The sequence below is a fragment of the Bacillota bacterium genome (genome assembly GCA_009711825.1).
Lineage (GTDB): Bacteria > Bacillota > Proteinivoracia > UBA4975 > VEMY01 > VEMY01.
In genome coordinates this window covers 1-40,557 of sequence record VEMY01000048.1, presented here as the reverse complement: position 1 = coordinate 40,557, position 40,557 = coordinate 1, and the positions used below count along the sequence as shown (strand labels likewise).

Annotated in this window: 35 protein-coding genes and 3 pseudogenes; 16 read left to right on the top strand and 22 right to left on the bottom strand. The window is 49.3% G+C overall.

What is annotated here, in order from left to right; all coding sequences use genetic code 11:
* Positions 1-163 precede the first annotated feature (163 nt).
* From FH749_13305 to FH749_13265, 9 genes and pseudogenes are all read right to left on the bottom strand, one after another.
* On the bottom strand, positions 164-1,171 hold the full coding sequence (locus tag FH749_13305; protein ID MTI96429.1) for a hypothetical protein: 1,008 nt from the start codon (positions 1,169-1,171) through the stop codon (positions 164-166).
* A 142-nt stretch (positions 1,172-1,313) separates the two neighbouring features.
* The gene (locus tag FH749_13300; protein ID MTI96428.1) at positions 1,314-1,961 is read right to left on the bottom strand and encodes a hypothetical protein; all 648 of its coding nucleotides are present in this window, start codon (positions 1,959-1,961) and stop codon (positions 1,314-1,316) included.
* Between the two features lie 239 nt (positions 1,962-2,200).
* Positions 2,201-2,656 carry a DUF188 domain-containing protein gene (locus FH749_13295; protein MTI96427.1) on the bottom strand — a complete coding sequence of 152 codons (456 nt, stop codon included), beginning with the start codon at positions 2,654-2,656 and terminating at the stop codon, positions 2,201-2,203.
* Positions 2,657-3,145: 489 nt separating this feature from the next.
* Positions 3,146-3,451: pseudogene (locus FH749_13290) on the bottom strand (hypothetical protein).
* A gap of 58 nt (positions 3,452-3,509) precedes the next feature.
* Entirely contained in the window at positions 3,510-4,664 is a 1,155-nt protein-coding gene (locus FH749_13285) for a YheC/YheD family protein (GenBank protein MTI96426.1), read from the bottom strand.
* On the bottom strand, positions 4,618-5,727 hold the full coding sequence (locus FH749_13280; GenBank protein MTI96425.1) for a YheC/YheD family protein: 1,110 nt from the start codon (positions 5,725-5,727) through the stop codon (positions 4,618-4,620). Before FH749_13280 ends, FH749_13285 begins: the two co-directional genes overlap by 47 nt.
* A 69-nt stretch (positions 5,728-5,796) precedes the next feature.
* On the bottom strand, positions 5,797-6,456 hold the full coding sequence (locus FH749_13275; protein MTI96424.1) for a hypothetical protein: 660 nt from the start codon (positions 6,454-6,456) through the stop codon (positions 5,797-5,799).
* A gap of 92 nt (positions 6,457-6,548) precedes the next feature.
* Positions 6,549-6,947 carry a hypothetical protein gene (locus tag FH749_13270; protein MTI96423.1) on the bottom strand — a complete coding sequence of 133 codons (399 nt, stop codon included), beginning with the start codon at positions 6,945-6,947 and terminating at the stop codon, positions 6,549-6,551.
* Positions 6,948-7,069: 122 nt separating this feature from the next.
* Positions 7,070-8,224 (bottom strand): hypothetical protein, encoded by a 1,155-nt coding sequence (locus tag FH749_13265; protein ID MTI96422.1) that lies wholly within the window; start codon positions 8,222-8,224, stop codon positions 7,070-7,072.
* A 209-nt stretch (positions 8,225-8,433) separates the two neighbouring features.
* On the opposite strand from FH749_13265, the gene FH749_13260 reads away from it, so the two are divergent.
* From FH749_13260 to FH749_13245, 4 genes are all read left to right on the top strand, one after another.
* Complete coding sequence (locus FH749_13260) at positions 8,434-10,101, top strand: arginine--tRNA ligase (protein MTI96421.1); 1,668 nt, start codon at positions 8,434-8,436, stop codon at positions 10,099-10,101.
* Between the two features lie 165 nt (positions 10,102-10,266).
* Positions 10,267-10,677, top strand: coding sequence for a hypothetical protein (locus FH749_13255; GenBank protein ID MTI96420.1), 411 nt, complete (start codon positions 10,267-10,269; stop codon positions 10,675-10,677).
* Between the two features lie 106 nt (positions 10,678-10,783).
* The gene (locus FH749_13250) at positions 10,784-11,074 is read left to right on the top strand and encodes a hypothetical protein (GenBank protein ID MTI96419.1); all 291 of its coding nucleotides are present in this window, start codon (positions 10,784-10,786) and stop codon (positions 11,072-11,074) included.
* A gap of 218 nt (positions 11,075-11,292) precedes the next feature.
* Positions 11,293-11,475, top strand: coding sequence for a hypothetical protein (locus tag FH749_13245; protein MTI96418.1), 183 nt, complete (start codon positions 11,293-11,295; stop codon positions 11,473-11,475).
* Positions 11,476-11,516: 41 nt separating this feature from the next.
* Here the strand turns inward: FH749_13245 and FH749_13240 are convergent, their stop codons facing one another.
* On the bottom strand, positions 11,517-12,680 hold the full coding sequence (locus FH749_13240; GenBank protein ID MTI96417.1) for a CBS domain-containing protein: 1,164 nt from the start codon (positions 12,678-12,680) through the stop codon (positions 11,517-11,519).
* A gap of 346 nt (positions 12,681-13,026) precedes the next feature.
* On the opposite strand from FH749_13240, the gene FH749_13235 reads away from it, so the two are divergent.
* From FH749_13235 to hcp, 4 genes are all read left to right on the top strand, one after another.
* On the top strand, positions 13,027-13,296 hold the full coding sequence (locus FH749_13235) for a hypothetical protein (protein ID MTI96416.1): 270 nt from the start codon (positions 13,027-13,029) through the stop codon (positions 13,294-13,296).
* Positions 13,289-13,570: a hypothetical protein gene (locus FH749_13230; protein ID MTI96415.1), complete on the top strand. Its 282-nt coding sequence runs from the start codon at positions 13,289-13,291 to the stop codon at positions 13,568-13,570. The genes FH749_13235 and FH749_13230 overlap by 8 nt, the downstream gene beginning before the upstream one ends.
* Before the next feature lie 196 nt (positions 13,571-13,766).
* Positions 13,767-14,231: a hypothetical protein gene (locus tag FH749_13225; GenBank protein ID MTI96414.1), complete on the top strand. Its 465-nt coding sequence runs from the start codon at positions 13,767-13,769 to the stop codon at positions 14,229-14,231.
* A 356-nt stretch (positions 14,232-14,587) separates the two neighbouring features.
* The gene (gene hcp / locus FH749_13220) at positions 14,588-15,877 is read left to right on the top strand and encodes a hydroxylamine reductase (GenBank protein MTI96413.1); all 1,290 of its coding nucleotides are present in this window, start codon (positions 14,588-14,590) and stop codon (positions 15,875-15,877) included.
* 26 nt (positions 15,878-15,903) lie between these two features.
* Here hcp and FH749_13215 read toward each other — a convergent pair whose 3' ends face one another.
* Complete coding sequence (locus tag FH749_13215) at positions 15,904-18,303, bottom strand: hypothetical protein (GenBank protein MTI96412.1); 2,400 nt, start codon at positions 18,301-18,303, stop codon at positions 15,904-15,906.
* Positions 18,300-19,400, bottom strand: coding sequence for a DNA repair exonuclease (locus tag FH749_13210; protein MTI96411.1), 1,101 nt, complete (start codon positions 19,398-19,400; stop codon positions 18,300-18,302). The genes FH749_13215 and FH749_13210 overlap by 4 nt, the downstream gene beginning before the upstream one ends.
* A 181-nt stretch (positions 19,401-19,581) precedes the next feature.
* Here FH749_13210 and FH749_13205 point away from each other — a divergent pair, with 181 nt between their 5' ends.
* A complete protein-coding gene (locus tag FH749_13205; protein MTI96410.1) occupies positions 19,582-20,628 on the top strand; it encodes a hypothetical protein in 1,047 nt (348 codons plus the stop codon).
* Positions 20,629-20,655: 27 nt separating this feature from the next.
* Here the strand turns inward: FH749_13205 and FH749_13200 are convergent, their stop codons facing one another.
* The gene (locus tag FH749_13200) at positions 20,656-22,323 is read right to left on the bottom strand and encodes a glutamine--tRNA ligase/YqeY domain fusion protein (GenBank protein ID MTI96409.1); all 1,668 of its coding nucleotides are present in this window, start codon (positions 22,321-22,323) and stop codon (positions 20,656-20,658) included.
* Between the two features lie 185 nt (positions 22,324-22,508).
* Between FH749_13200 and FH749_13195 the strand changes: the two genes are divergently transcribed.
* Entirely contained in the window at positions 22,509-23,021 is a 513-nt protein-coding gene (locus FH749_13195) for a hypothetical protein (GenBank protein MTI96408.1), read from the top strand.
* Positions 23,022-23,126: 105 nt separating this feature from the next.
* Here FH749_13195 and FH749_13190 read toward each other — a convergent pair whose 3' ends face one another.
* The gene (locus FH749_13190) at positions 23,127-24,443 is read right to left on the bottom strand and encodes a CapA family protein (GenBank protein ID MTI96407.1); all 1,317 of its coding nucleotides are present in this window, start codon (positions 24,441-24,443) and stop codon (positions 23,127-23,129) included.
* Between the two features lie 175 nt (positions 24,444-24,618).
* Between FH749_13190 and FH749_13185 the strand changes: the two genes are divergently transcribed.
* A complete protein-coding gene (locus FH749_13185; protein MTI96406.1) occupies positions 24,619-25,980 on the top strand; it encodes a helix-turn-helix transcriptional regulator in 1,362 nt (453 codons plus the stop codon).
* Between the two features lie 41 nt (positions 25,981-26,021).
* Here the strand turns inward: FH749_13185 and FH749_13180 are convergent, their stop codons facing one another.
* Positions 26,022-26,648: a DUF421 domain-containing protein gene (locus FH749_13180; protein ID MTI96405.1), complete on the bottom strand. Its 627-nt coding sequence runs from the start codon at positions 26,646-26,648 to the stop codon at positions 26,022-26,024.
* 120 nt (positions 26,649-26,768) lie between these two features.
* Positions 26,769-27,887, bottom strand: a complete 1,119-nt coding sequence (locus FH749_13175) for an AbrB family transcriptional regulator (GenBank protein ID MTI96404.1) — start codon at positions 27,885-27,887, stop codon at positions 26,769-26,771.
* A gap of 116 nt (positions 27,888-28,003) precedes the next feature.
* Between FH749_13175 and FH749_13170 the strand changes: the two genes are divergently transcribed.
* A complete protein-coding gene (locus FH749_13170; GenBank protein MTI96403.1) occupies positions 28,004-29,455 on the top strand; it encodes a leucyl aminopeptidase in 1,452 nt (483 codons plus the stop codon).
* Between the two features lie 38 nt (positions 29,456-29,493).
* Here FH749_13170 and FH749_13165 read toward each other — a convergent pair whose 3' ends face one another.
* Together FH749_13165 and FH749_13160 are read right to left on the bottom strand one after the other, a co-directional pair.
* Positions 29,494-31,854 carry a glycyl radical protein gene (locus FH749_13165; GenBank protein MTI96402.1) on the bottom strand — a complete coding sequence of 787 codons (2,361 nt, stop codon included), beginning with the start codon at positions 31,852-31,854 and terminating at the stop codon, positions 29,494-29,496.
* Positions 31,847-32,710 (bottom strand): glycyl-radical enzyme activating protein, encoded by an 864-nt coding sequence (locus FH749_13160; protein ID MTI96401.1) that lies wholly within the window; start codon positions 32,708-32,710, stop codon positions 31,847-31,849. The genes FH749_13165 and FH749_13160 overlap by 8 nt, the downstream gene beginning before the upstream one ends.
* 142 nt (positions 32,711-32,852) lie before the next feature.
* On the opposite strand from FH749_13160, the pseudogene FH749_13155 reads away from it, so the two are divergent.
* Positions 32,853-33,554, top strand: a pseudogene (locus tag FH749_13155) (polysaccharide deacetylase).
* A gap of 58 nt (positions 33,555-33,612) precedes the next feature.
* On the opposite strand, the gene FH749_13150 reads toward FH749_13155, so the two are convergent.
* The 3 genes from FH749_13150 to FH749_13140 all read right to left on the bottom strand — a co-directional run bounded on the left by FH749_13150 (position 33,613) and on the right by FH749_13140 (position 36,377).
* Entirely contained in the window at positions 33,613-34,914 is a 1,302-nt protein-coding gene (locus tag FH749_13150) for an MFS transporter (protein MTI96400.1), read from the bottom strand.
* Positions 34,915-34,984: 70 nt separating this feature from the next.
* Positions 34,985-35,278, bottom strand: coding sequence for a hypothetical protein (locus tag FH749_13145; protein ID MTI96399.1), 294 nt, complete (start codon positions 35,276-35,278; stop codon positions 34,985-34,987).
* 157 nt (positions 35,279-35,435) lie between these two features.
* The gene (locus tag FH749_13140) at positions 35,436-36,377 is read right to left on the bottom strand and encodes a hypothetical protein (GenBank protein ID MTI96398.1); all 942 of its coding nucleotides are present in this window, start codon (positions 36,375-36,377) and stop codon (positions 35,436-35,438) included.
* Between the two features lie 177 nt (positions 36,378-36,554).
* Here FH749_13140 and FH749_13135 point away from each other — a divergent pair.
* From FH749_13135 to cls, 3 genes and pseudogenes are all read left to right on the top strand, one after another.
* Positions 36,555-37,284, top strand: a pseudogene (locus tag FH749_13135) (DUF2087 domain-containing protein).
* 1 nt (position 37,285) lies between these two features.
* Complete coding sequence (locus FH749_13130; protein MTI96397.1) at positions 37,286-37,738, top strand: GNAT family N-acetyltransferase; 453 nt, start codon at positions 37,286-37,288, stop codon at positions 37,736-37,738.
* 161 nt (positions 37,739-37,899) lie between these two features.
* Entirely contained in the window at positions 37,900-39,324 is a 1,425-nt protein-coding gene (gene cls / locus FH749_13125; protein MTI96396.1) for a cardiolipin synthase, read from the top strand.
* Positions 39,325-39,368: 44 nt separating this feature from the next.
* On the opposite strand, the gene FH749_13120 is transcribed toward cls, so the two are convergent.
* Positions 39,369-40,370, bottom strand: a complete 1,002-nt coding sequence (locus FH749_13120) for a lipoate--protein ligase (GenBank protein ID MTI96395.1) — start codon at positions 40,368-40,370, stop codon at positions 39,369-39,371.
* Positions 40,371-40,557: the final 187 nt, after the last annotated feature.

Below are 40,557 nucleotides of genomic sequence, written 5' to 3'. Positions count from 1 at the left end.
CGCCCTGAGCTACATAGCTTAATGGACAAATTGAAGGTAAATACCCCACCCAGATTTGTCGAGTTTCCTAGTCCAAAACAGTACATATTGTAGTCACAACACGTTTTTAGGCTCATGACGGGTTAGCCCCTGTGTCATGGGCTTTTTTAGGCCTTTGCTGTGTCTACCACTGTACAATGCCAGACCGGGGGCGAGAGGCAATCCTAAAAAAATATGTGGCCCGGCCGCTGTCGGGGCCGGAAGAAGCTTCCATTGCCAATGCATTGCTGTCAACCAACGGCAGCAAAAACCAAACATATTCCCCTTCCGCCTGGAGCTGACGTTTGAAACCAATACCGACCTGCTGCCGATTGGCATACTGGAGCAGAAAACTGTATTCATCCCGGATGCCGACTAAATCCAAACGCCGCTCAAGGTTGCCCCAGAGGTCGGGCGAAACTTCATCCAAATCGCAACGCCGGGCAACCCGTCCCTCCCGCATTAGCCGGGCCGCACCGCGGATTACCGCCGGTGAGGCATTTGGCGCAAGCTCCCGCAACAACTCCTGGGCCTTTAACGACAACTCATTGAGCAACTGAGACAGAAGTTGAATAAATGAATCATAATCACGGCCCAGACGTGAAAGCTTCAGAACCTCACCTGTTTCAATAAAAAGGGAAACCTTATAGTCATGCTCCTCAACGCGCTCAATAAAGCTATAAGGGAACCGGCGTGGTTCACCCGAGTCCGGCAAAACCAACAATGCGGTATCACAGAGGCGCAACTCGCAATTCCCAAGCTCGGATTTTCCGGCGGAAGTTATGTACGTACAATCGGCGCCAATCCCAGCCCGGCGGACAGATTCATACATCAATAAATCGGCAAGCATTAGCTCATTTCGCTGCCTGTTGAGAATGCGGTGAAAATCTGAGTATTTGTAACCCAGGTGATATAACTCCACACTTTCTCCACCTTCGATAGACAAAACCACCCGGTGCTCTCCCTCAGAAACGTCAGATATTTGCCGAAGCGGAAAGGATAGAGCATCGCCAAACCGCGGCATCAACTCAAGCTTCTCATCGCTAAGGCGGGCTGCTGCTTCTACAGCGGTTAACTCCTCGCCACAAGTTCCCCGCCAGTTAAATTCTAGCGAACAGTCTAACAGGGTCTGATGCTGGCTGCCCTTAACCACGCCAAATCCCCCTTGTGCTTGTTTTTACAACTATATTCGTCCAAATAGTAGCTATTTCCCTTAGAAAAATCTAAAAAATAAATATTTATTTACGAATACACAAAAAAGGCCGTCGGTTTTCTGACGGCTTTTTACGGACACTTTAGTCCAGGTATTCAATTTCGCTTTCTGCCCGCAGCTCCTCGATATATTCCCAAACTATCATGTCGGCCTTTTCTTCAATCCACAGGGACGAATAATATTCTAATACTTCTTCCCTCTCCGGCGCATCTTCAAGGTCAGCAAATTCATCATCGTAAAATTCCTCTAACTCCTGCAATTCCTCTGGGGTAAGTTCTATATTACCGAAATCAAGTTCTTTATCAAGGAGCGCTTGCACCATTAAATGCTCCTGCATTATCTGCTTGTAAGTATCAAGGGTGTATCCTTCGGATTCCAATGCCCCAAGGAACTCGTCTTCAGTGTCGAACATATCGCGAATTAAATCCAGCTCTGCGTCTACGTCCACGCTTTCCGTAGTTATACCCGCAGCCGCCGCTGCTCCAAGGAGCAGCTCAATGTTAATCAAGCGCTCCAGCACGCCCTCACGAATTTCGGCAATATCCTCATCATTCAATTCAATTCCCAGCATTTCATAAAACTCCAACTCATATTCCAGCTCTGTCTCAAAAGCGGACCTAGAGATTTCTGAACCGTTGACTATGGCCACCGGCCCGGCAGGCTCTGAAGAGCTGCATGCGACGGCAAAGATCAATATCGCTAAACCGATCAGGCCAAGCTTTCTATACATAGCGGCTTCACCTCCATACCAATATCTTAATATAATAATCTTATACTACGCCACTCTTTCTAACAAGGGATTTCGCTATTAGTTTCACCCAATCTCGACATGTTAATGAACTTAAATCTATTTTAGCAAAAAAATATGAAATATTTATTAACACAAGCCCGGTGTAGCCGGGCTTGTGAGTTTATCGGCGCTAACCGACAGCCTTATCAACATAGTTGGGTTTTCTGCAACACCTTGATTCAACTGTCAATATCAATGGCAAGCTGCTCCTGAATCGCTCGTTCTAAGATGGCAGCAAATTTATGATCTTGCTCGCGGCTACGTTTTCTGGGCCCCCGGGTCCGTCCACCACCTCGGCGATGACGAAACTTCAAGTTCCGTTCCTCCAACATAAAATCAATCTTCCCCTTGTCATACAAGCGGCCGGCGGGATTGAGGCAACGCACCCTTTTTCCCAGCAGCATGGCAGCCAAACCCCAGTCCTGTGTAACAGCTATATCCCCGGCCTCGGTAATATTCATCAGCTTGATGTCAGAAGCCTGGGGGTCGTTGCCAACAATCAAATGGTTCTCGCTGTCGATGCAATGCTCAAAGCTGGCTACAGTCCATACCGGCAGCGCGTACTTTTTCCCCAACGAAAAACAAGTCTGCAGCACTGCCCGGGGACAAGCATCGGCATCAATGACAATTTTCATTACAACCGCCTCCAACCGGTACATTTTACCATTATCGATGCCGATAATACAGTGATTGGGTAACCTGCCTTCATTAAATACGCATAACTGCCATCGCTGTAATTACGGTAAAATTGTATCGGCAAATATCGTGGATTGCAACAAAGTACGCAGGTGATATTTCTCTGCCATGTGAAAACAACTCCGCCACAATTCACCCCTACTTTTTTTCCGTAATTGTTCAGCCCTATCTACGCGGTCCTCAATCAGATGCAAAATGCGTTCGGCAACTTCATTGAGAGCATCGGACTCGACTGGTTGGCGCAGGATTTCGGTAATGTAAGTAACAAACGAATCACTCAGCTCCCTGGCGGGTAAGCTCCGCAACTTGGATGCCGCAAGTTTGTAACCCTCTACTCCCCGCGCCAGCACCGAGTAATGATGATGCGCCCAAAACTCTGAGTTTATTCTCGGCAGAGGTATCCTACCCTGTTGGTTTTTTTGGGTGTATTTTTCCACCAGTAGCTCAAACTGGCGCCGAGGTGAATCCACATAGGTCAAGCTAACTGAGTCGGTCGCCGGTTCAAAGTGCAGTGGACTGTTATGCTCAAATCCCCGCAGCAGCATCTCGCCAACAGTGAGGTCATGAATCCGCACCAATTCAGCCAGATGATTGCGCCAACGCATCGTTTCTGGATGCCTGGCGTAACCTTGCTTCTTACCAGTAATAACACTGTACACTGCATGGATTTCAACATGTTGCCCCAAGAGACTGGACCGGGAAAGGTAGCCCGGATGCACATCCCACACACGCATCTCAATCACCTCAAAGCTAGTTTGCTGCTCATAGCGATTAATTATTGCAGCCAGCCGTTTAAGGCTGGCTGTTGCTTTCGAAGAGATACCGGGCATATTCCAACGGCCGCCTGTAGAGCAAGGCGATTGTCTCTGCATCCCATGCCTGACCGGCCGCTCCCATGGCGGACTTGGCATTTACCTCCAATAACCAGAACTTATCATCGGTGTCAATAATAAAATCAATGCCCAATTCACCAAATGAACCATATTCCTGCTCCACACACTGAAAGATATTACACAAAAAGGTTTCGGCCGCTTGCTCTAAGGAACGAATCTGGGTATCTGAATAGCTGCAGCGTCGCAATGTGTCAGCAAAAGTAAAAACCGTTGAACCGGTGCGAGAACTGCTGACCGGCGCTCCCGGTGTGGCCACCCTGCCGGCAATACAGGTTACGCCCAGTTCCCCGTTCCCGTCTCTTTGGACTTCCGCGCGAAAGTCCACATTACCTCCCGCCAGCTGGATACAGCCCACGGCTTGCTGCGCCAGAAGCCTTTTGCTATTCAACACAGCCCGCACTTTGTGTAACAATCCCCGGATGCTGGAGAACCGCCAGACCCGCAGACGCTTACCCAGGTGACTAGCTATATATTGGCGGTGTCGCCGGTCAACCCGAATCACTTTCCGTCCATGGCGACCAATTGTTCCTTTGATATACAAGCTTTGATACCTGGCGAACATATCTTTCAGTTGGTCAACAGTAGTCAGTAAACAGGTTTCAGGAAGGTGGGAAACTAACTCGGGATAGCGTCTAAATCGGCTGTAGGTATCCCATTTGTCAAAATCAGAACAGGAATTTATCTGCGGAATCCCTATCTGGGCGATTGCTTGCACAAACTTATCAGCCTTGCTGCCCTTTTTGCCGGGGCCACGACGGGTGTAAAGAATGTCAGGAAACAGGAATACCCGCTGAACCCACTTTTTCACATCAGGATTATACACTAAACCCGCGATCTTCCTCTTTTGCAAGTCGATATTTCTTTCTGCAAACACAAACAAACTTACCCCAAGCAGCTGACTTTGCTCATTTAGAGTTACCAACCTAGGACGGGCATTACCGGCCAGCAAGCTGTTGACGGTGCTATTAGTCACAAACACTCCCACTAATGGACGGGGATCGTTGCCGCTACTCTTCGCTGGGCTCATTGACATCACCTGCAATCGAGACGGCATACTGGACAAGTGTCTGGAAATGACGGTTTATGGTTGCTTCATCATAGCTGTGAAAAAGAGACACTTTCGCAGATCTTGAATTGGTCTCGATAAACCACAATTTGCCGGTAGTGTCCAAGCCAAAGTCGATACCCATCTCACCACATTGTCCATAGCTTTGTTCAATAGCCCTATAGATTTTTACCAGGAACTCTTCCACACGATTGCGCAGGGCAGAAACATCAGACGTTTCGTAGTTGAGAAACTTAGTTAGGAATTCCTCCATTTGATAACTAGAAGCATGGGTAGTTATCGGGGAAGCGGAACTACCGACCCGGACCGGGATAGCATACGCTACTATTTGACCGTCACCGGTGCGCTGGACTTCAGCCCGAAAATCCACCAGACGCCCATTAACTTTTATCAAATCGATAGCGGGCTGAACAAGCACATCTCGATATAAAGCCATCCGCTCCAAATCCTGTATCATTTTGGAAAGATTCCTGTAGACCACAGTCTCCGGCTGATCGTCGAAGTACGTCAACCTGTAACAACGGGGCGCAATTGCCTTTATCCGTACAACACGCTTACCGCGGCTACCGAGGCTAGCCTTAACATAGACGTCGCCGTAGCGATTGAGCATCATTTCCAGTATCCGAGGCCCGGACAGCTGAACAGTCTCAGGCAGATATGGCCGGACAGATTTATTCTTGTAGAGCTTATTGTAGACCTCCATTTTTGGGTAGGGAAATGGATAGTTTAAAAACCGTGCGCCGGAAGCTTTGAGCTGTCGTATAAATTTGTCGAATTTACGGTTTGAAGGACCGTTGCCAGAGCGTTTATAAAACACCCTCGGGTAAACCGCAACCCCTTGACACCAGCGCTCTGCCTGTTGGTTATACCGGATACAGTTAATCTGTCGGTTTTCGAGGTCTACACCCTCCATGCTGAAGAACACCACCGACACTCCGGCCTCCACTGCGGCTGCGTTCAACATGCCCATCCGTGGTCGAATCGAACCCTGCTCCATTTCTTTTAGCACATCGGGGGGTAACATCACCCCTAAGAGCGGTTGCTCATGCATCGCTAAAACCACCTTGTACAGAAAGTGAAAACCTGCGGGATGTGCCGCAGGTCACAGACAATGTTGTCATCAGGTATTTAGATCATTCAACTGGGGCGGGAAAAACGGCGGGAACGGCCGCTGCAAGAACTGTTCGCAAAGGTCTCCCAGCTCCTCACACTCAGGCGGCACCGGGCAAAAACCGAAGGCGGGAACTAAGAGCTGGACATGCAGGGCAGTCTTGACAATGATAAATGCGCCGATGGTGGCAATAACCAACAGGAAATCCTCTTCCTCTTCATCGCCAGTCTCGATAAATGCTTCGCAGGCCAATGCCTCGAAAATAGATTCCACAAGTACCTGCATCTGTATCGGGTCGGGAGCGTAGAGAATTACCTCTTTGAAGAAGCAAACGGTCTCCTCATTGATGGTGTAATTGCCGGGATCATTGGTGTCAAATATCCGGATTTCCAGGATAGCGCAAACATTGACCCGTACCAAGCCCAGTGGTCCGCCATCAATTGGCTCAATTGACCAGTCCTCAAAAAATTCACTGCCGGGAACGATTGAACATTCAACTTCCAAGTCTGCTACCGGCACACCTTCGGGGAGCTCCAGGTCGGTAAAGAAGAACTCGTCACACTCGCGTTGGGAGCAGGCATCATAGATTTTCTTTACATAAACGCATGCCACCTCAGTGGGCGGGGGTATGGGCCCTTTTCCAACCGGGAAACTTTTTTCTATTGTCATGCTATAAACCTCCTTCCGCTATATTGATATGTTGATTCCTGGCAACTGGTTCTGGACATATGTATATAGAAAAGTCAGACGAAACGTCTGACTTAAGTGATATTTTCTTCTAGTTCTTGAACTACTGAAGTTATATTCCCCACATAATGCCAATCTTGCTTATCCAAGCTATCCCGATAGGCCCTGCCCACTCCCATCTTTTCTGCTCCCTTTGGACTCAATTCACCCTTTGCCCGGAGTTTGTCAAACAGACTTAAGGTCCGGTACAGAGCCGACGAGTCATGGAAAAACCAATGCTCATCGCCATACTCCAAATGCAAGATATTAACTTTTACTTCCCGTTCGCTGAGGCCGGTCTTGTATTGCAGTCCCCAAAACATATCGACCACATCTTCTTTGACAACATACACAGATTGCTGAGAAAAACTATAGTTGGTTATCTTCGAGTACATAAACCGATGGGTATCGATGATCAATAACTTCCCTGGCATCAAACTCCCCCTCCCAATACTACATATCTGTTGTTAAACAATATGTCAGCTGGTTCAGTTCAATACCCGGAAAAGCAAAAACCTCGCACCTTCAAGGACAGTTGTTCAGCATGGATTAGATACTACGTGAACAGACTCCATAGGGAGGCCGTTATTTGCTGCCATTCGACACTACGCTCAACCCAGAAGATTATCAAACCAAGGGCAAGAGCCGGCAATTTATTAATCGCAGTTGCCCAAAAAGCACTGCGTCGATCCATGGCCAGGACTGGGAAGAGAGCGTCCCCATCCTGGGAGACTGCATTGGCAGCCAGAGCGGCAAAAGGAATTAATCCTTGAGCAAACAAAGAGACAAAAATTATCTGTGGCCCACAGCCCGGAATTATCCCCACAGCTACGGCAATAAACACTGAGGCCGCGCCGGCAGCCAGCAATACTGCCTCAACAACCTGTTCACCGACCAAATAATCGCCACTGCCTGCAGTCAGCACTAAAAATTCAAAGAGCAAATAGCCGATAAATACCCATGTGGTCACAAAGGCAGTCTCTCTAAAATTACGCAATAATGTTCTAGACCAAGAATTTTCTCCGTGCCCACTGAATTTCAAATGTTTTCCCCACAATGTAACCAACACTGAGATTACTGTACCGGTTACGCCCACAATTAGTCCGGCGCCGGGAATAGCCAAAGCATTAATATCCACCTGCATAAGCTGCAGGATACCCAGGATAAGCCCGATTGAGACAAGAATCCAAAAACCAATAGAAAACACGTTTACTAATTTCAAGCTTGACCGGTCAGCTACCACCGACGCATCACCAGACGCAGAGTCAGGATTTTCGCCAACCTGTCGACGATATTTTGCAAGAATTACCCGGCCCAACCCTGCCTGATCTACGGCGTACCCAGTTAATACACCGGTGAACAAAGTTAACCCGCTGACCAGCAACCAATGCACAGGACTGCTCACAATCAGCACGAAAGCTGAATCACCCATTGTAGCCATGAGCGTTGCAACTACCGTCCCAAAAGTAACGCTGCCTTTGAAAAACAAAGGCATTACAAAAATGGCGCCGCCACACCCTGGCGTCAGTCCTAATAATCCCCCCAGCAAAGGCTGCCAACGTTTTGAATTGGCAATGAACCCAACTAAACGCCCTTTATAACGACAATCCACCCAACCGAACAGCAATAAAACTGCTCCAACAAATACACCAACTTCAATGAATGCTCCCTCGGCGCTGTCAATAACAAGGTCTAGAATTTCACCGAACATGAAAATCCTCCTATATAAATTGCTCTCAAGAAACTTATTTTCCCGCAAGCAACTATTTCTGCTGCACTTTATGTTCAGCGTACTAAGACCTATGTCATTTGAACAAGCTGTTTGGGCAAGAGCCCAGGCAAAGTACTGCCGTCAATTACTTGCATCAATCCTGTGAACGAGGCATAATAAGTTAAGGTTTGCTCAAGGAGGTTTTACAATTGAACATACTGTTTCAAGTCAGAGAAATCCTTAAAGCGGAAATAGCAGCGGCCACCCTCAGGACCGGCATGGTAACTGAGCAAGAACTGCCGGAAGTAATTTTGGAAACACCTAAACATAAAAGCCATGGCGACTTCGCATCCAATATTGCCATGCAGCTTACCCGGGCAGCAAAAAAGCCCCCCCGCCAAATTGCTGAAGAAATTGTGGCGAATTTTGATAAAGAAAAGGCATCAATTGAAAAAATTGAAATTGCCGGCCCCGGATTTATCAATTTCTTTATGGATAACACTTACCTGCAGGCAATTGTTCCGGCTGTTCTTGACGCCGGAGACAAGTGGGGCGCAAACAATGTCGGAAACGGACAAAAGATTCTGGTGGAGTATGTCTCAGCCAACCCCACTGGGGACCTGCATGTGGGCCACGCCCGGGGCGCAGCGGTCGGCGACTCATTATGCAACATCCTTGAACTTTCAGGATACCAGGTTGGAAGAGAGTATTATATCAATGATGCCGGCAATCAGATAAACAACCTGGCCTTGTCCGTTGAGGCCCGTTACCGTCAAGCCCTGGGACAGCAAGCGGAACTGCCGGCGGAAGGTTATCATGGCCAGGACATCCAGGGCTTTGGCCAGGAACTGGCCCAAGAACATGGGGAAGCGCTGTTGGCGATGTCGGAGCAGGAACGGCTAGCTTTCTGTCGCAAATATGGCCTGGAGCGCGAGCTGGATAAACTGCGGACAGACCTTAAAGATTTCCGGGTGGAGTTTGACAAATGGTTTTCCGAGACCAGCCTCTACGAAGATAAAATCCCTGCTGCGCTGGCAACTTTGCAGGCCGCCAACCTCACTTATGAGCAAGACGGCGCAACCTGGTTCAAAACGACCGAGTTTGGCGACAGCAAGGATAGGGTGTTGATAAAAAATGATGGCAGTTACACGTATATGGTGCCAGACATCGCTTACCACCGTGACAAGATGCAGCGGGGCTATGATAAGTTAATTAACATTTGGGGCGCTGACCATCACGGTTACATTGCCCGGATGCAGGCGGCAATGCAGGCCCTGGGTTACGAAGCCGAGCAGCTGGAAATTCTTATCTTGCAAATGGTCAACCTCTTCCAAGACGGGGAAAAAGTAAAAATGAGCAAACGCACAGGTAAGTCTGTCACCCTGCGGGATTTGATGGACGATGTGGGTGTTGACCCCACCCGCTACTTCCTGACAATACTCAGCTCTGATTCCACCCTGGATTTTGACATGGATCTGGCGGTATCTCGTTCCAACGACAACCCCGTATATTATGTCAAGTATGCTCATGCCCGGATTTGTAGCATGTTACGCAATGCCACGGACCAGGGCATTGAGGACAACGACAAGCAGGATCTGACGACCCTTAATTCAGAACGGGAATTTGACCTCTTGAAGAAGGTGGGTGAATTTCCTGACATCGTTGCCGAAGCGGCTGAAAGGCGTACCCCCCATACCGTCACCCATTACGGATTTGAGTTGGCATCTCAGCTGCACAGCTATTACAATGCAGAACGAGTGATTGACCCCGATAATCCCAGCATCACCCGTGCACGGCTCACCCTGATGAAGGCAATTAAAATTACTATAAAGAATGTCCTGAATCTCATCGGCGTGGAAGCCCCTGAACAAATGTAAAAAAAATGGCCCGATGGTGCGAACTTTTGTAAGCAACCTTCGGGCCTTTATTTATATACGTAACCCATTGTAGGGAACAACTTACAAAAATATATTTTAATTTTGCAGGAAACCTGGTCAACGTAAATATAATTATTAATAGGACTAAATTGAGGAGGTGAGAAAATGAGCGTCAAATCTTCTACCGGGTTAGAAGAAAACGTTGCCAGTGCCCTTTGTTATGCTCTTGGCTGGCTGAGCGGGCTGGTTTTCTTCTTCATCGAAAAAGACAACAAAACTGTACGCTTTCACGCACTACAATCGATTATTACCTTCGGCACCCTACATTTAATTTTCTGGGTTATTGGTCTTCTTAGCGGGATAATTCTTCGTGCAGTTATTCGTTCTGCTGGCTACTATGCCTTCGGTTATGTCGTTTTTAGCGGACTTTTTACCTTGTTGTCGATTGTAATTGGCCTAGCCATCTTTATCTGTTGGGCAATCCTTATCTACAAAACCTATAACGGGCAAAAAATTAAGCTTCCGATTGCAGGCAAAATCGCAGCAAAACATACAGGTGAAGAAATCAGTATGTAGTCTATAAGGCAGAGCCCTAGGCTCTGCCTTAAAAAATCCTGAAGGTGAAAAAGTGTTACGGCGTACATGTAAGTACTCGAGGATACTGCTAATATGCTGCCTTGGAATGCTAATCCTGGCAACAGGTTGCAGTAGCAAAGGTAATCAAGACGATAACAATACAGAACCACCGCCAAATCAGGAGGAGCCGGTAGAACCGCCCCCTGATGATAATGGAACTATTGAACGGGAGGAACGTAATCTTTATGCAGTAGAAGACCTAGAGGGTATTTATACCACCTTTGCGATCTTTGGCCTCAGATGGGATGATGATGGCAGGGATTCATCCTTCACGTTAAGCACAGAGGGCAGTGATACCTACGGCGAGAAGCTCTCCTTGTTGATTGAGGAGCAATAGGAACAGTCAATCGATATTTGGCTTGATGATGGAATAATTGTCAAGGTTGAGCCTGAGGATATGGAGTATGGATTAATCGATACGAACGGTGATTATATTTTTGGCTCTCTGTTTGCCCCCATGTTTATGTTCAATGCCTTTCATGAGCAGTATTACAACGCCCCGACGAGTTCATTCAAATTGAGAACAGGGGAAGCGAAACTCGGAACTTAGTGCACATGTCAGTTCCCGTCACCAACCACTTTGTTCGCATGGACAATCCCTTAAGCGGTGAATTAGAATGGACCCTGACTTATTGGATGGGCAGTGTTGGCGGTTTCGACATGGCGGTGGAATGGGCTGTAGAGACAGCTGACGAGAGTGTCCTCAGATACGAAATAACCGAACTTAAACTGAGATGACAACCGCAGGGCGGGGCGCAGTTACATTGCACCCCGCCCTGTCAGCGTTCAGATTCCAGCAAACGCAAGCGAAACCCCTTCATGATGTCAGTACGGGTGATGATCCCCACCAATTGCTCGTCTTTCAGCACAAACAAACGACCAATTTCCAGTTCAGAAAGCCTGCGCAAGGCCAGGTAGATATCATCTTCCGGAGCAACCGCTTTTATCTCGGTGCTCATGATATCCTCAACGGTTTTAAACTCCCGCAGTCGCGGTTCAACCTTTTGAATATCTTCCATGGTCACACAGCCTACCAGACGCCCCTCCTTCATAACCGGGTAACCGCTGTGGCGTTCCCGATACATTTGCTCCACCAACTGCTGCACGCTGTAATTGGCCGGAACACTGGATATTTTGGCGGTCATCAAATCTGCGACCGTAAAACCGGAAAGAGTCTGGCGCAAAAGACTGGCCTGGTATTCCTGACTGGCGCCCATATAGACAAAGACTGCGATAAAGATTAGAAAAAAGTTTCCGCTCAAAAAACCAAAGACACCAAACAGGACGGCAAACAACTGTCCCAGACTGACGGCAAACCGGGTGGCGGCCAGATAACTCATTTTCCGTGCCAGAAGTGAACGCAAGATCCGTCCACCGTCGGTGGGGAACGCGGGCAAAAGGTTGAATACAGCTAATACGATGTTTAACCAGGCCAAATAAAAGATTACCACGTATAAATCCGGCACCGGCATTAGCTGGGCAAACACAAGTGCACCCAGCCCCAAACCAAGGCTGACAGCAGGACCGGCCAGGGCAATCGCAAATTCATTTGCCGGATTGTGGCTAAACTCCTCATCCAGTTGAGCGACACCGCCAAACAACATCAAGGTAATGTCTTTGATGTGAATCCCCCGCCCACGGGCAACCAACGCATGCCCCAACTCATGCAATCCGACACTTACAAACAGAGCCAATGTCAGAATCAGCCCCAACACGAAGACATTTTGAGACAGCTCCAGACCAGCTTCCTGGGCCATGGTTGCAATTTGTGTGCCAAATAACCAGGTCAGCAGTGGAAAAGCCAGCAGCAAGGTCAGATGCAGGCGAATGGGGATCCTGGCAATTGTCCCAATAGTGATTGCATTATTAAACATATTGTCCTCCTTTCCAGAGAAAATAGGATTTGTAATAATGATTCTTGTTATCACAGCAAAATCCTGCATAATATCTATAATTACTATATTAATTCTGTATTACTGCGTCAAATGCCACGTTGAAGTGTAGGGTTTGACGCATAACTTATTTTATCTTCTCTTTTTTGCCTTGGGAAGACTGTGGCACGGGACTTGCGATTACAGACAGGTGAGTGAACATCACTCAGAACAGAAGCCGCTTCTGTATGTATGGGGAGGCAACTGGAACAACAGACGCGGCTTCGATCTAACTCAAACTCCTTAGCTATGCCTGCCTAATTCCAACGCCATCTCTCCCCTACCAGGAAGTATATATAGTTCTAGGTGTCCGGGGCATAGCTCCCGGACACCCCACCAAAAACAGGAGGTAAATAGAATGAAGTGTTGTGGAGGCAACGACAACCAAACAGTTGATGAACACCACCTTGAAGATGATCCAAACTATGCTGAACAAGTAAAGCACAAAAGACAACACTCCCCATTGTTGATGGTCCTATGTTGTCTAATCCCTCTGGGCTTAGCCTTTTTCTTCATTCAACGGGGCTACAGCATGGGCACGTTATTTGTCTTACTCTGCCCTTTACTACATGTAGGCATGATGTGGTTTATGTTTAGAAAAGGCAAGGAGGAGGCACAACATGGCTAACAAACTTGGGCTCATTGCAGGTGTCGGTTTAATTCTTAGCTTGGCAACAGGCGCCTCTTTTGCTATGCAGCATCCCGGAGACCACAACCCCCAAGCGAACATGTCTGGGCATCACAACTCCATGCATGATGATATGATTACAGACGGCATGCATCAGCACCATATGGGGCATATGACAGGTGACGAGTGCTATGAACCCGATCATCACCTTGGCCAAGAACACAATGAGTTTATGGATGAGTGTGCGGCAGGGCTTCACGCCGACCGCCACTAGTTCTTCCCTAATCTAATCTTTAAAATCTAAAACAACCCTCCTTAAATAGACAACAGCACTGCAGGTACCACCACTACCTGAATTGCTGTTGTTTTGTTTCACCCCCCGGGATACGTGCCCGGCGGTGCAAACGTATAGAGCCAGGACGTCCCTTTCCAGAGATAAGTTTCATAGGCTGGCAGCAGGAGGTGATAATTTGGCATTTAATTTTCTTACAACCAGTGCTGACAGCTCAGTCAGCTCCGGGACTATAGCGATAACAGTATCACCGGAAACCGGTTTGTTCGATGTGGAGGACATGGTGCCCGGCGACTCTGATGCAGCAGATGTTACAGTTACCAATATTGGCGATGTCGACTGCCTCTATTATATATCCGCTGACTGGCATGCAGGTGATGAAACCAGCGCCCGTATGGCCGCTTTATTGGCTAACAAGCTGGAAGTTAGTGTTGAGGTAGACACCGAATCCCTGTACACCGGCACTCTGGCCGGTCTAATCGATCAACCCGAGGCCGGCAGAGAACTGTCCCTGGCCACAGAGAGCGAAGATGTGACATTTACCATCACGCTACCTGCCGACACCGGCAGTTTGTATCAGGATATCAATGTAGATTTCGATATTATCTTCGTAGCTACTGAAGCAGAAGAGCAAGAAGATTAAAATTACGGCCCTGTCACGGGGCCGTAATTACTTTTGCTTTTTCCCAGGCTTTGTTGTATGCGCTTCAGATGACAATCTGCGCAGAAACTCTGACCGATTGCAACCAGAATGGATGTTGCCAGCGGTGTTAATTTTGTTGCCAATAGTTTTAACAATGCAATTCATGTTAACCTCTCCAGTTCAATATATGCGCAGTTTGCAAGCCGGGGTGCTTGTTGTTAGCCAATCGCCAGCAAAAGAGCACCTGACAGCTTATTTTGTGACGAGTGTCACGGAAAGACTGGCAGCCGGCAGTTAAGATAGCAAACGGTTGCTTAATTATATTAAGCTCAGATACTGCACAAGGAGGAATTTTGATGTTTTGCAATCAATGTGAACAAACACCCACTGGCGGCTGCACGGGGGCAATTGGTGTGTGCGGAAAAAACGAGGAAATTGCCAGTCTCCAGGATACAATTGTCCTGGCCCTTAAAGGGATTGCTGCCTATTCAACCCACGCGGCCCAGCTTGGACACCGGGACCCGGAAGTAGACCAAATTGTTAATGAAGCATTGTACATGACCCTGACCAACGTCAACTTCAATCTGGAAGAACATATTGCCATGGCTTTGAAAGTTGGCACAGGCACGGTTCGAATTATGGAATTACTGGACAAAGCGCATACTCAGCGCTTGGGCGTTCCGAAGCCGGTAACGGTTAGTTCCGACAAAGTCGAGGGTCATTGTGTTCTCGTCACCGGCCACAACCTATTTGCCCTGGAGGAATTGCTTAAACAAACTGCGGGCAAAGGGATCAATATCTACACCCATTCGGAAATGCTCCCTGCCCACAGTTATCCACATCTAAAAAAGTATCCCCACCTAAAAGGAAACGTAGGTAAAGCATGGTATGACCAGCGACAGCTGTTCCAAAAGTTCCCCGGCTGTATTCTGGGCACCACCAACTGTCTGATGCCCATCATCGGCGACTATGCTGACCGCTTTTGGTCTTATGATGTGGCTGGCCTTGAAAACGTGCAAAAGATTGAGAATGATGACTTTGGCCCGCTGATTGAAAAAACGCTTTCCCTGGAACCGGCAAATATAGACTCTGATAAAACAATGGTCACCGGCTACCATCATGAATCAGTGCTGGCTATTGCCCCGGAAATAGTGACGGCCGTTAAAGAAGGGAAAATTCGTTGTTTTTTTGTGATTGCCGGATGTGACGCCCCGGGCCCCGGTGGCAACTACTACCGTGAGCTGGCCACATCCCTGCCCGAGGACTGTGTAATTCTTACCACCTCCTGCGGCAAATTCCGCTTCAACGATGTCGATTTTGGCACAGTTCCAGACACCAATCTTCCCCGCTATATTGACCTTGGACAATGTAACAACTCGGGATCCGCCGCCAAGATTGCCATCGCCCTGGCAGAAGCCTTCAATTGTGATATCAACGAGCTGCCATTGAGCATCGTGCTCTCCTGGTTTGAGCAGAAAGCAGTGGCAATCTTGCTCGGTCTGTTCAGTCTTGGAGTCAAGGATATCTATATCGGACCGAAGGCGCCGGAATTTGTGTCCGCCGGCGTATTGAAAGTACTCCAGGACAATTTCAGGCTCAAGCTGATTGGCAATGCTCAAGAGGACCTGGCAAACATGCTTGTATAATAAAAAGCCCTGATCAGGGCTTTTTATTATACCTCCAGCAAGCGTGCAGTCTCAGGGCTACAGGTTGTAAACACCACTTGATTGGAATTGGCATAGTCCCGGATAATGTCCACAGCCGCCTGCTTGCGACCTGGGTCGAGGTCTACCAGACAATCATCCAGAACAACCAATCCGCCGGCACGTCCAAAAATGTTCTCCAAAAGCGCAAAACGCAACGCCAGGGCGGTACTGTCATAGGTTCCGGAGGACAGGAGGTTCACCGGCATCGATTTATCAGTATTGGTGACCAAATCAAGATTAAACTTGTCGTCTACGTGGCCAAGTTTGTACTGACCCCGGGTAATGGCAGCGAGATAGCGGCTGAAAGAACTGGCCAATGGGGCAAATGTGGTTGAATCCATCTCCGCTACAGTCTCCTGAAATGCTTGATGAACCTGGAGAATTTTTTCTGCCCGCAGTTTCAGTTCGCTAAATCTACGCTCAGCGTCCTGATGTTGATTCTCCAAGTCTGTCAGGGATTCCACGGGCAGCTCCCTCTGCAATTCGTACACTGCCTTTTGGGATGCCGCGATTTCACTATTTACATTCTCCAACCGGGCACGCAGAGCGGCCAGGTGTTGATTAAAAGCTTGTGGAGACTGGAATTCCTCGGGAACCGGCTTTAACCCGGACAGTTCCCGTTCCAATGCCCGAAGATCTCCCATGACATCGCCCAACTTCTCAATCAGCTGCGGATAACTGCCGTACTCTTGGGTCCATGCAGCCAAATCTCGCTCCAGATTTCGGTGAACAGCGGTCTTATCAATCAGCTCATTCTCCAGAGCCTGCCGGTCCGCGACAATATCTTCCTTGGTCCTCATAGCGTCACGGGTCTCAAATGCTGCCAACTCGGCCTTTATTTGGTCGAGCTCCTTGCCTCCCAGCAAAGACTGAATAGTCTGTTCAGTCACCGCAATCGCGTCCTCCACTTGTTTGCGTTCACGTTCGGTATCCCTGGCTTCCTGCACCGATTCTAATTTTAGTGCGGCCAACAACTCTCTGATTTCTTCCGTTGCCTGCCGATAACTTTCCTTGATTTCAGCGAAATCCTGCTCACCGGCGCGGACTTCAATCTCTGCCAGTTTGCCGATTCGGAACCTTACCCAGCCCTGGGCCCGCACCTCTGGATCGACAAGTTTTTGCTCCGCATCCAAATCCCTGGTCACATACACCTCTACGTCGGGATCCACAGAGATCCTGGTCAACAGAGTGCCGGCCTGCATTGATGCTTCTGCCTGGAGCACCTTTTGCTGCAGGGCATCCAATTTTTTGATCAGCGTCGGTGAAGTAGCAGGCAGTTGGGCGATACGTTCTTGCTGCCGCCTAATTTCTTGCTGCTGCTCGGAAACCTGCTTGTAGAGCTGCTCAAGCTCTGCATGTCGCTGCCAGGCCTGCAGACTATCTAGTTCAGCTTCCAGCGCCTGTTTGCGGGCTTCCAACTCGGCAATTTCTTGCGCCAATCGGATGTGCTCCTGCTGTATCTCCGGCCACTTTGCGACCACAGTTTTGAAAGCAGCGGCCTCATCCTGCAGCTCCTTCAGCTTAGGTTCCAGTGAGGTCCGCTTGAACACATCCGCTTCCAGGTCGGCAAGAGTTTTTATTTCCGCCGTCAGCTCTTGTTTTTCTTTGTCCAGCACTGCAAGCTCTTGTCGCAGACGGGTCAACTCCGCTTCACCGGCGGCCACAGCTTCCAGTTTGGCTTTCAACTCTTCTTTGGTGTAATACGCCTGCAGAACGCTGCCCACCCCTGCCTTCCAGGGATTGTGGTAACCTCGATTCCCCTCCGGGCCATCTCTCTCAATATCCCAGCGGCCAAGCAACTCCTGAATTCGCTCAGTCAGCGCATTCCCCAAGCGGTCAACCGATACCCCGTCCAGCTGCATAACCGCTTTCCGCAACATTGAGCCGATAGAATCCACTGTTTCATCCGAGCGAATAAGATCTAAGACATCCTTTAACTGCTCTTGACGGGCAAACACGATTGTCTGATAAGTCCGTCGTCCCAGAGGGAAAAGAGTGTCGAGAAAGGCTTCCACTTCGCTTTCGCTAGTGAGCAATGTTCCGTCGGGCTTAGTTAATCTAACCTGAGGAGATGTCCCCCATTGCCGATACAAAGTATACTCTGCATCATCGACAGCAAAAGTGAGCTCGCCATCGATCGTGTCCCCATCTGGAAAGGGCAAAAAACGGGCGAAAAACTCTCTGCCTTCCCTGGTGTTTTTGCCCACCCGGACTTCCCGGAACAAGGTCGCCTGAATACCGTTGACCAGCGTGCTCTTACCCGATTCATTTGGTCCTTCAATGACATTTATCCCACTGCAAAATGTCCTTTCCACATCCTGCAGGCCGCCAAAGCGGCTGGTTTGGAATCTAAGCAGTCGCATCATTTCACCTCTTTGATGAGCTGATAGGCGATTTGCATCGCTTCCCCGTCAGCAGTTAACTTCTTCAATAAACGGTGGGGAAAAGAACCGGCGGTAAACTCCTTATCCAACATCGTTGGCGTCAAGCGCAGTCCCAGTCGAGAGTCGCGGATATCCACATGCAGGAGTGTTTCGGCAAGTTTACGGTAGATGTTCTGACGCTCCGCCAGAACCTCAGCCGGCAGATTACCTGTCAAAGTCAGACGGGCGATGGACTTATCGGCGTCAGCGGTCAGCAACTCCTGTTCCAACACACTGAAATCTTTAGTCAATTGGTAGCTGAGATCCATGAACCGGTACTGACCACAAGTGGTACTTTCGGCGCTCACCTTTCCCGCGGCATCCACCGTAATAATCCAGGCATGGCCCCGGTGACGACAATCGAGACCGTCGGGCTCCGGTGTGCCGGCGTTGAAAATTTGCTCGCCGGTCACTTGATTTTGGTCCGGGTAGCGAACGTGGCTGTGCCCCAAAAGCCAGAGATCAGGCGGCAAAGCCCTGAGCTCTGCAACTTCCATGGGAAAATAAGAGTTGTCCAAATCCGGAGATAGGCCGCGCACACTGCCGTGGGCAATACCGATATTGAAGCGCTCAGAGTCAGCTTGTTGCCCGTGCATCCAACCTAGGTTGTTGGTCTCCGAATGTAGTGAAGTGCAGGGTGCGGGCCAGATTTCGACAGAGAGGCCGAAGGCATCCAAGCTGAAACGGGCCGCATCCTCCAGCAGGATAGTGTTTTCTCCTTTGTGGGTGACAAAAGTCTGCCAGAGTTCAGACAATGCATCGGTATAGTCGTGGTTTCCCGGCAAGATCAGTGTGCAAGCGCCGGCAAATTGCTTGATAATCTCTGTAACTTCGACAATCAGACTATTTTTGGGCTTATGGGTTGTGAACAAATCACCGGCAATTACAAACAAGTCGCATTGACGGTTGTTGGCTTCTGCAACCAACCGACGAAGCACATCCACCCGCGCCTCGGCTAAATGGGTGCGCACATGCTCAGGATAGCCGCCATAGCGCATTCCGATATGTAAGTCACCTGTATGCAGGATTTTTAGCGTCACAGCAATCTCCCCTCATGGATTGATTTAATACAGTATTATTTCCACTCGCATGCTTTAAACACCTTCAACGCCCCCAAAACTTGCACTACATATGACCGGAAGGAAATGTTGAGCTACTAAATGAGCTGTCATTAATAAACTGTACTAGCCGGATTTGACCGCTAGTGGCACCGAACAGGAGATGAGGGCAATGAAACCAATATTAATCGGTCTCCTGGTCCCAAATTGGGCTGACAAAAAAAAACACCTGGAACTCCATCAGCCGTACAATAAATCTAATCTGGAGCTCTTCGCATTCTCCCGCAAAGATATCAGCTGGAAAAATAGGCGAATCCACGGACTGCATCAACAAGATGGGGAGTTCAGGGATAAATCATTTCCGTTTCCTGATGCGGTCTACAATCGCTGCTATAATCGAAAGAAGAACCGGTTCTTTATTCGCCTGGAAAAGGCAATTGGCAAAAATAAGTGCTTCAATGCGGTTAATCGCTTTGAAAAATGGGCTGTGTATAATTCTCTGAGCACGGCCGGTCTCGTCGATTATCTGCCAGAGACCCAAATTTACACAGAAAAAGAACTGATGGCAATGTTGGAAGCCTACAGACAAGTATTTGTCAAGGCTAGTTTGGGTTATAAAGGTACAGAGGTATACCGTTTGGAGCTAGAGCCCAATGGGAATGTCTATATCTCCTTTCATACCATGGTCCGCAGACTGCTCTGCAAGCAAGGCGATAGCTTAGATGCGAAGCTGGCTGATTATCTTAGTCCTGATAAACAGTATCTGGTTCAGCAGGGAATTGAGTCGGCGAATATCGACCGTCATCTTTTTGATATTCGGGTGCTGGTGCAAAAGGATGGCCGCGGACAATGGGCAGTTTCCAGCAGTGTTTGCCGTTTGGCGCTCAAGTACTTCTATAACACTAGCCAAATCCGTGCTATTTATGAAATCGAAACCCTGGCCTCCAAACATTTCTCCCCGGCATTTCTCAACACCCTAAATACAACCAGCCTGGCTGTGGCGCGGGTGTTGGAACTAAACTATGGTTTGCTGGGCGAGTTATCCGTAGACTTCATTCTCGACCGGGCAGATAAACTGTGGCTCATCGAGGTCAACGGATTTCCGCAAAAGAGACTCTACAAAGGAATAAAAGATTTCAGGCATGCAGAAGCAGTCTTCGGCAGGCCGCTGGAATATGCCAGCTATCTGGCGCGAAATTTTACAGATTAAAAAAGCCGCGATTCCGCGGCTTTTCCGTTATTTCTTTTTCTTTGCCCAGGTATCCCGCAAACCAACGGTGCGGTTAAACACTGGTCCATCTGCTTGGGGATCGCGGTAGAAATACCCCTTGCGCATGAACTGGAAGCGACTGCCCGGCTCAGCTTCCGCCACTGTCGGCTCGACTATGGCTGTCACTGTCTGCAAAGAATCGGGGTTGATATTTGTCGTAAAATCTTCGCCTTCCTCGGGGTTTTCAGTGATGAATAGGTTTTCATAATGGTGAACCGTTGCCGGTATGCCATGGGCTGCGGATACCCAGTGAATTACACCCTTGACCTTTTTGCCGCTGGTATCCTGTCCGCTCTTAGTTTGCGGATCGTAAGTGCAACGAAGTTCGGTGATATTGCCCGCACCGTCTTTGATAACTTCCTGGCACTCAATCACATAGGCCCCCTTGAGCCGCACCTCTTTGCCCGGCGCCAGCCGGTGGAACTTTTTCACCGGTTCCTCCATAAAGTCATCCTGCTCGATATAGATCTCCCGGCCAAAGGGCAGTTTGCGAGTGCCGGCGCTTTCGTCGCCTGGCAGGTTCTCCAGCTCCAACCATTCAACCTCGTCCTCGGGCCAGTTTGTGATAACCACCTTCAACGGAGCCAGCACTGCCATCACCCGGTGACTGTCGCTGAGGTCCTCCCGAATGCAGTGTTCCAGCAGCGCTAGGTCTACAGTGCTGTCTGACCGAGCAACGCCGATACGGTCACAGAAGTCCCGGATGGCGCGGGAAGTGACACCACGACGACGGAGACCGGCAACGGTAGGCATCCGCGGGTCGTCCCAACCTTCCACAAAACCCTCTTCCACCAGGCGGCGCAGCTTGCGCTTGCTGAGCACAGTGTAGGAGATGTTCAGGCGGGCAAATTCGTATTGGTTGGAGCGACTGGCCACATGTTCGGGAATCAGCTCCAAGGCATTATCCACCACCCAGTCATATAATGGCCTATGGTCCGAGTACTCTATCGAACACAGCGAATGGGTAATCCCCTCGACAGCGTCGGAGAAGGGGTGGTCATAATCATACATCGGGTAAATGCACCATTTGTCGCCGGTGCGATGATGGTGGGCATGGAGAATCCGGTAGAGAACCGGGTCACGCATGTTCAAATTGCCGGAACTCATATCAATTTTAGCCCGAAGCACCCGGGAGCCGTCGGGGAACTCGCCATTCTTCATACGTTCGAACAAATCTAAGTTCTCCTCCACTGAACGACTGCGGTAGGGACTTTCCCTACCGGGCTCGGTGAGGGTCCCCCGGTATTCTCTGATTTGCTCAGGATTTAGGTCGCAAACATAAGCCCGACCCGCTTTTATCAGGCGTCGGGCGAACTCATATTTAATATCGAAATAGTCGGAGGCAAAGAATAACCGGTCCTCCCAGTCGGCGCCCAACCAGTGGATATCGTTGAGAATTGAATCCACAAATTCCTGGTCTTCCTTGATTGGGTTGGTATCATCAAAACGGAGGTTGAACTTACCCCCATACATTTCCGCAATGCTGTAGTTTAAAAGAATGGCCTTGGCATGGCCGATGTGCAGCCAACCATTGGGCTCAGGCGGAAACCGTGTATGGACGACACCGTCGTGCTTCCCTTCCTCCCGGTCTTTATTAATGATGGCCAATATAAAATTACTCTTTTCTTCGCTCATGTCTATCTCCCCTTTATTTACCGTCTCCTTATTTATCATATTATAATGGACAGGGATGGGAATTGTAAAATAATCCTTTTACTCTGGACAAACGCTTGTATATAGAATACAGTTAAAATACGAAAAAGGGGTGGGTTTTTGAAAGGGCCGTCATTATTTTCTTCCTGATTATCAGTGTTGTATTCATGGCCGGTTGTTTTGGCAAAGAGGAGCTGACACCGGGCGTATTGGAAGGGAACCTCTACCGCAATGATTTTTTTAATCTTAGTTTTGAACTGCCTGAGGGGTGGACAATTTTAACTGAAGCCGAGGTTACAGAAGTAGGCAATTTATCTGTAGAGTTCATTTCAGAACTCAATGAAGAGCTTGCGAAGCAGATTGAGGAGGACGAAGACGTCGTAGACCTTGTCCATGCCCTCAAGCATCCACTGAATTACCGGGTTTCGTTTAATCCCAATTTCGTCTGTAACGCCGAAAATGTCAAAGACGCAGGCACCACGTTTCACAACGGCAAAGACTATCTAGAATATAGCAAAGATTTGTTCCAGAAAGCCGGGCTGCCCTGGCAGTTTGAGCATATCCATCTTGAGGTATTGGACGACGTAAATTTTTATACTATGAACGCCCGCATCGATATTGGCAATGGCTTTATCAGAAACTTTACGCCACTATCCAAAACGGTTATGCAATCAACATGATTATTAGCTATACTACAGAAAATCAACTCACAGAGTTGGAAAAGATTATCGATTCGGTAAAATTTAACTAAATCAAAAAGCATGGGACATCCCATGCTTTTTGATTTAGTTATCCAGAGAAATTACAACCCGTTCACCGTCAATTGCCCACGGCGTGTCGTAGCGACCCAACAGACCGGTTAAGAGCTCGTGCATACGCTCCAGTTCCTCACCTTCGGGAACAAAAGGCTGACTATCTCCCAGCAGTACCGGCACAAGACTCATGGCCTGCACCCCATCCTTATTAATTTCTGCTTCCAGAATATAAGTCTCGTTGCAAAGTTTCTGGGTGGCAAAGGGATAGAACAAAAAATTCCCCAGACTGTAGACTATCGGTTTACCTCCGTAGAACTCAATGCCCTGGGGCGTATGACTGTGATGCCCCAGGACCAGGTCAGCGCCGCTGTCGACAACCAGTTTACCCAATCGATGCTGCTCGGCGTTGGTAGCATAGGTGTATTCATAGCCCCAGTGCATAGAAACAATAACCACATCGGCAAGCTCGCGAGCGCTTTTGACAGCCTCCACCAGCCTATCCTCGTCATAATAAAATGCCGTTCCGGGTGTATCTGGCCCTGCCTGCCAGGCGGGATATAGCCTGGCGGGAAAAGCGCCTGTGTAAGCCAGCATGGCAACTTTTACCCCGTTTACCTCCCGCAATACCGGCGCTCCGGCAGCAGCTTGATCTTTGCCGGCCCCCGCATGGGCAATACCATGCTGGTCCAGAAGATCAATCGTGTCCAACATTGCCTCCGCTCCATAATCCAGGATATGGTTGTTTGCCAGCGAAACAAGATTAAACCCACCATCAAGAAGCACTTCAATGGTGAATGGCTTGGCCCGGAAAACATAGGCCTTGTCCATAGGGTTACCGACATCAGAAATTGGCGCTTCCAAATTGCCGAACACCAGGTCGCCGGATTTGATGCGTTCACGAATCTTTGCCAACGGGTACCCGGGGTCATATTCGTTAACGCGCTTTTCAGTGAGAATTGCTGGCATCACATCACCGACGGCAACAAGCTTAAAAACCGACGGGACGGTTTCAAACTTGTACACATATTCAGTGGGCAATGCTTGCTTTTTACTGGCAAAGGGCGCAACTGTCAAAGTATATTCGGTTTCATAGTCCCAGTCATGCAATACAATTGAGATTTGAGCTTGCTCATTCTCTACAGAATATTCCACCTTGGGCGTTATCGTCAGATTCCGGACAATTTCATTAGCTGACTCCGGTTCGCTCAGCGTCAGGTATACGTGCGGATGCCGGTAATCTGTTTCGAATGTAATCGTTACCGGCTCCACAGGCGGCGGTTCCGGTTCATCTTCAACAACACAAGCGCTAAGCAAGAAAATTAAGATCAGTACAAGCCAACGCCTCAAATAATCACCTCCACAATCCTATCCTAAATATACCAGATAAGATGCCGGACAGAAAGCTGTGGCTTTTTTACTACTTTTTTAAATAATTTTGCCCTAAGTCTGGCACTTTGTTATATACTTTTAGAGAGATGTATTATAAAAAGTAAGCAAATTAATTAAAGGGGGCGACAATCGTATGAAGAACCATCATTTAAATGTTCAATTGTCACTGGCCTGCTTTTTCGGCTGGCTTTTGGCTGTCCCCTTCAGCGGTCCCATTCTGGAAAACCTACTCCAAACGACTGGAACTGATGGCGCAGCGATAACCTTGACGTTTATCGGGGCCCATGGCCTGGCTTATGTTTTCGCCGGCTTCGGGCTATGGAATCTGGCGCCATGGAAGAATATCATGCGTGCCGCGGGAACTGCTTGTCTGCTGATTCATCTTCTAATTCTGACAGCTGGTCCCGTTGTGCCTTGGCTGAGCTTTAGTTTGCTGGGAATTGCCTCGGCCGTATTTATCCTGGCATGGAGCGTTCCCTATACAAACTTGATTACCGACACTCAGCGCATAAAATATATGGCCACGATTATTATCGGCGCCAATCTGATTCTGTTCTTTCTCAGTATATTGTCTAGACATTTACATCCAAATGTCATGATGGTTGTCGCTGCGCTGCCTCTCGCGCTGGCTCTGTATCTTGCTGGTATAATTACCCCTGTTACCAACCCCAGGAAACCTGCAAAAGGTTCAGAAGAGTTCCCGACGCTACTGGTCGCGGCTCTAGCCCTGCTGGTGCTGATAATCTACATAAACGGCGGGCTGCTCTACAATCTGCTCTACCCTTCTGTCATTACGGCTTCTCCGACATTCGAATATGTTATTCTTTTGCCATATACGGGTATGCTGGTAATCATGGCCTGTTTGGGCGGGAAGATGAAAAAAGTACTGCCTGTTTATTTGGGAGCAGCGCTGCTGGGCCTGGCCTTTGTGTTCTTTGCCCTGCTCAATATCTCTTTTGTCAGCAATCTCATAATAGTCGTGCTCACTGAAAGCGCTTTTGCCTTGCTGGACCTCTTTGTATGGACTGTGCCGGCCACGATTGCGTTAATCTACGGGCGGACATACCGGGTTTTCGGCTTGGTATTGGCGGCCAATGTTGCTTCGATTTTCCTTGGCTATATACTAGGCGACCACCTTCTACTTTCTGAGCAATACCGGTTTACCAGCGGTTTGGTGGCCTCAGGAACCCTTTTCCTAACATTTCTCCTCTTACCCTGGCTGAGCGAATATCTGGACCAAAAATTTATCACTGATCATAAACCGCTATCCATCTCTCTTGCAGATAAGCTCACTTGCAGTGAACCACTCACCCCCCGGGAAGAGGAAATCCTATTACTTTTGCTTCAGGGTCACAGCAACAAAAAAACGGCTGCCCTATTGTTTATCAGCGAAAACACCCTCAAAACACATCTCAGACATATCTATGCCAAGTTGGGAATTTCCCACAAGCGGGAACTGTTTTCCCTGGTAGCCGAGAAAAGAAACGCCAAATGACCCGGGATGTTGGCTCCAACCAAAGACCCGGGTCATTTTGTTTACCTCAGTTTCTTGGGCGGCTTGGCGTCGCCCCGGCCAAAGAGAATTTCATCAAAAATGTTATTCTCATCCGGCTTCATGTCAAGTTCATCTGCTGGCGGCTCTGGTAACTTTGCCTCCAGCATTTTCATCAATTTCTGGATGTCTTCACGCCGGGCCGGCATCGCATGTGGTTTTAACTGATAACCAAGCTGCCCATTGGGTTCCAGGGTCGCCCAGTGTACATCTTCAACCTTGCTTATTCCCAGCTGGCGCAAGCGCACCTCCAATTTATCCACAGTCAGCCGCAGTGCTTTAAGGTTGTCTTCCCGAATGGCGCCGTTTTCGATGATTACCACTGCCTTGCCGGTAAAAATTTGCTCCAGGAAATTAAATTGTAGTTCAGCATATTCGATCATGATCAGGGTGAGGACAATTACAAGCCCCAGAAAAAATGCCACACCAATACTGGCGCCGCTGACAGGCTGAATGAGCAGCGCCCCTACGGCAATCATTATCACAGTTTGGGCAACAGTAAGCTGAGATATTGATTTACGACCAGCAAATCGTAGCAATAGCGAACCAACGATTACAATCGCCATTGCTTTCCAGATCCAGTTGAGATCAAAATCAATTGCTCCAATCATAGATTTTCCTCCGCTACCTTTTCTTACCCATAAAATACACGGAGTTCAAGCAGTTTATACCGGCCAGATCAGGCTAGTCGACAAAAAAACCAGCAGCGTGAGAGCTGCCGGAAGTCTATTCTAAATCAAGAACATAAAGATCAAGGGCACAAACGCCTTAATTGCCATCAAACGCACCAAATGGAGCATCGATACCGAAAAGGGATCCTTGTCATATTTTATCGCCAGCGTGGTCATGATTGTAAAACCACCGGGGGCAGCCGCCAGAAAGCTTGTTGGCATATCCCAACCACTGAGCTTATGGATTATACGGCCCACCAGCAGAGAACTCATAAAGATCAATGTTGTGGAAATCAGCACCGGCGCCAACAGTGAACCGGAGGCCAACATTCTGGCGGTCTCAGGGGTAAAATTCTCTGTAACCATAATCCCAACAAACACCAGAAGCGGGGCAAATAATTTTGGATTAAAACTGGCCACTGGCGCTCCGCTAACTGTGGCAATTGCAACAGAAAACATGCCGCCGACCATGATGCCAGCGGGAACCCCAATTGCCTCCACCAGCATCCCGCCAGCGAGTGCAATTCCCACCGTCAGCAGACTCCTGGCGGTTAACGGGATAATATCTGCCCGGGCACTCCAGACAGTTTGTACCTGCTGGCTAATAGCTTGCCTCAATGTCAAATTAGCTTCCGTTTCCGTTACTTCTCCTTCATCTGAACCATTCTGCTTATGCAGTTTGAACCAGGAGTTAAAAATAATAGGGAAGATTGCGATCGTGGCCAACATTCTGGCCGTAGACATCATAATAATCACAGCCGTATCGGCATCAGTAGCCAACGCTAATACCATCATTTCCGGCAAGCCGCCCATGCTGGACGAAAGAATCGCCGTAAACGAATCCAACCAGGTAAGTCGTGAAAGCAGGAAGCCGAACACAAAAATTACTGTCAGGGCCCAGGCGCTGATTACCGTTGCGGGCACCAGCAGCTTTTTCAATTCCCGGACGGTGTCCCGGGTGACCTTGGTGCCAATATAAATCCCCAGGGTAATCTGCACCGCCGGGGTAACAAAACCGGGGGTATCTGGAAGTGGCAACTGGAGAATCCTCATCGTCCCCACCACCGCAATTGTCCCCAAAAGCGGCGCCACCGGCAATCTTAGAAGCTTAAACGCGCCCCAACCGCAACACCCCAGGCCAACAAGTATCAAAATATCTGTCATTATCAAGACTCCCATTTTAATGTCAGTTTAACTGCCTACTATTTAATTCGACAATCGAAGCTGTTTCCCTTTAGAAAAGAGGATAATATTATACGCATACAGAAATAAACTTAAACGAAGGAGGCGATTTAATGGAAATCAAAATCTACCAAGGTGAGCCAGAACCAGCGCGCCTGGTCACATGTTTTCAAGACCTTGAGCCTGTCGGTCTGCCCCAAGAGTTACATGAACTAGTAACTGATATGCAGGCCAATGATGAGTTCAAGGGTAAATTTGGCGAGACCCATACTATCCGCCTGAAAGGCACACCCCGGCATGTGATAGTTATTGGGCTGGGCAAACAGGGCGAGCTGACCCTGGAACAGGTGCGCAAAATAGTCGGCAAGGCAGTAAAAGCAGCCCTGAAGCTTAAAACTAGTGGTCTTGATATATTCCCGGCAGAGTTTGGCGATTTTGCCCCGCCCCATTTGGCAAGAGCTATCGCGGAAGCAGCGGAGCTGGCCGCCTACAAATTTGACAGCTACAAATCCGAGCGTCAGCAGCCGACCCTGGAATCTGTCAACCTGGTCTGGGCAGAAAGCCAGGAGGTCCCCCTGGCCCTGGCGGAAGGCAAGGCACTGGCCACAGCAACAAGCTTAGCCCGTCGCCTGGTTAATGAACCGGCGAACAAAATGACCCCGGCCCAACTGGCAGCTGAAGCGGAGGCAATGGGAGAAAGCAACAACATAGAAGTTGAAATCCTGGAAGAGGATAGAATTCAGGCACTGGGCATGGAAGCATTCATGTCCGTCGCCCGTGCTTCCACTAACCGCCCGCGCCTGATTGTCATGCGCCATCGGGGCGCCCCGGAGAGCGACCGGATGTTGGCGCTGGTTGGCAAAGGACTCACCTATGACTCCGGAGGTCTCAGCATCAAACCTACCGAGGGTATGGCATTTATGAAATGCGACATGGGGGGCGCCGCTGCAGTGGTGGGGGCAATGGCGGCCATCGGTGAAATGAAACTTCCGGCCAATGTGGTGGGCATCGTCGCTGCCTGCGAAAACATGATTGCCGGTAACGCCTACAAGCCCGGCGACATCATCGGCTCAATGGGCGGAAAAACAATTGAAGTGGGCAATACCGACGCTGAAGGACGCCTGACCTTGGCCGACGCGATTACCTATGCCATTCGGGAAGAAAAGGCCAGCCATGTCCTTGATATTGCGACATTAACCGGTGCGGCGTTAATTGCCCTGGGCGACGTCCACACTGCAGTACTGGCCAGCGATGACAGCCTGTTCGGCGAGCTGGAATATGCGGCGGAGCTTTCGGGCGAAAAAATCTGGCGCCTGCCCCACGATCCGGAATACAAGGTCTTGCTTAAGTCTGATGTGGCGGATCTGCGGAATACCGGCACCCAGCGCCTGGCCGGTACCATTGCTGCCGGCCTCTTCCTGCAGGAGTTCACTGAAGAAAAACCCTGGTTGCATTTGGATATCGCCGGCACCGCCTGGACCAGCAAGGAAGGTGATTATAGCGACAAAGGGGGCACCGGCTGGGGCGTGCGTACGCTCTACCACCTGGCCAAACAAAACGGATAAACAAAACAGGAGCATGCACGCCATGCTCCTGTTTTCATTTAAATTGCACTGTGCTCGGTGCGGGCAATTATTTCGTCCTGCAACTCCTTGCTTAGATCGCAAAAGTAGTCGCTATACCCCGCCACCCGGACAATCAGGTCCCTGTATGCTTGAGGATCCTCTTGCGCTGCTTGCAAGGTGACAACATCTACAACATTAAACTGAATATGGTGGCCGTCCAGCTTGAAGTAGGACCGCACCAAGCGTGTAAGCTTTTCAATGCCCTCCTCTCCCGCCAACACCTGGGGAGTGAACTTTTGGTTCAGCAAAGTACCGCCGGTGAGAAGATGATCCATCTTTGCGGCAGATTTTACTGCCGCAGTCGGGCCGTTTCGATCAGCGCCCTGTACGGGAGAAATCCCCTCGGAAAACGGTTTATGGGCCACACGTCCATCAGGAGTAGCGCCGGTCCGGGAACCAAAGTAGACGTGACAAGTAGTGGGCAGCATATTGATGCGGTAAGTGCCACCCCGAACGGTCTCCCGACCATCTACTGCCTGATAGAAGATGCGAAACACTTCAACCATCAGCTCATCGGCAGCATCGTCATCGTTTCCGTATTTAGGTGGCTTGTTTTGTAACAACAAGCGAATCCGCTGGTCAGACAGGTTGTCGGCGAGGGCCGCAAGCAATGCATCCATGCTTATTAGATTTTTGTCATATACTAAATCTTTAATCGCCGCCAAAGAATCGGTGACAGTGCCGATCCCGACCCCTTGAATATAATTGGTGTTGTAGCGGGCACCGCCTGCATTATAATCGGTGCCTGTCTTGATACAGTCATCGATAATCAGGGACAGGAAAGGACAGGGTAGATCCCTTGCATAAAGTCGCTCGATAACATGGTTGCCCCTGATTTTAATGTCGATAAAATGATTGAGCTGCCTTTTATAAGCATCCATCAACTCATCAAAGCTGGCGAAACTCCGGGGGTCCCCGGTCTGTAAACCAATCTGCTTTTTTGTCTCCGGATCGCGGCCATTATGCAAAACGACTTCCAGCACCTTGGGCAGGTTAAAGTAACCGGTGAGGATATAGGCCTCTTTGCCAAAGGCGCCGGTTTCCACGCAGCCGCTGGTTCCACCACACCGTGCGTCCACCAAGGACTTGCCCTGATTGATGAGCTCCTGAACAACCGAATCGGCATTGAAAATCGAAGGTTGGCCCCAGCCTTTGCGGATAACCCGACAGGCATGCTTGAGGAAACGATCCGGGTTCTTTTTGCTTAACTGAATGTTGGAGCTGGGCTGTAATAATTGCATTTCATCGATTACATCCAGTACCAAGTAGGACACTTCGTTAACGCCGTCACTGCCATCTGGGCGGAGGCCGCCACTGTTAATATTTGCGAAATCAGTGTAGGTCCCGCTTTCGGCTGCCGTGACACCGACCTTGGGCGGCGCCGGCTGATTGTTGAACTTAACCCAGAAGCACTGCAGCAGCTCACGGGCCTGCTCTTTATCCAGCACACCTGACTCAGTTTCCTTTTGGTAAAATGGCCACAAATGCTGATCCAGGCGTCCGGGGTTAAAGGAATCCCAGGTGTTGAGTTCGGTAATCACACAGAGGTGCACAAACCAGTATCCCTGCAGCGCCTGCCAGAAGTTCTCCGGCGCATGCGCCGGCACACGCTCACAATTGGCAGCAATTTGTTCCAGCTCCCACCGGCGCCGGGGGTCAGATTCAGTCTCCGCCAGTCTCCGTGCTACGTCCGCGTGGCGGCGGGCAAAGATTATAATTGCATCGGCGCAGATATCCATCGCCTTGAGCTGCTCGCTTTTATCCAGGGCCCGGGGATCGTTTAACCAATCGAGGGAAGCTAAACTCTCGGCAATTTCCGCCTTAAAATCCAGGAAACCGCGGGTAAACACCTTTTCATCGGCCACAGTGTGCCCGGGCGCCCGCTGCTCCATGAACTCAGTATAAATTCCCGACTCATAGCAATCCTTCCACTCCTGGGTCATGGCGGCAAAAATCCGGTCGCGCATTGAACGGCCCTGCCAGAAGGGAATAATCTCTTCGGCATAGGTATTGCGCACCGATTCGGAAACTGTAAAGGGAATCTTCTCCCTGTTATGAAGCAGATCCAAATCTTCCAGACTGTGGCAGCAAAGTTCCGGATAAGTTGGGGTGACCTTGGGACCAGGACCCCGCTCGCCGACAATCAACTCCCCGGGATTAATACAGATTTCTTTATGTTCCAGGATATATTTAAACGCCAGGGCACGGTGAATCGGCACAGGATGGGCATCCACCGGCACTTGTTTATAAAACTCGGTAAGCAGTCGCGCCCGCTCATCGGTTATTGAAGGAATTGTCTCCAGGGATTGTTGACGCAGTATGCGTACTCGTTCAGTCATTGCCATTGGCAGCTCCTCCAATCTTGATTCTATGTCCACTGGGTCTCAACCAAGCCGCTATCATTTGCATTCTCTCGGCATCCGGGGACTGAAGCGATGGCAAACTATACTCGCGTCCCAAGCGGCGATATTTTTCTGCACCAGTGGCGTGATAGGGTAATAGCTCAATATATTCTATTGGCAAACCATGCAGTAATTTCCCGATTGCCTGGATATTACTCTCGCTATCAGTGATACCGGGAATAACAGGCACCCTGATTATCAGTGTTTTTTTAAGGTTCACCAGCGTTTGCAGATTATCGAGTATTTGCTGATTGGATACACCGACATAACGTTTGTGCATTTCATCATCCAGTAGCTTCAGATCATAAAGGAACAGGTCGGTGTAAGCGGCCACCGCATCGATTACTTTCTGTGGGGCAAAGCCGGATGTGTCAACAGCAGTGTGCAATTCCTGCTCTTTGCAAGCAGAAAGCAGTGCAACCAAGAAGTCGGGTTGCTGCAAAGGTTCACCGCCTGAAAAGGTAACACCGCCGCCCGACTCATCGTAGAAGATTAAATCCTTGTTTACCTCAGCCAGAACTTCAGCCACAGTCATTTTGCGCCCCGCTAACTCCCTGGCCCCGCTAAAACACGCCTCCACACAACGCCCGCAGAGTTGACAGCGGTCTTGATCACCGCCCACAGGACAGGCATCCATGCAGGCGCCGCACTGAATGCAGCGTTCCGGACGCAGGATTAGCTCCCGGTCACAGCCCTGGCTTTCGGGATTATGACACCATTCGCAACATAAAGGGCAGCCCTTGAGAAAAACAGTGGTGCGAATGCCAGGGCCATCGCTGATAGAATATTTCATGATATTAAATACTATGCCCCACGTCACACAATCACTCCAGTCATTAAGTGCTTTAATGTAAAAAATTCGCCACTACATCCCTGCTCTCCTGCATGTTAAACTAGGTACACATATACATCGAGTTTCGGAGGGAGCTGTTTTATTGAAGCGGAAGTTTATTATTTTAGCAACAACTATTATCTTATTTGCAGGTGCGGGGATAGGAACCCGAGAGCTCAGCAACTCCCGCACCTTTCAATTCTTCGGCAACCTGGTGCACAAGGTGGAAACCGAACAAAAGGTTGTTGCCCTTACCTTTGATGATGGACCCACGCATTACACTGAAGAAATTCTGTCCTTGCTGGCGGAACTGGATGTACAGGCAACTTTTTTTGTAACCGGTAGAGAACTGGCAGAAAACCCTGAAGCAGGCGCAATGGTTGTCGAAGCCGGCCATGAGCTGGGCAACCATTCCTGGTCCCATCAACGTATGGTCTTCAAGAGTCCGGGATTCATCCGTGACGAAATCCAACGCACCAACGAACAGATTCGTGCTGCCAGTCACCAGGGGCCGATTCATTTTCGTCCGCCCAACGGCAAAAAACTGCTGCTGCTCCCCCGCTACCTACGCTAGGAGGACATGCTGACAGTTATGTGGGACTTGGAGCCGGATTCGGATCCAACCGTTGGCGCTGATCTAATCACAGCTACTGTGCTAGACAATGTGCAACCCGGCTCGATAATCCTGCTCCACATTATGTATGAACAGCGCCAGCAATCCCGAGACGCACTGCCGGAAATCATCACCGGCCTGCGGGCAAAAGGTTACTCCTTTGCAACTGTCGGCGAATTATTAAACCACTAGCCACCGGGGACGTTTCCACTTAAAAAACGCCCGGCAAAACTGGCCGAGCGTTGGTATATCAGCCACTGAGAAACGTCCCCGATGGCTGAGTTGACTTTTGTGGCGGTGGCGAAAGCAATGCCGCCAATATGCCGAGAAGTGGGAACAACATTGAAGCAATAATAATTTCCTGATATCCACCAAAAAAATCAAAGGCAAAACCAAAGGGTAGCGGACCAAAGGCGGAGCCAATTACTGTAGCAGTCATTGCCATGCTGCGGATGCTGCCCAGATTGCCACGCCCAAAATAACTGGGCCAAACAACGTTGTTATTAATGGCGTAGGCAGCGTTAAGCGTCCCCCAGATCACACCAAAAACTATGGCCAACGGCCAGGAACTGACCCAAAGCAGTAGCAATAATGAAAGAAGTTGGCCAATAAAGGCAATGGCCATCAGCAAATGGACACGAAATTTATCTGCCAACCAACCGGCGATAAAATTGCAAGGCAGCTGGGTGATTGCCAACGTACTGAGAACGGAGGCCGCCACCACCGGAGCCGCATCGATTGCGAACCCCCTGTCCTGCATAATGGAAGCCAGATGGAATGTGATACCGGTGTTAATTGCTGAAGGTATTGTGACACAAAATAGCAACAGCCAGAATGCACGGGTCCCCATGGCCTCCCGAACAGTCCAGGAATTATCTGAGACGGGTTGTTCCGTTTCAGTTTTTTCCGGCGCTGACTTATTGTCCGGCAACAAGCCAATGTCTTCGGGCCGGTTTCTAATCAGTAACCAGGCAGTTGGCGCCATCACTGTCAGGAGCAAAAGTGCCCAAACCTGCCACCCCAGCTGCCAGTGATAGGTTTGTATAATCCATGTGTTGAGTGGCGGCAACACCGCCGAGCTCAAAGTCCCACCCAAGGTCATGATGCTGAGGGCCCGGCCCCGTTTACTCACAAACCACTGGGGCACCAATGTAGAAGATGTCAGGGTCATTGAACCCTGACCCAACAGACGCACCAGCAAAAAGCCGGCAAAGAGCATGGCCGGACTAGCGACCATACTCATGCCAGCACAAACAAGACCAAAGCTGACAGTGACCGCCGTAACCATTATCCGCGACCCCAAGCGGTCGACAAGTCGGCCCACAAAAGGTAAAAATAAACCGGCAAGCAGCGTGCCCGAAGAATACAAACTGGACACAAAAGAGCGGCTCCAACCAAACTCCTGAATATAGGAGTCGATATAGACCGACACGGAATAGGTCTGGCCCGGCCCGGAGAAAAACACACCAAGCCCGGCCACAAAGACAATTATCCAACCATAAAAAAATGAGGTTTCCGTCCCTTGTCCGGAAACCGGCAGCTTAAGTTTCAAAATACAAGCCTCCCCGCCCGATTACATATTATTTAGTTTACCGGAAGTTCTCCGGGCGGTCAACTGACAACTAAGCACCAAAATACCAAATCAAAAATGCGCCTATCAAATTCGGCATGCCAATTAATACAAGCTTTAGAACCAAGGCCTGTCGGGAACGGGTGTCCTCACGACTTTCCATTGCCATGTTGGCCCGGTTGCGGTCACCGCTGGCCAACATGCCGCTTAAAAACGCAGCCACCGCAAATAGTATACCTGCAACCACAAAAGCATATATCCCCATCCTGTAAATGTCTCCCTGAATCAGGGCAACCATCGTCAGCACGGAAAGAATTGCCAATCCAATAACCGGGTATTTTGCCAAACTAAATCCCCCTTTGGTAAATCTCCTCATATACTTTCGCCCTCAGACGTTGCCCCTCCTCTTTTTCGGTTCACATTTCGTGTCTGGGCATAGGCAATTTGGCCAAACAGTATCTGGATTAATAAACAAAAGCAGACGCAGTGCCTGCTTTTGTGTTTCAGGAAAGCTCTAGATCTAACCGGACCATTTCGCCGTTACTGTCCAGGCATGTGAACAAGCGGGCAACCCGGGTTTTATAATTGGTGGTAACTGCAATTAAATTTTCCCCGGTCTCGCTGTCCAGGAGATAATCTACATAACTGAACATCTGCCGATAATTGGCGGCTATTTTCTCGGCAATTCTATCAAAGGTGTTGTTGGTAATGACAGTAAACGCCTTTTTTTCGTCTCCACTGAGAAAGGTCATGATTCCATTCTCTAAACTGGGGCTAACTTCACCCTTGACCCGGATAATCTGGGAATTCTCTTCTTCCAATTCCAACTCCAACTTATCTTGGAGTTTTTCCGCGATCTGCCTGTGCCCCGGCCCACTGAACAAGCCGATGCGATCCGGCCCTACCAGCTGAAAGTGTTTATCAAAACTATGCTGGTCAATAAACGCGCTGATAAACGAAACCACTGGCAAGTCTGCCAAATGGCGGCGGCGAACGATCGACTGCTGGGATATTTGCAGACTGGCGCGTACAGAACTTTCAGCCCGGGGTAAGCTCTCTACAGTTAACTGCACTGGATATTCTCCCGGGGGAAGTTTGACAGATTGCATGCCACCATCACGTCGTCCCATGAGCAGTGGATCACCCACCAACAATATGCCGGAAGGCACCTTAAGCTTCCCAGGCGTCAGGTCGCGAATATAGGAGTAGAAACCGTACTTAAACATGCCAAAACCAAAACCAAAAATTAATGTGGAAATCACAGCAAAAATCAGACCAAATCCGATTCCGTTGGGAATCAACATCTCAGTAAACGTAACCGACATCAGCCTGGCCATCAGGAAAGTCCAAATGAAAGTTCCAATACCGGTAATAACGACGAGCACCCGGGCCCAATGCAATAAAAAACCATAGCCCTTAAAAACCCGCTTATATTTCGATTTCATGAAATTCCCTCCCGTAGAGAAAAAGAGTTCAAACATTATAACGGTTAGTTTCAGCTTACCATAAACAAACGGCAAATAAAACAGGACAAGCGGCCCAAAGCTCTCAAACAAACAATCATATGATTTGTTGACATAAACGTAAACAATAATGTATTATGCTTGCGGAAGTGCATATACATGCTGGATATAAATCAATTATTTTGGCAGTGCTGAAGAGCTAAAGCAAGGCTATTGCCAAAAGCAACAAAGTTTTTTCTGTCTGATTTGTGGCCGACAATTCCAGCGGGGTATTGTTTACCCCCAAGGGGATTTTTTGTTGGAAGCTGAACGTGCTGCATCCGAGCATGTTCAGAGCGAACACGGCCCGATGTTTAAGTATTTGCTTAATCTTGACAAAAAACTTACCGGACTTACCGATACCCAAAAAGAACTGATGACAATGTTTTATTCGGGACTCAATGATAAAGAGATTAGTGAACGCCAAGGGGGCAGCAGTTCAACAATCCGTCATCACCGCTATAAACTGCGGGAAAAAGAAAAGCAGGCACGGATCTTTTTGGCCCTGATGGGGCTATTGTCCCCAAAAGACGAATTCATTCCCATACACAAAGGTGCGACAATGGTGGACGATCGTTATGCAATCACCGCGCAGGAACGGGATAAAATTATTACCAACTACATTCGGGACGGAAAACTTACTGAGTTCCCAAAGAAGCAAAAACGCAAATTGGTTATCCTGAAGTACTTGTCGGAGCGATTGGAGCCTAACCGTGAATATACGGAAAGGGAAGTTAACGCAATTCTTAACGACTTCTATGAAGATTATGTGACCCTGCGCCGCTATCTGATTGAATACGGTTTCCTTAACCGTGACCGGGACGGCAGCCGTTATTGGGTAAACATCTAAGATGACGCCAAAATTTAACGGTTCCCAAGCTTGGTCAATCTGCCCGCTCTCAACCGCAGACACTAAAGAAATCCAGGCGTTGCTTGAGCGGTGCAGAGAATTCTTTATCATGATTGGTGACAATCCGCCCGGCTCAAGTTCAGCCGAGCAATTGTTTTCAGAATTGCCACCAGGCAAAGCTTGCTCAGATAAATTTATCCTCGGACTGTTTTTGAACAAGGAACTGCGTGGGCTTATTGATATTGTCAAAGATTATCCTGCCCCCGGAACCTGGTATCTTGGCCTGATGCTCATCGACCCTGCTTACCGACAACAGCATCTTGGCACCGAATTAACTACAACTGTTGCCAATGCTGGTGCCGGGAGCGGGGCGCCAGACGAATCCGTCTGGGGGTTCAACAGGAGAACAAGGGCGGGTATAAGTTCTGGAGCAAGCAGGGATTTCGTGAAGTAAAAACTGTGCACGATTATCCAATTGGCGATGGAACCACTACTGTTTTTGTACTGGAGAAAACAATTTCAGAAACTCAATAACCTTTGCCCCCTGATTCAGTGGGTTTTGCTCTTGCCACACGGCCAAAAGACTATATAATATCCATAACAGGGGGTGAAAACATGCCGTGGCTTAATTTATTTGTCGCCTTACTCTACCTAGTCAACATGGGCTTGGCTGTTTTATTGGTGTTCTTTGAGCGTCGCAACCCCACCACCACCTGGCTGTGGCTGATGGTACTTTTATTCCTGCCGATTATCGGCTTCGTACTCTACCTGTTCATCGGACAGGATTTGCGCAAGCAAAAAATATTCGCAAAGAAGCAAGTATCCGACCACATGCAGAGCCTGGCCTGCCCTTTAAGCCAACAGTCCACTCCCCCGACAGAAGTTCTATTGAATCGTGATGTAATAAGATTTCATCAGTCCGGCAGTCGCTCCCATTTGACGACCGATAATGCTGTCACAATATACGATGACGGAAAGGAAAAATTCGCCGCCCTCAAGGCGGCAATTGCCGGCGCCAGACAGTTTGTTCACCTGGAATACTATATTATCCGTAATGACAAACTGGGCAGAGAGATTCTCGCGCTGCTGACTAAAAAAGCTGCCACCGGCATTGCCGTCCGGGTGCTTTATGACGGCATGGGCGGCATCCGTCTGCCCAAGAACTTTTTCCGGGAACTGATCGCCGCCGGCGGTCAGGTAGCCTGCTTCTTCCCTCCCTTTATTCCCTATCTGAACCTCCGGGTAAATTACCGCAATCACCGGAAGATATGTGTCGTCGACGGGGACATTGCCTTTATTGGCGGATTCAATATTGGCGATGAATATCTAGGCCTCTCAACCCGTTTTGGCTATTGGCGGGACACCCATCTGAGCATCCGCGGCGGTGCCGTCAACTGTCTGAACTTGAGGTTTATGGCCGACTGGCAATTTGCTTCCCGCGAAGAAAAAGATTTGGACAGCGGCTGGTTCCCTGCCCAGCAACCTGCCGGCAACACCAGCATCCAAATCGTATCCAGCGGGCCCGACCATAAATGGAGTCCGGTCCGGGATGGCTATATGAAATTGATTAACAACGCCCAGCGTCGAATCAGCATCCAGACACCTTATTTCATTCCCGATGACAGCATCCTGGCCGCCCTGAGGGTGGCGGCTTTGTCGGGTGTGGATGTACGGATTATGATTCCCAACAAACCTGATCACCCCTTCATCTATTGGGCCACCCTCTCCCATATCGGAACCTTGCTGAAAGCCGGGGTGCGCTGTTACACCTATGAAAAGGGCTTTATTCACTCCAAGGTTGTGGCTGTGGACAGTTCGGTGGCCAGCGTCGGCACCGCAAACATGGATATCCGCAGTTTTGAAATGAACTTCGAGATCAATGCGTTTATATACGACAGCGCTGTCTGCAGTGAGCTGGAAGCCCAGTTTGACCGAGATATTGCCGACAGTTCAGAGCTGACCCTGGAACGCTATCAGAAGTTGCCACTCAAGGTCAAGTTTAAGGAATCGGTATCCAGATTGTTATCACCACTATTATAAAAAAGGCGCCGTGACGAGAAGCCGTCACGGCGTTTGTTGTTTAACTACAGATTGGTGATCTTTTCTTGCAGCCAACCGCGGATGTCGTTGAGTATTACCTGGTCTTCCTCTGCAAGCTCCGGCAACACCAAACGGGATGATACAGCTTCTGCCTGCAGAGGAGCTCCGGCCAATAGCGGAGAGATGTCCATAATCAGCTGAGAATTCATGGCGTCGGAAAAGAAGCGGGCAGACTTAATATGGCCTTTGTGTACAACCAGCCCCACCTCGATTTCGCCCCAGGGGAAGCGGGTGGAGAAATCTACATCAAACTTGGGTGTGCTGCCCAGGCGCCAGTCCCAGGACGCGTATTTCTCATACAATTCCGAGAGGTCTATGCTCTGTGGATCAAACTCTTCGACGCTCTCGGCAGCGCCATAGGCCTCGTTGAAGGCGGCATGAACACTCTCTGCCATCTTCTCAATCGTCAACTCCGGATTCAAACTCTTGAGGTTCACCACCCGGGAACGCACTGACTCCACGGCCTTGGACCGCATCTTCTCCTCGGACACTTGTAAGTACTTGACCATATCTTCCACATTTACATCCACCAGCAATGTGCCATGATGATAGGCCATGTTCTCCTTGAAATAAAATGCATTGCCGGAGAACTTGCGGCCTTCTGCGGTCAAGTCGTTGCGACCGCTGAACCTCGCAGCAATTCCCTGGCGCTTAACTGCATCGAGAATGACGGCCAACTGCTTCTCTAGATTATAAAAGGAACGACTCATGACAAAGGTGAAGTTTAAATTGCCCAAATCATGATAGACGGCGCCACCGCCGGAGAGCCTGCGGGCAAGTTTGCCACCTTCTTCTTCCAGCAGCGTGCAGCGACATTGTTTCCATGCGTTCTGATTGCGGCCGATGACCACCGTATGTTTGTTCTGCCAGAGATAGAGGATTACCTGAGCTTTATCGGCCACGCTCCGCAGCAGGTGCTCTTCCAAAGCAAGGTTGAACCAGGGGTCGAAACTATGGGAACGCACTACCCGGGTTGTAAATTGCATATTATCGCCTCCTGAGTTTTATGCCCAATTAGATTCTACACCGCAGTCAATCATTCCTGCAAATAGAGTAGGGTAACCACTCTCATGGCTACCCCCTCATCAAACCGCACGTGCCCTGCTAAGGCATACGGCTTACCAATGTGTTTCGGCTTGAACTAAGTCGTTGCAAGTCTTTGGGCATATTCCA

Coding starts and splice junctions, on each gene's coding strand:
- FH749_13215 (MTI96412.1), bottom strand. CDS start 18,303: ATGATGCGACTGCTTAGATTCCAAACCAGCCGCTTTGGCGGCCTGCAG.
- FH749_13235 (MTI96416.1), top strand. CDS start 13,027: ATGAAGTGTTGTGGAGGCAACGACAACCAAACAGTTGATGAACACCAC.
- FH749_13175 (MTI96404.1), bottom strand. CDS start 27,887: ATGGGAGTCTTGATAATGACAGATATTTTGATACTTGTTGGCCTGGGG.
- FH749_13180 (MTI96405.1), bottom strand. CDS start 26,648: ATGATTGGAGCAATTGATTTTGATCTCAACTGGATCTGGAAAGCAATG.
- FH749_13160 (MTI96401.1), bottom strand. CDS start 32,710: ATGAAATATTCTATCAGCGATGGCCCTGGCATTCGCACCACTGTTTTT.
- FH749_13205 (MTI96410.1), top strand. CDS start 19,582: ATGAGGGCAATGAAACCAATATTAATCGGTCTCCTGGTCCCAAATTGG.
- FH749_13300 (MTI96428.1), bottom strand. CDS start 1,961: ATGTATAGAAAGCTTGGCCTGATCGGTTTAGCGATATTGATCTTTGCC.
- FH749_13185 (MTI96406.1), top strand. CDS start 24,619: ATGAAGAACCATCATTTAAATGTTCAATTGTCACTGGCCTGCTTTTTC.
- FH749_13200 (MTI96409.1), bottom strand. CDS start 22,323: ATGAGCGAAGAAAAGAGTAATTTTATATTGGCCATCATTAATAAAGAC.
- FH749_13165 (MTI96402.1), bottom strand. CDS start 31,854: ATGACTGAACGAGTACGCATACTGCGTCAACAATCCCTGGAGACAATT.
- cls (MTI96396.1), top strand. CDS start 37,900: ATGCCGTGGCTTAATTTATTTGTCGCCTTACTCTACCTAGTCAACATG.
- FH749_13245 (MTI96418.1), top strand. CDS start 11,293: ATGTCAGTTCCCGTCACCAACCACTTTGTTCGCATGGACAATCCCTTA.
- FH749_13230 (MTI96415.1), top strand. CDS start 13,289: ATGGCTAACAAACTTGGGCTCATTGCAGGTGTCGGTTTAATTCTTAGC.
- FH749_13240 (MTI96417.1), bottom strand. CDS start 12,680: ATGCAGGATTTTGCTGTGATAACAAGAATCATTATTACAAATCCTATT.
- FH749_13295 (MTI96427.1), bottom strand. CDS start 2,656: ATGAAAATTGTCATTGATGCCGATGCTTGTCCCCGGGCAGTGCTGCAG.
- FH749_13275 (MTI96424.1), bottom strand. CDS start 6,456: ATGACAATAGAAAAAAGTTTCCCGGTTGGAAAAGGGCCCATACCCCCG.
- FH749_13120 (MTI96395.1), bottom strand. CDS start 40,370: ATGCAATTTACAACCCGGGTAGTGCGTTCCCATAGTTTCGACCCCTGG.
- FH749_13195 (MTI96408.1), top strand. CDS start 22,509: ATGGCCGGTTGTTTTGGCAAAGAGGAGCTGACACCGGGCGTATTGGAA.
- FH749_13265 (MTI96422.1), bottom strand. CDS start 8,224: ATGTTCGGTGAAATTCTAGACCTTGTTATTGACAGCGCCGAGGGAGCA.
- FH749_13170 (MTI96403.1), top strand. CDS start 28,004: ATGGAAATCAAAATCTACCAAGGTGAGCCAGAACCAGCGCGCCTGGTC.
- FH749_13285 (MTI96426.1), bottom strand. CDS start 4,664: ATGCCGTCTCGATTGCAGGTGATGTCAATGAGCCCAGCGAAGAGTAGC.
- FH749_13255 (MTI96420.1), top strand. CDS start 10,267: ATGAGCGTCAAATCTTCTACCGGGTTAGAAGAAAACGTTGCCAGTGCC.
- FH749_13270 (MTI96423.1), bottom strand. CDS start 6,947: ATGCCAGGGAAGTTATTGATCATCGATACCCATCGGTTTATGTACTCG.
- FH749_13280 (MTI96425.1), bottom strand. CDS start 5,727: ATGCATGAGCAACCGCTCTTAGGGGTGATGTTACCCCCCGATGTGCTA.
- FH749_13130 (MTI96397.1), top strand. CDS start 37,286: ATGACGCCAAAATTTAACGGTTCCCAAGCTTGGTCAATCTGCCCGCTC.
- hcp (MTI96413.1), top strand. CDS start 14,588: ATGTTTTGCAATCAATGTGAACAAACACCCACTGGCGGCTGCACGGGG.
- FH749_13250 (MTI96419.1), top strand. CDS start 10,784: ATGCTAATCCTGGCAACAGGTTGCAGTAGCAAAGGTAATCAAGACGAT.
- FH749_13140 (MTI96398.1), bottom strand. CDS start 36,377: ATGAAATCGAAATATAAGCGGGTTTTTAAGGGCTATGGTTTTTTATTG.